Source organism: Corallococcus terminator, assembly GCF_003611635.1.
Classification (GTDB): Bacteria; Myxococcota; Myxococcia; order Myxococcales; family Myxococcaceae; genus Corallococcus; species Corallococcus terminator.
In genome coordinates, this window is sequence record NZ_RAVZ01000007.1 from 1 (window position 1) to 56,888 (window position 56,888).

Below are 56,888 nucleotides of genomic sequence, written 5' to 3' on the forward strand. Positions count from 1 at the left end.
GGGTGGGTGCCGGGTCCGAGGCCGCGTCGGGCGTGTGGGCGGCGGCCGTGCTCGCGTCCTGTTCAGGGGTCGGGGTGCGCGTCGGGTCCGGGGCCGCGGCGGCGACGGCCGTGCCCGCGTCCTGTGTCCGGGAAGCTTCGGGGGCCATGCCCGCGCTCCGCCTCGGATCCACTCCGAACGCCGTGGACTCCTCCACGCCGGAGCCCGGCGTCCACGCCACGTGGGGTGGCTGGGCGGGCGCGGTGGACTCCTCCGCGCCCACGCCCGGCACCCAGGCATCCTTGGTGACTTCCTGGTTGTGAATCCGCACCGGGGGCGCCTTGCGCGCACCGGGCTCCTCCCAGGGCTTCAGCTCCCGGGAGGCCTTGTCCGCGGCCTGGCGCAACCTCGCCGCGTCCAGGGCCTCCGTCGCGATGTCCTCCTGCGCTCGGAGCACTTCCGCCTCCTCCGACACCGACGCGCCCGGCGGCGCGAGCACGGATGGGAACTCCTGCCGCGTGCTCGCGCGCTCCGGCTGTTCGCGCAGCAGGTCGTCCACCATCTGCTGCTCGACGGCCTTCTCGCGCGGGAAGGCCGCCGACATCAGCCGCACCAGGTCCTGGTCCGTCACGCCCGGCGCCAGCTTCTCCTTCAGCGCCGCCAGCGCCTCGCCCATCGCCGCGGCGGTGGGGAAGCGGTCATTCGGTTCGGGCGCCAGCGCGCGCACCAGGAACGCATCCACCGCGCGCGGCAGGTCCGGCCGGTGGCGCCCCGCCGGCTCCCACTGCGGATAGGCCGCGCGCCGCCAGCGCTCCAGCGGGTCTCCGCGCTGGGACAGCGGCTTCCACGCGAACAACTCCCACAGCACCACGCCCGCCGCGTACACGTCCGCCCTGCGGTCCACGGTGCGCTTGCGGGCCTGCTCCGGCGCCATGTACGTGAGGTTTCCAATCACCACGCGCGGCGCCGTCTGCTGCTCCTTCAGCGTGGACTGCGCCGCGCCGAAGTCGATGATCTTCACCTCGCCCGCGTAGCTCACGCACACGTTCGCGGGCGACAGGTCGCGGTGCACCAGGTGCAATGGGTGCCCGTCCTCGTCCGTCGCGTCGTGCGCGTACGCCAGGCCTTCGCACAGCCGCTGTCCCATCTGGAGCAGCGCGCCCAGGGGCATCATCCGCTGGCGCTGCCGCAGCCGGTACGCCAGCCGGCTGAGCGTCTTGCCCTGCACGTACTCCATGGCGAGGTAGAGCTGACCGTCCACCTCGCCCATCGCGTACACGCGCGCGATGTTCTGGTGCGCAAGCCGCACCACCACGCGCGCCTCATCGCGGAAGCGCCCCACGAACTGCCGGTTCTCCAGGAGCCCCGGCAGCACCTTCTTCACCACCACCGCGCGGCGCACGCCCTCCTCGCGCGCGAGGAAGACCTCCCCCATGCCGCCCGCGCCAATGCGGCGCACGAGGGTGTAGGGACCGAAGCGCAGCGGCCCCTTCAGGGGCTCCGGTTCAACGGGCGTCGCCAAGCGAGCGGAACGCCTTGCGGGCCGCGGCGAGCACGTGCGCCACCTCCGGCTCGCCGATGGCCAGCGACACGAACGCCGCCTCGAACTGGCTGGGCGGCAGGTACACCCCTTCGTGCAGCATCGCGTGGAAGAAGCGCCCGAACTTCGCCGTGTCCGCCTTCTTCGCGGACGCGTAGTCGAACACCGGCTCCGCCGTGAAGAACACCGTGAGCATGCTGCCCACGCGGTTCACCGTCACCGGCACCCCCACCGCCTTCGCCTCCGCGCGGAAGCCCTCCTCCAAGAGCAACCCCAACTGCTCCAGCCGCGCGTACGTCCCCGGGGCCGCCAGCGCCTTCACGCACGCCAGGCCCGCCGCCACCGCCACGGGGTTTCCGGACAGCGTGCCGGACTGGTACACGGGCCCCTCCGGCGCCACCTTGGACATGATGTCGCGCCGGCCGCCGTACGCGCCCAGCGGCATGCCGCCGCCCACCACCTTCGCCAGCGTGGTCAGGTCCGGCTTGAGCTTGTACAGCTCCTGCGCCCCGCCGCGCGCCAGCCGGAAGCCCGTCATCACCTCATCCAGCACGAAGAGCACGCCGTGCTTCTGGCAGAGCGCCTGCAATCCCTCCAGGTAGCCCGGGCGCGGCACCAGCACGCCCATGTTGCCCACCACCGGCTCGATGATGGCGCAGGCGATGTCCTTGCCCTTCTCATTGAAGATGCGCTCCACCGCCTCCAAGTCATTGAAGGGCGCGGTGAGCGTCAGCGCCGCCAGCGCCGCGGGCACGCCCGGCGAGTCCGGCAGGCCCAGCGTCTCCACGCCGCTGCCCGCCTTCACGAGGAACGGGTCGCCCGCGCCGTGGAAGCAGCCTTCGAACTTGAGGATGTGCTCGCGGCCGGTGAAGCCACGCGCCACGCGGATGGCGGCCACCGTGGCCTCCGTGCCGCTGGACACCAGGCGCACCTTCTCCATCGACGGCATCGTGGCGCAGAGCAGCTCCGCGAACTCAACCTCCGCCGCGACAGGCGCGCCGAACGTGGTGCCGCGACGGGCGGCCTCCAGGATGGCCTCGATGATGGGCGGATACGCGTGCCCGAGGATGAGCGGGCCCCAGCTTCCCACCAGGTCCACGTAGCGGTTGCCGTCCACGTCGGTGAGCCACGCGCCGGCGCCCTCCCGGAAGAAGACGGGGTCACCCCCCACGCCACGGAAGGCGCGCACCGGGGAGTTCACGCCACCCGGGATGCGCGCCTGCGCACGGGCGAAGAGGGCCTGGCTTTGAGCGTGTTTCATGCGGGGTTGCATAGCACGCGCCGGGCGCCGCTCCCCGCCTCGCGTGGGGCTCCGGTGTCGGCTTTCCACCCCCATGCGGATGCCTGCCCGCACGGCGACGGACCGCACTCCCGGGCAGGAGGTCCCGCCCTCCCCCAGGGGCAGCGCACTCGCGGCTTCACCCTGACGGTCCCGGCGGTTATGACCGCTCGCATGCGAATCCTCCACACCATGCTCCGCGTCGGCGACCTGGAGAAGTCGCTCGACTTCTACACCCGCGTCGTCGGCATGACGCTGCTGCGCCGCCACGACTATCCCGAAGGCCGCTTCACGCTCGCCTTCGTCGGCTTCGGCCCGGAGGACACCCACCCCGCGCTGGAGCTCACCCACAACTGGGACACGGCGAAGTACGAGCTGGGCACCGCCTACGGCCACATCGCCCTGGGCGTCAGCGACATCCACGCCACCGCCAACGCCATCCGCGCGGCCGGAGGCAAGGTCGTCCGTGAGCCCGGCCCCATGAAGCATGGCACCACCGTCATCGCCTTCGTCGAAGACCCGGACGGCTACAAGGTCGAGCTCATCCAGCAGAAGAGCTGATCCACCCCATCGGGTCGCCTGGACGGTGGACGCCGCGCCCCCGCGCACGCGGGCCTCCACCAGCATTGAGCGGGCTTGAATCGTGGTGCCCCAAGGAACCGGGCGCCGCATCGGCATCTGCGGGGACAGCGTGTTCGACCCGGACGCGCTGGCCCCTGGCCGGACGCTCCGAACCTCCACGAAACGGGGAAGACAGGCCGCGAAGGCAGACATGACCCCCGGGGCCATGAGTCCGCGGCCCGGGGGGCGATGGACGGACCAGGCAGGCGGGCGAAGTTTCAGGGCGATGTTTCGCGCCTTCCACTCGCCGTGCCCTCCCCAGGGGTGTAGAGAGGCCGGCGCGCCGCGCATCGGAGCGCGCGCACCCTCCCCTTCCGAGGCACTTCATGGTGGAGAGTCCCCAGAGCCAGAACGCGTTGTCCCCCGACGAGCTCCACGAGGCCTGGGCCGTGCTGTCCCTGGACGAGCGCCTGGAAGGCTTCCGCCTGCTGCCCCCGGCGGTGGCGGACGACTTCTTCCTGGGGCTGTCCGCGCGAGAACAGGCCGAGCTCATCCTCAGCCTGCCGCAGGGCGAGCGCCGCACCTGGGTACGCCTGCTGCCCCCGGACGACCTGGCCGACCTGGTCCAGGCGGTGGAGCCCGACCAGGTGAACACCATCCTGTCGCAGCTCGACGACGCCAGCCGCCGCGAGGTGAACGTCCTCTTGGCCTACGCGGAGGACGACGCCGGCGGTCTGATGAATCCGCGCTTCGCCCGCGTGCGCCCGGACATGAGCATCGACGAGGCCATCGGTTACCTGCGCAAGCAGGCGCGTGAGCGGGTGGAGACCGTCTATTACGCCTACGTGCTGGACGCCGAACAGCGGCTCCAGGGCGTGCTGTCCCTGCGCCAGCTCTTCCAGGCCGCGCCGGACAAGCGCGTGGCGGACGTCATGCAGCGCGACGTCATCACCGTGGCGGAGAACACCGACCAGGAGGCCGTGAGCCGCACCTTCTCCGAACACAGCTTCATGGCCATGCCCGTGGTGGACGAGGCCCAGCGCATGAAGGGCATCGTCACGGTGGACGACATCGTGGACGTGGTCCAGGAAGAGGCCACGGAGGACATCCAGAAGGTCGGCGGTATGGAGGCCCTGGACGCGCCGTACTTCGACGTGGGTTTCCTGGCGATGCTCAAGAAGCGCGCCGGCTGGCTGATGGTGCTCTTCCTGGGCGAGATGCTCACCGCCACGGCGATGGGCTACTTCGAGCATGAGATCGCACGCGCCGTGGTGTTGAGCCTCTTCATCCCGCTCATCATCAGCTCGGGCGGCAACTCCGGCAGCCAGGCCACTACGCTCATCATCCGCGCGCTGGCGCTGTCGGAGATGAAGCTGAAGGACTGGTGGCGCGTGGCCCGGCGGGAGCTGGGCACGGGGCTGGCGCTGGGTTCGGTGCTGGGCCTCGTGGGCTTCATCCGCGTCATGGTGTGGCAGGCGCTGTTCCACAGCTATGGGGACCATGCGGTGGTCATCGGCCTCACCGTGGGCGTGTCGCTGGTGGGCGTGGTGCTGTTCGGCACGCTGTCCGGCTCCATGCTGCCGTTCATCCTGAGGCGCGTGGGCTTCGACCCCGCGAGCGCGTCCGCGCCCTTCGTGGCCACGCTGGTGGACGTGACGGGACTCGTCATCTACTTCACGGCGGCGAGCCTCTTCCTGCGCGGCAGCCTGCTGTAATCCGCGACGCCAGGCCCTGGAGGGCACTGCCATGATCGTCACCACTTCGCGGCGCACGCTGAACCTGTCGGGCACACAGGGCTTCGTCTCCGCCGCCAGCGGGCTGGTGCGCGCGGGGGACTGGCTCTACGTGGTCGCGGACGACGCGCTCCACCTGGCCGTGTTCCCCGTCACCGGGGACGCGCCGGGCCACACCGTGCGCCTCTTTCCGGGGGAGCTTCCGGACGGGCATGTGGAGCGCAAGGCCGCGAAGCCGGACCTGGAGGCGCTGTGCAGGCTGGGTCCTTCCGCGGCGTTCGCACATGGCGCGCTGCTGGCGCTGCCCTCGGGTTCGACGCCCGCGCGAAGACGGGCGTCGGTGCTGCCCTTGAACGCGGACGGGACGCTCGCGGGGCCGCCTCGCACGGTGGACTGCACGGGGCTGTACGTGCAGTTGGAGCGCGAGCTGGTGGCGCTCAATGTGGAGGGCGCGGCGGTGACGGGCCGGTTCCTGCGGCTGCTCAACCGGGGCAACGGTGTGGGCGGCGTGGACGCGCTGGTGGACCTGGACCTGGACCGCGTGCTGGGCGGCGTGGACTCGGGAGCGCTGGGGCCGGCGGCGGTGCGCAGCGTGCGCCGGTGGGAGCTGGGCGAGGCGAATGGCGTCCGGCTGTCCTTCACGGATGCGTCGGCGCTGCCGGACGGGCGCGTGGTGTTCACCGCCACGGCGGAGGATTCACGCGACCGCGTGGCGGATGGCCCGGTGAAGGGCTCCGCGGTGGGCGTGCTCGCACCGGATGGGACGCCGGTGTACCTGGACGCGGTGGACGCCGGCCTGAAGCTGGAGGGCGTGGACGCACGCGTGGAGGGTGGGCGCATCCACCTGCTGCTGGTGGCGGACGCGGACGACCCGTCGGTGCCCGCGCCGCTTCTGGAAGCCGTGCTGCCCGTGCCGGGCTGAGAAGAAGCCTCAGGCCTGGCGCTTCACCGGCAGCGGGCCGAACGCCTGCGCCACCGGCATCATCGAGATGACGTTGATGTTCACGTGCGCGGGCCTTGAGGCCACCCAGTACACCGTGTCCGCGATGTCTTCCGGCGTGAGCGGCTGCGTGTTCGCGTACAGCGACGCGGCGCGGGCGTCATCGCCCTTGAAGCGCACGTTGGAGAACTCCGTGCCGCCCAGGAGCCCCGGCTCGATGTCCGTCACGCGCACCGCCGTGCCGTGCAGGTCCGCGCGCAGGTTCAGGCTGAACTGGTGCACGAACGCCTTCGTCGCGCCGTACACGTTGCCCCCCGGATAGGGGAACTCCCCCGCGATGGAGCCGATGTTGATGACGTGGCCCCGGTCCCGCGCCACCATGCCCGTCAGCGCCGCGCGCGTGCAGTACAGGAGTCCCTTGACGTTGGTGTCCACCATCACGTCCCAGTCCTCCAGCCGCGCCGTCTGCGCGGGGTCCAACCCCAGCGCGAGCCCCGCGTTGTTGACCAGCACGTCCACCTGCGCGAAGTCCGCGGGCAGCGAATCGAACACCTTCTGCACGGCCGCCCGGTCCGTCACGTCCAGCGTCACCGGCAGGAGCTTGTCCCCCAGCTCCGCTTTCAACGCATCCAACCGCTCGCCCCGGCGTCCGGTGGCGATGACGCGCGCGCCTTCCTTCACGAAGCGGCGCGCGACGGCCAGCCCCACGCCCGCGGTGGCCCCTGTCACCAGCACGTTCATGTGATTCCTCCCACGAAGAGATGCCCGGCCCGACAGGGCCAGGCCTCACCGTTACATCGCATGCGTGGGAGGACGGCGCACGCGAATGCGCCGCACGGAGGGCTCAGTCCCCGCGGTCGCGGGCGGCTTCCTCGGCGGTGCCCCCCATGGCTTCCACGGAGGTGCGGGCCTGCTTGGCGCGGTCGAACGCCACTTCCTTCTTGCCGATGCCCTCGACCGTGAGGTTCGCCAGCCGGCGGCGCGCCCGCACGATGGCATCCTGCACGAGCGTCGGATCCGGGTGCGTCTTGAGCGTCTCCACCCAGGTCTCGATGGCCTTCTCGTTGTCGCCCGCGTCCGCGCGCAGCTTGCCCATCTCGAAGAGGGCGTGCGGCGCCAGCTCCGACTCCGGGAAGCGCGAGCGCAGGTCCGCGAAGGTGCGCAGCGCTTCCTGCCGCTTGCCCTCCAGCATGGCCAGCGCCTGCGCCTGGAGGTAGATGGAGTCATCCACGTACGCGCTGGTGGCGAAGCGCTCCGGCAGCTTGCGCGCCTCCAGTTCGCACTGCGGATAGTCCGCCAGCTCGAAGTAGAGCTTGGCCACCTGGTACTGGAGCTCCGCGCCCTGCGGCGGGTTGCGGTGCAGCGCGGCGGTGAGCTGGTCGATGGAGCCGCGCAGGTCGCGGTAGTGCACCCGCAGCAGCTCCGCCAGGATGATGCGCGCGTCCAGCGCCTCCGGGGACTCCGGGCACTGCTGGATGAGCTGGCGGTAGACGGACACCGCCTCCTTCACCTTGCGCTGCTCCAGCCAGTACACGTCCGCGGCGCCCTTGAGGGCCCGGGCGCGCATCACCAGCGCCTCCGGCGTCTCGTCGCGCAGCAACATGTCGTACGCCTTGCGGTACTCCACCAGCGCTTCATCCGGACGCTTCTCGAAGATGGCGTCCCGCGCGCGCTGCATGTGGTCCACCGGCTTGTCGCGGCAGCCCGTGACGGCCAGCGTCCCCACCGCCAACGTGAACATCCAGCGCCGGGCTGCCTGCTTCATTCGCACGACTCCGGGATGAGGCGCACGCAGTGCGTCTGGTCGCAGCGCACGCATTCACGCTCCGAGGACACATCCGTGACGCACACGGAGACGCGCGAGGTCCGGGGACAGTCCTCGGACGTGACGCAACGGTAGAGACTCCCGTCCGTCCGGGTGATGTCCACCGACGTGGAGCCGCAGGACTCCAGGTTGTTGCATCCCAGGAGCATGGCCGACACCACCGCCACTGCTCCGAACCAGGCGCATTGCACGGTCCAGGTTCTAGCCAACTTCCGCCCCCGGGTCACGAATCGTGCGCCCGCCTGCCCGCCCGTCGGAAAACGTGGACTCCCCGGAGGAACCGCGCCGGTGCATGGCCACCCCCTCTCCAGGCGTGCTAGCCCTGTCGCGTCACGACGTTCCACGCGCCCCGCCGCCCCTGCCAGGAGCCCTGAAACCATGAGCCTTCCCTCACGTCCTCGCGCGGTGGTGACTGGCGCCGGAAGCGGCCTGGGCCGCGCGCTGTGTGAAGCCCTGGCGGCCCGTCAGGCCCGGGTGCTGGTGTCGGACGTGGACCCGACCACGGCCGAGGAGACCGCCCGCCGCGTCACCGAACGCGGCGGCGAAGCGCGCGTGTTCCCGTGCGACGTCACGAATCCCGAAGCGGTGGAGGCCCTGGCGCGCGCCGCGGAGGATGCGTTCGGCGGCGTGGACCTGCTCGTCAACAACGCGGGCGTGGGCGCGGTGGGAGACGTGGGCGACCTGCCGCTCGTGGAGTGGCGGCGCGTGCTGGACGTGAACCTGTGGGGCGTCATCCACGGCTGCCACACCTTCGTGCCGCGCATGCGCAAGCAGGGCACGGGGCACGTGCTCAACATCGCGTCCGCCGCAGGGCTCATCTTCGCGCCGCACCTGGCGGCCTACAACGCGTCCAAGGCCGCCGTGGTCGCGCTGTCGGAGACGCTGTACGCAGAGCTCCAGCCGCTGGGCCTGGGCGTCACGGTGGCGTGCCCCACGTTCTTCCGGACGAACATCGCCGCGTCAGCGCGCTATTCGGATGCCACGCTGAAGGGCATGGGCGCGAGGCTGGTGGATGGTTCGAAGATAGGACCGGAGTGGGTCGCCGCGCGGTTGCTCACGGCCGTGGACCGGAACGCACCGCACGTGCTGCCCATGATGGATGCGCGCTGGTTCTGGCGCATGCGCCGGTGGATGCCCGGGCTGTTCCTCCACGGCGTCATCGCCGTGGACAAGCACTTCCGCGCGCGCCTGGCCCGCGGAGGCTGAAGCCACGTCAGTTGCGGCCCTGCATCGCGGGCGCCTTGCCGGAGGTGAGCACGGCGGTGTCCGCGGACGCCATCGAGTTGCGCTGCTTCACCATCCGCGCCTTCTGGTCCTGCTTGTCGTAGTGCTTCATGATGGCGGCGACGTGCGCGTCCGCGACCTTGCACTGCACGACGCTGATTTCCTGGTGACGCCGGCCCAGCTCGCTCCACATCGCCAGACGGCCCTGGCTGCCCATCAGCCGGTCCTCGACCGCGTCCAGGGCCTGGTCCATCTGCTTGCCCTCGGCCTCCAGCACCGCGAGCCGCGCTTCGGCGTCCTCCGGGGTCGGTCCCCCGCATCCAGTGGAGACGGCGAGCCCCACGACCGCTGTCAGTCCGAGCCACATCCGCCGCATCCCCACCGTCGCCTCCCAGGTGTCTCGGGTCGTCCACCGACCGTCAGGCAGCGCAAGGTAGGAACGGCCTCCGGGAGCGACAACCCGGACTCACGACGGGGGAGCAGGCGTTTTCAGGAACGAACGTTTGGGCCATTTCCCCCTCCCCCCGGTTTGACGATGAGTCAGAAGGGCCCCCGTTCCAGTGTTGCGCGGCCCCCAGACCCTTCACAGGTTGGCCCTGTCACGTTCGCGGTCCGACGCCGCGAGGAAGGAACGCGATGAAGGACTCCCACAAGCCGGGCGCCACGCGGTGGATGTCCGTGGGTGCGGTCGCGGGTGCGGCGCTGTCGCTCGCCTCCGCCGGTGCGCACGCGGAAGCAGCCCCGGAGCCCACGCGGCTGACGTTCAAGGACGACGGCCAGGTGCCCAACAGCCGCTTCCCGGTGCTGGTGTACCGCGCGGTGGTCGCGAAGGAAGGCGACGTGGCGGCGGCGTTCGAGCAGCGCTTCGCCGCCAACGGCTGGCCGCCGCAGTGGCGCTCCAGCGTCTACGACTTCCACCACTACCACTCCACCGCGCACGAGGTGCTGGGCGTGGCGAAGGGCTCGGCGAAGCTGATGCTCGGCGGTGAAGCGGGACAGGTGGTCAGCGTGCAGGCGGGGGACGTGGTGGTGCTGCCCGCGGGCACCGGCCACAAGCGCGTGGAGTCGAGCGGCGACTTCCTCGTCGTGGGTGCGTATCCGCAGGGGCACGGCCAGTGGGACCTGCAACGCCCGGATGCGAAGACGCGCGACGCGTCGGTGAAGCGCATCGCCCAGGTGCCCGTGCCATCCAGCGACCCCGTCACCGGGAAGAGCGGCGCGGTGACACGTTCCTGGAAGTAGCCGTCACGACTCCGGTGTGGAGAGCAGGCTTCCCCCGTCCTCGGGGAACAGGCGTCCTCCGTCGGCGGGAAGCATCGGATCCCGGAACTCGAAGCGGAAGGTGTAGGGCACATCCAGCGGCTTGCCGTTGTAGGTGACGGGCTTGTAGTCGCGGGACTGGATGTGGCGGATGAGTTCGCCGACCTGCTCGCTGGAGAGGGCTTCATCCCACTGGCGGGCCTGGCAGTTCTCCGCCCGCCCCTGCTTCGTGATGATGCACTGCACGACCGCGCGCGCCTTCACGGGCCGCGTGCTCGCGCAGCCCGCGAGCACCACGAACCCCGCCAACAACATCCCCCTCTTCATGCGGTGCTTCCCTCTTCAGGGCACCGGAGCGATGCGCGCCCGGTGCTTCAGGATGAACTCACACACCTCGCGCGCGGCGCCGAAGCCCGCGGCGCGCTGGGCCACGTAGTGCACCTTGGAGCGCACCTCGTCCGGGGCCTCGGGCACGGTGGCGGAGAAGCCCACCGCGTTGAGCAGCGGCAGGTCCACGACCTCGTCCCCCATGTAGCCGCAGTGCTCGGCGGACACATTGAGGATGCTCAGCAGCTTCTCGAAGTGCGCCACCTTGTCGCTGCTGCCGAAGTGCACGTGGCGCAAGCCCAGGGACTGCATGCGCATCTGCGCGGACAGGCTGTCGCCGCCGGAGATGGCGGCCACCTCGATGCCCACCTCCTGAAGACGCTTGATGCCCATGCCGTCGCGCACGCTGTACATCTGCGTCCAGCCGGAGTTGGGCACCCAGAAGATGCGTCCGTCGGTGAGCGTGCCGTCGATGTCGAAGATCATCACCGACAGGCGCGCCACCCGCGCCTTGAGCGATTCCAGGTCCTGGTTCATCGCAAACCGCCCCTCTACTTGGGCACGGCCTTGAGCGAGGCCTTGCCGTCCTTGATGACGACCTTGAACTCCACGGCCTTCGCATTGTGCTGTTTGAGCAGCTCCGGCACCTGCTTGCGCAGCGTGGCCGCCACCGACTCGTAGGACAGCTTGGACGTGTCCTCCTGGCAGCGGCGCTTCGCGGTGACATAGGCGTCGTACACCGCGCGCAGCTTGTCGTCGGACATGCCGCCACCGGGGCCGGCCGCCGCGGGCCGGGGAGCCGCGAGGGGCGCCGTTACCGCAGGACGCGCGGGCGCACCCGCCGCCGGTGCCGCGGTCCTCGCGGCCATGCCCGGAGGCACCGCGGGACGTCCCGCCGCGGGCGTGCCCCCTGCCACCGAGGGCACCGCGGGCGTCAGCGAAGGCAGCTTCGCGGCCCCCGCCACCGCCGGAACACCCGGCACGGCGGGCGTCCCCCGGAACGGCGTGCCACCAGCGGGCGCCACTGGGGCCACGGCGGGCGTGCCCCGGAACGGCGTGCCGGGTGCCGGAGCCGCAACCGCGGGCTCGTTCACCGGACGGCCGGGGACCTTGGGCTCGTTGATGGGCCGGCGGCCCGTCAGCTCTTCAATCTCCTCGATCTCCATGTCGGAGATCTCCTCCGGCAGCTCCACCACGTCCTTGCGGCGCTCACCGGCGGCGGCGGGCTTCTTCGCGGCCTCGGAGCGACGGCGGGCCTTGGCCAGGTCGCGGTGGTAGGTGCCGGCTTCAATCTCCTGGATGGTGCGCACCCACAAGCGTTCGTAGGTGAGGAACTTGTTGTGGATGGTCTGCACGCGGAACTTCACCGACGTGCTGCGCACGAAGGCGCCCTTGAGACGGACCATCCGCTTCTTCAAATCTTCGTGCGCGCGGATGGGCGCCTGCCGCTCCATGCCCAGGAAGTACTGCTCGTAGGTGTGGCGCAGCTCCGCGAGCTCCGCCTCCAGCGCCTCGCACTCCTGAAGGGCGGCTTCACTGGAGGAGCTGGCGTCCTGCGCGGACCGGGCTCCACCTTTGTTGGCGGACCGGGCGTTATCGGGCGGCGGCATGTATCGGGAGTGTCCTCAACCCGGGCGCGGCTCGCAACCTCAGGCCGCCGACGGTGTCGGTCCCAGGCCAGCGACCTCACCCGCCGGTCGGTGGCGCCCCAGGAGGATGGCGCCAAAGGTGAACATGCACAGGGAGATGAACTGGCTGGTGGACACGTTGTACCAGGCCTCCAGGGGCACCGCCGCCGCCAGCCCCTGGGCCCCCAGCGACTCCAACAGGCCGTGCAGGGTGCCGCGCTCCACATCGCCCCGGAACAGCTCCACCGTGGTGCGCAGGACGGCGTAGGCCATCAGCCAGAGGGCGAAGATGTGCCCGTGGAAGCGGCGGAAGCGGCGCGCGTACAGGAGCGCCACGAAGAGCCCCAGTTGCCCCACCGACTCGAAGAGCTGCGTGGGGTACACCGGCAGCGTGGTGCCGTGCTGGGCCACCCAGTCGGAGATGCGCACCGCGCCCGGCGCCGCCTGGTGGAGCACCTGCCCGGTGGCCTCCACGACGAAGCGGTCATCCCCCGCCTGGGAGCCGTAGGCCAGGCTGGACGCGTGCCCCAGCCGGCCGAACAGGTCCTGGGCCACCCCGGCGCCGGGGAAGGTCACCCCGGTGTGGGAGTGGCTGCCCGCCATGTCCCCCCAGCAGCAGCCAGCGGAGAAGCACCCCAGGCGCCCCAGGCACTGGCCCAGCGACACGGTGGGGATGCACACATCCGCCAACCGCAGGAAGTCCAGGTCGTACTTCCGGGCGAACAGGTACGCCGCCAGCCCCGCGCCAATGAGGCCGCCGTAGAACACCAGCCCGCCGCCCAGGGAGAAGGCCTGCGTCCAGTCCTTCGCGTAGTCCTGCCAGTTCACCATCACGAACAGCACGCGGCTGCCCACGAGCCCGCCAACGAGCACCCAGAACGCCATGTCCAGCACCTGCTCGCGCCGCCTGGGCCCTTCGGTGTCCACGAAGCCCTGGCCCTCCACGAACGTCACCCGGCGCCACTCGTCCTGCGCCAGCCGCCCCGCCACCGACACCGCGCAGATGAACCCGGCGGCCAGCAGCACGCCGTAGGTGTGCAGCGGGATGCCTTCGCCCTTGCCTCCCGGGAAGGCGTCCGCGGGCAGCGCGTACTTCAGGCCGAAGTACGCCAGCGCCGCGCCAATGGCGGCGAAGCCCAGGGCGCGCAGCAGCTTGTCCTGGAGCGAGGCGGGACCCGCCTTGTCGCTCTTCGCATCCACCGGCCCCACCGCGCCCTGCCAGCCGTTGAAGGCGATGGAGGACACCACCCCCACCGCGACGGCGTACAGCAGGAGCTGCATCCAGAGGCTGGTGAAGGTGAGGCGCAGGAGGACGGGGAGCATGGGGACCTCGGCCGGGCGGCAAGAAGGCGGAACGCGACGACGGACCGCACCCGGAAACGGCGGGGACAACCAGAGCGGCCGGGCGGGACATTCCCGCGCACCGGCCACGCACGACGACAGGCGTCAGGCCTTGGCGGGTTCGGAGGTGGGCTTCTCCTTGCGGACGAAGGCGTCCACCACGAGCATGCCCACGCCGATGCAGATGGCCGCGTCCGCGACATTGAACGACGGCCAGGCGGCCTTGTCGTACCAATGCGCTTCCAGGAAATCGATGACGAAGGCCCGGGCCACCCGGTCGACGTAGTTGCCCAGCGCGCCACCCAGCACCAGCGGCAGGCCCCACAGCGCCCACTTCTCCGCGGGGTCCGTCCCGGTGAGCTTCCGGAAGTAGAAGACGATGAGCAGCACCGCGCCCAGGCTCACCAGGTGGAAGAGCGGGCCGCGCACGTTGGGCGGCAGGTCGCGGAACATGCCCCACGCGGCGCCAGGGTTCTCCGCGTAGCGCAGGCGGAAGAAGTCATCGACCACCTCCACGTGCCTGCGAGGCTGGAAGTGCAGCCCGTAGCGGCCGGCCGCCTCCGCGGGCGTGTACATCGCGCCCAGGCGCTGCCCCAGCGTGGTGGCTCCGTCGAAGCGGGTGGTGAGGTCCCGCACGACCAGATACTTCGTCCACTGGTCCAGCACGATGACGCCCAGCGTGAGGGCGAGGAGGATGACGTATTTGCGCGGCACGGGGACGGCTTATACCAGCCCACCCCGGCCCGTCACGGCTGAGGGCTCTGGGGGGTGAGCGGCGAGGAGGTGGTGACGGGCTCCGGCCGGCGCGCCCACACGGAGTCCAGCAGCATCAGCGCCACGCCCACCACGATGGCCGCGTCCGCCACGTTGAACGTGGGCCAGCGCATGCCCGGCTGGTTGCGCCAGTGCCAGTCGATGAAGTCGATGACGTAGCCCCGGATGAGCCGGTCCACGAAGTTGCCCAGCGCGCCGCCAGTAATGAGCGCCAGCGCCAGCCGCACCGACTTCTGGGACGCGTCCGTGCGCCGGTACAGCACCAGGATGAACGTCAGCGCCGCCAGGCTCACCACGTGGAAGAACGCCTTGCGCGCCGTGTCCGGCAGGTTGGAGAACATGCCCCACGCCGCGCCCGGGTTCTCCACGTAGCGGAAGTGCCAGTAGTCCTCGATGAAGCGGTACGGCCGGGTGTTGCGCCGGAACTCGCCTTCCTTCGGAGGGTCGTTGTCCAGGTTCTGCTCGCTCAGGAAGCCGGACACGCGCGCCATGCCTTCGCGGCCGTCCAATGCTTCCGTCAGCCGGGACACGGCCAGGTACTTGGTCACCTGATCCGCCGCGAGCACGGTGAGGACCACGACGAGGAGGAGGCGGAGGGAGGCTTTCATGCGGTGTCAGACCTCTATCGCGCCCCCGGGAGCCCTGACAACCCGGGGCACGCAAGGCGCCCGCCGGGCCGCCTGCCTCCGTACTCCCGGACGCCGCGTCTTTCGGGCATGGTGCGCCCATGGCGCCTGTTGAGCCCGACGTGAAACCTTCCACTCCCGACATTGCCCCACCCGGAACCACCACCGCCCCGGCGGCCAAGCCATCGCTGATGGCGCGCTTCAAGGCGCTGCTGGTGGACTACGGCCCGCTGGCCATCGCGGTGAACTACGTCATCTTCGGCCTGGTCATCGTGGGCTTCTGGGCGGCCATCCGCGCGGGCTTCCAGCCGGAGAGCACCGGGGCGCAAGCGGGCGCCTGGGGCGCTGCCTACATCGCGTCACAGGCGGTGAAGCCGTTGCGGCTGGCGGCGGTGTTCGTGCTCACGCCGCTCATCGCCCGCATTCCGCCGGTGGCGCGCTTCCTGGCGAAGAACAAGCACAAGTGGAGCTTCTGAAGCGCTTCTGAAGGCGAGGACTCCGGCCGGACACCGAAGGACTTCCGGTGCCCGGCCGTGTCGCATCCGCCGGCTAGAAGTTGGGCGTGAGGAAGTCCTTCAACACGCCCATGTGCTGCATGTTGGAGGCGCCGCTGTCGCTGGACAGCGCCGGGTAGATCTCCGACAGCGGCGTGTAGACGCGGCTGTCCAGGACGAGCCCGTTGGCGAAGGAGCTGGCGCCAATCACGGTGGGCACGCGGTACTGGTACAGGTCGTTGTCCACGAGCACGTGGTCGTAGGGCTTGCTGCGGTTCGCGTTGGTGCCGTCCTTGTTGTTCTTGTCCACCGGGTGCGGCCCGACGGTCGTCACCACCTGCTTGAAGGTGGTGAGGCAGGACTCGGAGCGGCTGTCGGTGTTGAAGTCGCCGCCGATGGTCAGGTAGTCGGACTCCCGGACATTGTCCTTGATGAACTTCACCAGGTTGGTGGCCTCCGTGTTGCGGACGCCGGAGCCGCTGGTGAGCAGGTGGACGCTGACGGCCCAGAGGTCGTGCGGCCCCGGGATGTCGATGCGCGCCCAGGCGAAGTCGCGGTTGGACACCTGCGTGTCCTTCCACTCACCGGACTCGATGATGGGGAAGCGGCTGATGATGCCGTTGGGGATCTGCGCGCCGGTCTCGCGGTAGTACGAGAAGCCCGGGCCGAAGGTCAGGTCGACCATCTCGCGGATCTCCGCCGCGGAGTTCGCCTTGTAGTTGAACTCCTGGATGAGCACGACGTCGGGCTTCACGCCCTGCATCAGCCGGATGCCGTGACCCTGGTCGTAGTCCTGGCCGTTACCGCTGGTGATGTTGGCCGCCATGATGCGGATCTTCGTGTAGCCACCATCCGTGTCGGAGCCACCGTCCGTGGTGCCCGCGTCGTCAGAGCCCGCGTCCGTGGTGCCCGCGTCACTCGTGGTGCCTGCATCACTCGTCGTGCCCGCGTCGACCGTCGTACCGGCATCGACCGTCGTGCCCGCGTCGCTCGTCGTGCCCGCATCGACCGTGGTGCCCGCGTCGACCGTCGTACCGGCATCGACCGTCGTACCGGCATCGACCGTGGTGCCCGCGTCGGTCGTCGTGCCCGCGTCGGTCGCCGTGCCCGCATCGGTCGTCGTGCCCGCGTCGGTCGTCGTGCCCGCGTCATTCTCGGAGCCCGCATCGGCATCCGGGCCCGCGTCGATCGAACGACCGCCATCCTCCACGTCGCCAGCATCGACCGTGCTGCTGCCAGCATCCGTCCCGGTGCCCGCGTCGTTCCGGGTTCCGGCATCCGCCGAGGTTCCAGAGTCCGGAGGCGTGGTGGGCTCGGTACCCGGGCCGCAGGCGGTTGCCAGGGCCCCCATCGCCACGAGGGCGCGGAGAATCGGGGGGAGCTTCATGGACATGCGGGGACCTGAATCCTTGCTTCCGAGGGTGACGAGGGGCTGACCCGTCGGCTTCGGCACGCCGACTTGCGCGTGATTATAGAAGTTTCCAGGTTGGCTGTCCTCTGACCGCCCGTGAGGTTTTTCTCTCTTCTTTCGCAGAATCCAAGAGCCTCCATCCGCCTGTATCTGCGGAAGACTTGAATTCAAAGAAAGGCATCGCCAGAACAGGCGACGACACAGCGATACAACGCAGCGATACGACGCAACAGGACGTGAGGAATCCACGATGTCACCACGGCAGCTCACGGTGCGTTTCCACGGCGCACTGAACGACTTCCTCGCGCCGGAGCGCCGGAACGTGGCGTTCACGCACGCCCTGCAGGGCAGCCCTTCGGTGAAGGATCTCATCGAGTCGTTGGGGCCACCGCACCCGGAGGTGGCCGTGGTGCTGGTGGATGGCGACCCGGTGGGCTTCGAGCACCGCGCGGAAGCGGACACGAGCCTCGTCGTCTACCCCGCACTCCAGGCGCCCCGGGTTCCACCGGAGTCACGCGTGGGACCGCCGCTCCCGGAGATGCCGCGCTTCGTGCTGGACGTGGGACTGGGGCGGCTGTCGGGCTTCCTGCGGATGCTCGGCTTCGACACCCTGTGGCGCAACGACTTCGCGGATGATCATCTGGCGCGCCTGTCCCGTCAGGAGTCGCGCGTGCTGCTCACGCGGGACCTGGGCGTGCTCAAGCGTTCGGAGGTGGTGCACGGCTACTTCCCGCGCGCCACCGACCCCGCGCACCAACTGGTGGAGGTGGTGCGCCGCTACGAACTGACGTCGCGCATGCGCCCCTTCAGCCGCTGCATGGCCTGCAACGCGCCGCTGACCACCGCCACGCCGGACGAGGTGCAGGGCCGCGTCCCCGAAGGCGTGGCCGGACGCCACTCCCACTTCCGCCAGTGTCCCGGCTGCCAGCGCGTCTTCTGGCCCGGCACCCACCACGACCGCATGCAGGCCCTGGTGGACACACTGCGCCGGCTGGAAGCCGTCGGCACCTGAGGTCGCGGGCTTTAGCGGGTCCGGGGGACCGTGGCCCACACCTTCGGGCCCCGGGGTTCGTTCTTCTCCAGCACCAGGTCGAAGGTGATCTCCACCGTGCGCGCGAGCCGGAGGAAGAACTCCCTGGCGAACGAATCGACCGCGAAGCCCAGGTCCCGCATGTCGAGCGTCACCGGAGCGCGTGAGACGATGCGCAGGCTCGTGCCCTCCAGCACCGTCACCACCGCATCCGCCGTCACCGGCAGCCGGATGCCGAGCGCACCGACACGCCCCCGGATGTTCACCGGGATGGCCGTGCCGAAAGGCACCGCGTCCAACTGGTAGCGGCCGTCGAGCGTGTCCACCGAGTCCAGGGTGAAGTCCACGGACTCGACGGTCTTGAAGAAGAACTTCCCCAGATTGAAGTCGCGGACCGGCTCGCCCGTGCGCACGGAGCGCGTCCTGGCGCTCACCTGCGCGGTGCAGGTGTCCAGCCGGAGCCACTCCTCGAACCGGATGGTCGCTTCCACCTCGTCCAGGAAGCCCACGAGCGCCTTCTCCTCCAGGTCGTTCGAGGACTGCTTGCGCACCCGGAAGGAGACCACCGAGCGCTGCGGCTCCGCCGGCCCCGGCGTCTCCCAGGTGAGCCGGGGGTCCGCGAGGATTGTCTTCTTGATGGCCTCCGCGTACTTCACGTACCCCGTGCAACGACAGACGTTCCCGGAGATGGCCTGACGGATGCGGTTGTCCAACTGGGCCACGGGGATGGGCCCGCGGGCGAGCTGATCCATGAGCACGTCGGCCGCCATCAGGAAGCCAGGGGTGGAGAACCCGCACTGGAAGGAGTAGCACTCCAGGAACTCGCGCTGGAGCGGATGGAGTTCCCCGTCCGGTCCCGCCAGGCCTTCCACCGTCGTGAAGTGCAGCCCTTCGATGGAGTCCATGCGCGCGTAGCACGCCAGCATGGCCATCTTGGGACTGCCGGGCGCCTTCTGCGCCACGACCTTGCAGGCCCCGCACGAACCGATGCCGCAACTGAGCTTCGTGCCGGTGAGGTCGAGCTGTTCATGCAGCACGTCGACGAGCAGGTCCTCCCCCGCCGCGACGACGGTCCTCGGGATGCCGTTGACGTGGAGGGTGTATTCGCGCTCGGTGCGCTTGGGAGTCTGGGTCATGGCTTCAGTGCCTCCAGCACGCGCGCGGGGGTGAAGGGCAGGATGCTCAGGCGCACGCCCGTGGCATGGGCGACCGCGTTCGCGACGGCCGGCATCACCGTCGTCATCACGGCCTCGGCGATCCCCTTCTTCCGGATGGGAGGGCCGGACCTCAAAATCTGCGCCCCTTCCGGAAGCGTCACCAGCCGCAACTGCACTCCCGAGGCAGGCATGTGCGTCGCCCGGGGGACCGGATAGCGGTGCAGGTTGAGCAGGCCGTCCACACCGACGGGGGCCGGCGGGACGCTTTCGAACAGCGTCATCCCCAGCCCCATCGCGAAGCCCCCCTCCACCTGCCCTTCGAGGATCTTCTGGTGGTGGACCTCGCCCGCGTCGAGCAGGGTGACGGCGTCCACGACATCAATCACCCCGGAGCGGGTGTTCACCGTGACCGCGACGAGGTGCCCGGCCGAAGCGTAGACGCTCCGGATGTGGTGCTTCGCGTCGTTCGCCGCGCCGTCATAGGGCACATCCACCCGGGTGACGTGCTGGTAGCCCGCCACGTCCTCGGCATCGCCTCCGTGGAGGACGGCGAGCCCGTCGATGTAGCGCAGCCGCGTCGTGCCCCCCAGGGTGTACTCCGAACAGGCGTACGCGTTGCGGTAGTAGGTGTGCACGATGGCGCCGGTGCACAGCCCGTCCTCCTTCGCCCGGGCGTGGGCCCTGGACGCGAGCTCCTCCATGGGAATGGGGCAGCGGCCCGGAGCCACCAGCTTCCCGTCCTCCCAGTGGGCGGTCTCCGGGACGTCGCCCCAGATGTCCGCCGCGCACGGCTTCAAGCCGTGATCGAAGACGACCCGCGCGGCCTCCTCGACCGCGTGGATGTGGAAGAACGCCGTCACCGAAGCACTCATCGTGTTGTCGAGCTTCGGCGTGTTCCTCGGCTGCCCCGGGGCGTAGGGGGCCTTGTTCAACCGGATGGTGTCGTGGTCGAAGCGGCCCAGCACGCCCAGGACGACCCGGGACGCCTCGCGGCCCAGCAGCGGTCGGGTGGCGATGGCGAGCGAGGTCTCGCTGCCCTGGCCCATCTCGATGGCGGTGGAGCGCACCGTCACCTCGCCCATCGGACCGATGCTGACCTCGGCGAAGACCGCGTCCTCGCTGGTGCCTATCGCCTGCATCGCGCAGGCGAACCCGACGCCATACTTCACCAGCCCGTTGCCCCGGGCGGCGTACTCGGCCCGCTTCGCTTCCCGCCCGGTCCAGAGCGGCTCCTTCGCGGCGAGGGCGCAGATGCGCTCGGTGTCCAGGTGGTGCCGCAGCTCGAAGCCCGTCACGTCGACGTCCTTCGGCTTGAGCAGCTTTTCATGCCGGAAGGCGATGGGATCCGCGCCGACCGCGCTCGCGACCTCGTCGATCATGGACTCGATGGCGAAGGCCGCCTGCGGAATCCCGAAGCCGCGCATGGAGCCGGAGGGAGCGCCGTCCGTGCTGATGCCGTAACCGCTGATGGCGTTGTGCGTGAAGCGGTACGGCCCGGCGGCATGGAGGGCGCACAACTGCACGACGGGCTTGGTGAGGTTCAGCACGCCGCCGCCATCCATGGAGATGGTCGAGTCGAGCGAGTGGAGGACGTAGTCCTCGGGGCCCTTGGGTGGGGGGCCCTGGGGGTCCCTGGGGCCATAGGCCAGCACGTTCTGGAGCACGGCGGCGTGCCGCTTGATGCCGCAGAGGAACTGCTCGTAGCGGTCGAAGGCCAGGCGCACGGGCCCGTCGCAGAAGAAGGCCGCCAGGGCCAGATACATCGGGAAGGTGGAGAGGTCCCGTCCCCCGAAGCCGCCGCCAATCGGATAGGTCGTCAGCTCGACCCTGGGGGACTCCGCCTCGGGCCACAGGGCGGTGAGCGTCTCCACGCCCTCCCGGTCCTTGCGCGGAGACTGCGTCCCCGCCGCGACGCGCAGGACCTGCTTGCCTTCAGCATCCCGGGTGAGAAAGGCGAGGCCCGTCTCCAGCTCCATGAACATCGGATCGATGCTCTGGCTGAAGAAGGTCCGGCGCAACACGGTCATCCCCTCCTCGGAGACGGACCTGCGGATGGCTTCGCGTGCCTTGTTCGCCTGGAGGTTGATGGCCCGCTTCGCGGGGTCCACGTCCGGCCCCAGCGCGTCGGGGTCATGGTCCTTGTGGCCCTGGGCGGAGAACGCGTGGTCCTTCACCTGGCTGCGGATGAAGTGGGTGGCGCCGTAGATGGCCTCTTCCTTGGAGACCCTCGCGCCCAGCAACGGATTGACGAGCCGCTGGATGTCCTGCTGCCACTCCACCCGTGAGCTGGCATCGAAGCGCAGCAGGGGAGGACCTTCATGTCGGCTCGGCTCCCGGTTCCAGGTGGCGAACTTCCGCAGGTCGCGGCTCTTGCGGAACAGGAGGATGGCCACGGGCTGACCGATGTGGTCCGCGTAGCCGCCAGGCGGGGTCAGCCAGTACAGCCCGAAGAAATCCGGCACCACGCTCGTGTCATCCAGCGCGAGCCCCTGGGCCGGGTGCACGACCGTCTGGGCCCTGCTCCCACCGGGGAGCTTCTGCCTGTACGGCGCCGTGAACCCGCGCGCGTGGAGGTCCACGGCCTGGACGATGTCTGGCGGCTCAATCCCCAGCAGCGCGAAGACCTCCACCAGCCGCGCGTCATCCAGGCCCAGATACTTGCGGTCCGCGGAGGTGACGCGAAGCAGGTAGGCGTGACGGCACGCCCCCTCCCAGCCCAGGTCCCGCGTGTTGAGGTCGCGTCCGTAGACCTTCTTGCCGCGGACCTTGTCTTCACGGTCACCGAGGAATGGAGGCATGTGCCCCCATCACCTAACACCCCCAGGGAATAAGCATACATCCCCTCAGGAGGAGACGTCTGTCTTCAGGACAACGCCTCGCGACATTTGGGGCAGACCTCGTCGCCCTGCCCCACCGCTTCCGAATACACCCAGCAGCGCGGGCACTTCGTCCCCTTCGCCGGCAACACCTCCACGGACAGGGACGCGCCGTCGCCAAACGCCTGCGACACCTCCAGCGCCGTCGCCGCGTCGGAGGCCGTGTCCGCCCATTCCACCTGGCTCACGATGAACAGCCCGGGCAGCTCCGCCAGATGCGCCTGGAGCAAGGCCTTCACCGCACCGTCAGCCGACAGCACCACGCGCGCCTCCAGGGACGCGCCAATGCGCTTGTCCCGCCGCGCCACCTCCAGCACGCCCTGCACCGCGCCGCGCACCGCGAAGAGCTTCGCGTACCGCTCCGCGATGCCCGGCGCCATCGCGCCCTTCGGCTCCGGGAAGCCCGCCAGGAACACGCTCTCGGTGTGTTCGCCCGGCAGGTGCTGCCACGCCTCTTCCGCCGTGAAGCTCATCACCGGCGCGAGCAGCGGCAGCAGCACGGTGACGACCTCGTGCAGCACCGTCTGCGCCCCCCGGCGCGCGGGCCCGTCCGCCTTCGCCGTGTAGAGCCGATCCTTCAGGATGTCGAAGTACACGGCGGACAGGTCATTGGCGCAGAAGTCCACCACCGTCGCGTAGACGAGGTGGAACTCATAGTCCTCGTACGCCTGCCGCACCCGGGACACCACCTGCGACAGCCGTCCGCGCGCCCACTGGTCCAGCGGCGACAGCGCCTCCGCCGGCACCGCGTCCTTCGCCGGGTCGAAGTCGTGCAGGTTGCCCAGCGCGTAGCGCAAGGTGTTGCGGATCTTCCGGTAGCCCTCCGACAGCCCCTTGAGGATGGCGTCCGACAGGCGCACGTCGTTGCGGTAGTCGCTGGCCGCCACCCACAGCCGCAGCACCTCAGCTCCGTATTGCTGGATGACCTTCTCCGGCGCCACCGTGTTGCCCCGGCTCTTGGACATCTTCTCGCCGTGGCCATCCACCACGAAGCCGTGCGTGAGGCACGCCTTGTAGGGCGCCACGTCGCGCGCGCCCACCGACACCAGCAGCGAGGAATGGAACCAGCCCCGGTGCTGGTCGCTCCCTTCCAGGAACAGGTCCGCCGGCACACGCTGCCGCTTCGCCAGCACCGCGGAGGCCATGCACGCCGAGTCGAACCACACGTCCAGGATGTCCGTCTCGCGGTGGAACTCACCCTTGCCGCAGCGCGGACACCGGAAGTCCTCCCCGAGGAAGTCCTTCACCGGCGTGCGGTACCACACGCCCGCGCCTTCCTTCTCCACCGCCGCCGCCACGCGCTCCATCACCTCTGGAGACACCACCGCGTCGTCGCACCCGTCGCAGTACGCGATGGGGATGGGCACGCCCCAGCTTCGCTGCCGGCTGATGCACCAGTCCGGACGGCCCTCCAGCATGCCCCGGATGCGCGACTGGCCCCACGACGGCACCCAGCGCACCTGGTCCACCTGCTCCAGCACCGCCTCACGGAACGTCTGCGCGCCGTGGAAGGCCGCGTCCATGGGGATGAACCACTGGTAGGTGGCGCTCTGGATGACGGGCTGGTGGCAGCGCCAGCAGTGCGGATAGCTGTGCGTGAGGGTGTCTGATTTGTCATTGAGCAGCGCGCCCCGCTGCACCAGCAGGTCCAACACGACAGGGTTGGCCTCGAAGACGCGCCGGCCCGCCAGCACCTCGCCCACCGTGTCGTCGTAGCGGCCGTCCGCGCGCACCGGGTTGTAGATGTCCAGCCCGTACGCGAGCCCCACCTCGTAGTCCTCCTGCCCGTGGCCCGGCGCCGTGTGCACCAGCCCCGTGCCCGCATCCAGGGTGACGTGCCCGCCCAGCACCACGCGCCCCTGCCGCTCCAGGAACGGGTGTTGATACGTCACGTGCTCCAGGTCCTCGCCCGTCGCGTACGCGAGGATGCGCGAGGGGTCCACCAGCGCCGGGGACGACACCTCTCCGGTGGGAAGCTGCACGTGCTTCACCGCCAGCTCGTCCGCCTTCACCTCCGCCAGCACCTTGGCGAGCAGGTCCTTGGCCACGCACAGGACGCGGTCCTCCAGCCGGTAGAAGACGTATTCGAACGTGGGGTTCACCGCGATGGCCAGGTTCGCCGGCAGCGTCCAGGGTGTGGTGGTCCAGATGACGAAGGACACGCGCTGGCCGCGCAACTGCGGCAGCTTCTCACCCAGCGAGGCCCCCGCGTCGAAGGCCACGTACACGGACGGCGAGGTGTGCTCCGCGTACTCCACCTCCGCCTCGGCGAGCGCCGTCTGGTCCTGGAGGCACCACGCCACCGGCTTCTTGCGGCGGTACAGCATGCCCCGGCGCGCGAACGTGGCCAGCTCGCGCAGCTCCTGCGCCTCGTAGGTGAAGTCGAGCGTCTTGTAGGGCGCGTCCCACGTGCCGAAGACGCCCAGCCGCTGGAACTCCGCCTTCTGGATGTCCACGAACTCCAGCGCGTATTCGCGGCAGCGCTCCAGCAGCGCGTCGCGCGACAGCGTGCGCTTGTCGAGCTTCTGTTCCTTCAGCCGCTTCTCCACCGCCTGCTCGATGGGGAGGCCGTGCGTGTCCCAGCCGGGGATGAAGTCACACGGGCGTCCGGAGAGGTTGCGGTACTTCACCACGATGTCCTTCAGCACCTTGTTGAGCGCGTGCCCGGCGTGCAGGTGGCCGTTGGCGTACGGGGGCCCGTCCGCCAGCACGAAGGGCTCCCGGCCGGCGTTCTTCTCCAGCAGCTTCTTCCACACCCCGCGCTCCGCCCACCACGCCAGGAGGCGCGGTTCGAGCTGCGACAGGTTCCCCTTCATGGGGAACTCCGTGCGCGGCAGGTGGACGGTGGCGTCGAGGTCCTTGCGGGAGGGGGCGTCGCTCATGGCTCAGCGGCCGTAACACCCTCGCGCCAGGGCTTCAATCCGGACGGCCCGGGGCCAGACGCTCGCGGCGCCCCGGCCCCACATGCCGTCACTCGTCGTGACCGTCCTCGTCGTCGTGGCCCGTGTGCTGCGGCTTGGCCTTGGGGCCGCCCTTGGGGCACTTCTTGTTGCACTTGGCCATCGCGGTCTTCATCTTCACGGCGCAGCGCTGCATGCAGGCCTGGCTGTCCTTCGCGGCCGTACTGCCCGGCTTGGGACAGGAGAGGGTGCACGACTGCATCTGCCCCCCCACCTTCTGGTTGCAGTTCGTCTGGCACTGATTGGGCGCGCCAGCGAACGCCGGCGGGGCCAGCAAGGCGACGCCCAGGGTCAGTGCTCCCATCCAGCCACGCACAGCGGTTCGGGTCTTCATGGTCATGATGATGTCCGACGCAGGGCGAGAACTCTACTTCACCGCGGTTTCAGGCCCTTGGCGTCCAGTTGGTACTTCTTCACCAGCCGCTCGATGGACTTGCGGTGCAGCCCGCTCTCCCGGGCCGCGCGGGACAGGTTGCCCTCGCAGCGGGTGAGGACGCTGGTGACGTACTCGCGCTCGAAGTTCTCCAACAACTGCTCCTTGGCATCCTTGAAGGCCAGGTGTTCGTTGAAGGGCAGCGGGCCCTCACGGGCCTGGCCCCGGACGCGCGGGGGCAGGTGGGAGGGCAGGATCTCCTCCCCTTCGGAGAAGGTCAGCACGTGCGACAGGACGTTCATCAATTCGCGCACGTTGCCGGGCCACGCATAGGCCATGAGCAACCCCAGGGCCTCCGCGGAGAAGCGCTTGCGGCCGTGCTTGTCCACCACCTCCGGCTCCGCCAGGGCCTGCTTCAGGATGAGCGGGATGTCGTCGCGGCGCTGGCGCAGGGGCGGGAGCTGGATGTTGATGACGGACAGGCGGAAGTAGAGGTCCTCGCGGAAGTTGCCCGCGGCGATCTCCTTCACGAGGTCGCGGTGGGTCGCGGCGATGACCCGGACATCCACCTCGATGACGTCGTTGCCGCCCACCCGGCGCACCTCGCGGTTCTCCAGCACGCGCAACAGCTTGGGTTGCAGGTCCAGGCGCAGCTCGCCCAGCTCGTCCAGGAAGATGGTGCCGCCCTGCGCGCGCTCGAAGGCGCCGGGGCGGCCGGACACCGCGCCGGTGAAGGCGCCCTTCTCATGGCCGAACAGCTCGCTTTCGATGAGGTTGGGCGGGATGGCGCCGCAGTCCAGCACCACCATGGGGCCCTTCTTGCGGCCGGACAGCTCATGGATGGCGCTGGAGACCAGCTCCTTCCCGGTGCCCGTCTCCCCCTGGATGATGACGGACACGTCCATGGGCGCGATGCGTTTGATGAGCCCGAACACCTGCCGCATCTTCACGCTCTGGCCCACCATGCCGCACAGTTCGCCCTCGCGGTCGGGCTCCACCGCCACCTCCTCCTCCAGCGGGGCGAAGGTGATGACGGAGGAGCCGGCGCGGATCTGCGAACCCGGGGACAGGTAGGCCCGTTCGATGCGGCGGCCGTCCAGGAAGGTGCCGTTGGTGGAGTTCAGGTCCACCAGCAGGTAGCCGCGCTCGGTGTACTGGACCTCGAAGTGGTGGCGGCTGGCGGTGCGGTCCTCCACCAGCACCAGGTCGTTGCCCGGGTGGGCGCCGCACCTCAGCCGCTCCTTGTCGCTGGCCATGGAGCGCCCGGTGTCCGGCCCCGCCGTCACCAAGAGCCGGCACTTGTGCAGCTTCACGCTGGTGCGCGGATCCACCACCTGCGTCTCCCCGAGCAGGGAGGACTGGGACGCCAGTTCGAGTCCGACGTCGCCGGGATTCGTGTGGATGTCGTCGGGATGCGGGTTGGAGGCGGTCATCAGTGAACGCGAGGATAGCAAAGGGAGCCCACGCACCATGCCTGACGGCCCGTGCGTGCTAGTGTCCCGCGCCCCGCATGCCCCCCCGAAAAGTGAAGCCGAAGAAAGCGCCCGTCCCGCCTGGAGCGCAGGCACCCGAGCGTGGCGACGCACCGCGCCCACGCCGGCCCCGCGCCAAGAAGACCGTGGCCATCCTGTCCCGCAAGCGCTCCCTGTACTCGACGCGGCGGCTGGTGGAGGCCATCAAGGCACGCGGACACCGGGCGCTCGTCTTCGACACGCTGCGCTGCTGCCTGATGCTGGCCCAGGGCCGGCCGCGCATGACGTATCGCGGTGCGGAGGTGAAGGGCGTGGACGTGGTGATTCCGCGCATTGGCGCGTCCATCACCGCCTACGGCCTGGCCGTGGTGAACCACTTCGAGATGATGGACGTGCCGGTGCTCAACCCCCCCACTGCCATCGCGCGCAGCCGGGACAAGCTGCGGGCGCTCCAGTTCCTGGCCCGCGCGGGCCTGGACATGCCCAGGACGGTGATGGCGCATGACCGCGGCAACGTGCGCAAGCTGGTGCAGGAGGTGGGGGGCCTGCCCGTCATCATCAAGCTGATCAAGGGCACCCAGGGCGTGGGCGTGATGATCGCCCACACGCTGCCGGAGGTGCAGACCATCCTCGACACCTTCTGGGACCTGGGCCAGGAGATTGTCTTGCAGGAGTTCGTCGCGGAGAGCGAAGGCCGCGACGTGCGCGCGCTGGTGGTGGGCGACACGGTGGTGGGCGCCATGCGCCGCAAGGCGAAGAAGGGCGAGTTCCGCTCCAACATCCACCGGGGCGGCGAGGGCCGCGCCATCGTGCTGCCCCCGGCCTATGTGGAGGCCGCGGTGAAGGCCGCGCGCATCATCGGGCTGGAGGTCGCGGGCGTGGACATGCTGGAGGGCCGCAACGGGCCGCGCCTGATGGAGATCAACTCCAGCCCCGGCTTCGAGGGCCTGGAGGGCGCCACGAACCAGGACATCGCCGGGAAGATCGTGGAGCACGCGTTGGTGTACGCGGGGACCCGGGGCAGCGCGCTCGTCGCGCGCGCGGGACGTGCTCCCTAGCGGAGCGTGCCGCCTAATGGTGTGACAGCAGGCACACGAGCAGCGTTTGGAGCCTGCCCGCCTGCTTCATGGCATGCGTGCGAAGGCTCACGGTGCGCACGGTGCCTTGCATGCTCCACAGGAATACGGGAATGCCAACCGACGTGGTTTGTCAGGGGGTGTTGGCAGCGACGGGGATGCGCCTCTAATCTGGCAACCCCCGATGAAAACGCTGCACAAGCCGCTGCAGATCACCGTCTACCAGGATGTGTTGTGTTCCTGGTGCTACCTCGCCGACCTGCGGTTGGACGTGCTTCGCCAGGAGTTTGGCGAAGCCGTCCGCTGGAGTGTGCGGCCCTACCCGCTGCGGCTGCACGACGTGCTGCCCACGGAGCGCGAAGTGCGCGGACTGGTGGAGGAGGTGAAGCGCGCACAGCGCGAATCCGAACCCACCGCCGCGCTGCTCTCCACGGACCTGTGGCTGGGGGGAGACCCTCCCCGCTCCAGCGTGCCGGCCCTGGCGGCGCTGGAAGCCGCGCGATTGCAGGGTCCGCAAGCGCGGGCCTTCCTCGCGCGGGCCATGCAACGCGCGGCGCTGGAACAGGGCGTCAACGTGTCGCGCTCGGACGTGGTGTTCGAGCTGGCATCGCGCGTGGGCCTGTCCATGAACCAGTTCTCCGCGGCCTTCCGTTCGGAAGAGACGCGCCGGCTCATCCACGACGAGCACCGGCTGGCCAACAGCCGCGGCGTGAGGGGCGTCCCCACGCTCGTCATTGGCGGCCGGTGGATGCTGTGCGGCCTGCGGGAGCTCACCGAATACCGTGAGCACATCCTCGCGTGCCTGGGCAAGGTGACCCTGCCGCGCTCCGGTTCCGCCGAGCGGCTGGTTCACTGATCCGCATCCCCGCGCGGCGCGCCTTCGTTCCTGGACGAAGGCGCGCACGCGGGAAGGAACTGGAGGACTTCAGCCCGGCAGCGGGCCCGCGACCTCGTCCGAACGGGGGCGCAGCGCCAGGTACATGCCCGCGATGAGCAACTGGGACAGTGCCGAAGCGGGAATCAGGCCCACGCAGCACGCGACGAGGCCCGCGATGGCGATGCAGCCCACGATGAAGCCCATGCCCACCATGGCCAGGCGCTGGCCCCGGGCGTACTCCCAGCAGCGCCGCAGCACCTGGAGGGGCCCCGGCGGCACGTCCTCGTACGCGAGCTCCGGCTGGATGAAGTACAGCGGGAGCACCACGTAGATGAACGGAACGAACAGCACCGCGGCCACCCCGCCCATCACCGCCAGCACGGGCGCCACGGCGTCCCAGCGCTCGGCGGACGACATGTCCGCGCCCGTGTTCCACGGCATGGCATCCGCGAAGCCCGCGCCCATGGCCACCAGGAACCCCAGGGCGCCCAGGATGAGCAGCGGCACCACGATGATGGCGATGACGACGAGCATCGTGAGCAGGTAGGGCCCCACCTTGTGCATCTGGCTGAAGAGGCGCGCCACGTCCGCGCGCCCGCCTTGCAGCACGTCGAAGCACATGCGCAGCAGGCCCAACTGCACCAGCCCCTGCACCACCAACTGCGCCGCGAAGCCCACGAGGCTCAACAGGACGGCCAGCGCGGTGCTGTCCAGCGCGCTGCCGATGCCCTGGCCCAGGGACACCAGCAACTGCGCGCCAAAGGACACGCCGATGGTGATCAACACCCCCAGCGACAACATGCCCCATTCGCGCTGGAAGACCGGCCAGCACACCTCCCACAGCCCGCCGATGCTTCAGTTGTCCCGGTTCAGGGGGAACTCCACGCCGAAGCGCGCGCGACACGTGGGGCAGCGCGGGGAGGTTCCGCCCTCGCTGCACGAGCCGCACATGAAGTTGCCGCACCGCGCGCAGGTGCCCGTGGCGACCTGTTCGGGGTGCAGCGCGCAGGACGCCTCCGCCCCCCGTCCGAAATCCATGTCCGACATCCGTGTATCTCCCAGGCGCGGGCCCCGGCCCCAGGCCCTGGGGCTCCAGGGCCTCCGGGGAGCCCGCGCCCGTGCGTCATATCAGCGGGCGCCCTTCCCCTCCTCCCTGGCAGGCAGGCTCCCCGGATGAATTAAAAGCGCCACCGGCCGTCATGAGGGCACAGAGGTTGCGGAGCGGGACGCTTTGGGGGTCCACTTCCGCGCCAGGAGACTCTTCATGAACCGCTTGCTCACCCTGGTCGTCCCCTTCGCCCTGCTGATGGGAACCGGCTGTGTCGTGGACGGCCACTATCACCGCCCCACCCGCGCGGCCTACGTCGCTCCCGTGGTGCAGTACCGCTTCGCCGGCGCGCACCCGGTCCCCGACGACTACGGCAGCGGGTGGTGCCCGGAGGACTACAGCCACGTCCACGACTACCAGCCGCCCCAGGCGTCCTACGTCTACACGGACGACGTCTACTACTACCGGGGCCCGACGCTGGTCTGGTACTGGGACTACCACCCCATCCCGAGCGGCGGTTACTGCAGCTTCCACGGGCGCCACTCGCACGACTTCTACCCGCACGGCTCCTGGGGCCACGGGTACTCGTATGACCGCGGCACCCGCGGCTACCGCTGGGACCGGACCCACGCGGCCTCCGCCGGGAACATCCGCTACAACACCGGCCCGTCGCGTCAGCCGGCTCCGTACAACGGCAACTCCAACGTAGGCCGCCGCGGCCCCCCGGGTGGCACCGGCACCGGCGCCCGTCCGCCCAGTGGTTCCTCCAACAGTGGCTGGGGCCGCAGCAACGCCGCCCCCGCCGCCAACAGCCGGCGTGACAACGACGACGACAACAAGGGCAGCGGCTGGAGCAGCCCCGGCAACAGCAGCAAGAGCCGCGACGACGACAAGGACAACGACAGCCCCCGTAGCAGCGGCAACAGCGGCAGCAGCGGTGGCGGCTGGAGCAGCCCCGGCAGCAGCAGCGGCAGCAGCGGGAGCAGCAACAGCGGGAGCAGCGGCAGCAGCGGCAGTGGCCGGAGCAACAGCGGCGGCAGCAGTGGGAGCAGCGGTGGCGGCTGGGGCAGCCCCGGCAGCAGCGGCCGAAGCAGCAGCGGGAGTAGCGGGAGCAGCAGCGGCAGCAGCGGCAGCAGCGGCGGCCGGAGCAGCGGCAGCAGCGGCCGGAGCAGCGGCAGCAGCAGCGGCGGCGGCGGCTGGAACACGGGCAGGTAGCTCCGGCTCCAACGAGCGGGGCGCGCGGTCAGGCGCTCCGTCCGCTCCTCGCAATCCCATGCAGGCCCCCGGCACCGGGCGCGGCCTTCCGTCACTGGCGGAAGGCAGGCTCCCGGTGCCGACGTGTTTTCAACATCCGGAAGCCTCGCCGTCCCAGGCATCCCTCCCTCGCGCGCACCGGGGCGTCCTGAAGGGGACGGACGGAGCCCGGGAACGGATTGCGATCGCGACGGACCGTGAAGATGTTGCGGCGCGATGAGACAACTAATTCGGGCGGCGGGTGGTGCCGTGCTCGGGCTGATGGCAATGGCCTGTGGCGACGGCGGCTTCACACCGGACCCCGGCGTGCGGACCGAGGACGCCGAGGCCGTGGACCTGGAGAACCTTCGCATCCTCGTGAGCGGACAGGCCGCCGTGTTCCCGGAGGCCGTGCGCGCGGACGCGCCTTCGCTGGCCGGGATGACGCTGACGGTCGAGGAGCCCCTGCGCGTGGCCGTCAACGACGCGGCCGCCACCTTCGCCACCGGCGAGGTGTCCGAGGACGGCACGTTCCGCGTCACCGACGTGCCCGTGCGCGACATCCATCAGGGGCTGGGGATGGGCCTTGCGCACGACGGCCTCGTGCGCAGCACCACGCTCGTCTACGACACCGCCTTCACCGGCACCCGTCCACGAACGGACATCATCGACGCGCGGGCATGGGCCCTGCCCATCGCCTTCGTCGACCAATTGGGCGCCGCCGTGGGAGCGCCCCGCCTCGCGGGCCACACCGGCGACCCGGCGGCCACATTGGCCACCGCGGGCTTCGTGCTCGGCCGCGTGGTGGACCTGAACGGCCAGCCCGTGAGCGGCGTGCGCGTGGCGCTCGACCGGAGCGAGCTTTCGGACCGGCTCTACTACCCGTCCGAGGACCTCGCCTCCGTGAGCCAGGCGGGCACCGCGTCCCACGGACTGTTCCTCTATGTGCACTCCGCGGGCGTCGTGGAATCCTTCAAGGTGTCCGTGGAAGGACAGGACGCCTACGTCGCGCGCAACGTGGACGTCGGCCCCGGCCTGGGCGTGGTCCTCTCCGTGTACCCGGGACGCTACGCGCCATGACCCACCCTCGACGGCTCCGTGGCGGGCCGTCTTCGAGGGAGTCCGGGCCCGACCTCCGCCTCCGCGCGGTGTCCACCTGTTGTCGCATCTCACCCCGACAGGTCGGATATCCCTGCCTTCGGCGGACATGCGGCGGCCCTGGCGTCGTATTGCCGGAGCCCCCCTGAAAGCGTGATGTTCGGGCAGATGCGATGCTGGCGTTCCAGGGGGGACGCGGACAATGAGCGGCCGATCCATGCCACGAAGCACGGCGTTGGTCCGTGCCCTTGCGCGCAGTTCCGCGGCCGCAGCCTGCCTGGTGGGCCTGTTGGTGCTGGTGGGGTGGGCACTGGACGTCATGGTGCTCAAGTCCATGGGCGCCGCGCTGCCGGCGATGCGCCCCAGCGCCGCGCTCGGCTTGATGTTCGCGGGCGGCGCCCTGGGCATGCGCCTGAGGTGCCTCGCGAGCGCGAAGCATCGCCAGTTGGGCACCGTGTTGGCCTGGGCCACCGCCGTCCTGGGCGCGGCGAGCCTCCTGGACAGCTTCATCACCGGCGGCACCGGAGGACTGGATGCGCTGCTGCTGCGCCTCTTCGGTGAGGACGGCTTCGCGTCCCCCGGCATCAAGCCCTCGCCCCTGACGTCACTGTGCCTGCTGCTGCTGGGCCCGGCGCTGGCGCTGTTGGACAAGGGCGCGCCCCAGCGGCTGTGGTGGTCGGACGCGCTGGTGGCGCTGGCGTTGATGGCGGCGCTGATGGGCCTCAACGGCTTCCTGCTGGGCCCGCTGGTGACGCCCGCCGCCGTGCCGTTCTTCCAGGAGCGCAGCATGGGGCTGCACACCACCTGCATGCTCATCCTCCTGGCGGTGGGCACGCTGTGCGCGCGCCCGGACCTGGGGCTGATGGCGCGGCTCACGCAGGACACGCTGGGCGGCTTCGTGGCGCGGCGGCTGGTGCCGGTGACGCTGCTGGGGCCCCCGGTGCTGGGGCTGACGCTGGTGGTGCTGCACCTGTCGGGCGCGCTGGGCCACGACGCGAAGTTCCCCCTCTTCGCCACCGTGGTGGCCGCTGGCGGCGCCACGCTGGTGTTGATGGCCGCGCGCGCGCTGGACCTGCTGGACACCGAACGCAGGCGGGCCACCACCGCGCTGGCGGCCTCCGAGGTGAGATTCCGCACCTTCCTGGACACCGCTCCCGACCCCATGGTCGTGCTGGATGCCACCGGCCGGGTGCGCTTCGCCAACGCGGAGGCGGAGCGCGTGTTCGGCTATCGGCGCGAAGCCCTGCTGGACCGGAGCGTGGAGCTGCTGGTGCCTGAAGGGCTCCACGGCCCGTCCAACCCCAGCGCCACGCCGCGCCCCACCGGAGGCGGGCGGATGGTGTCCGGTCGGCGCCAGGACGGCACCAGCGTGCCGCTGGAGGTGCGGCTGTCCCCGCTGGAGGGTGAGGACGACGCCACGACCATCGCCATCCTGCGCGACGTCACCGAACGCCGCGACCTGGAGAAGCTGCGCGAGGAGTACGTGGGCCTCATCTCCCACGACCTGCGCAACCCCCTGCACACCATCAACCTGCGCGCCCACCTGCTCCAGCGCGCGCTGCACGAGCGGAAGCTGGAGCGCGAAGGCCACATGGCCCAGGCCATCATCCACAACGTGGAGTGGATGAACACGATGATTGAAGAGCTGCTGGAGGGCTCACGCCTGGAGTCCGGCAGCGTGACCCTGCGCCGCTCCCCGCGCGACCTGGGCCGCTTCCTGGAGGAGGTGCTGGAGCGCGACGTGGCCCCCGACGCGCGCGAGCGCTTCCGGCTGCACCTGGGGACCTCCATTCCCCCCGTGCCCATGGACGCCGCGCGGCTGGAGCGCGTGGTGACCAACCTGCTCACCAACGCCATCAAGTACAGCCCCAAGGGCACGCCGGTGGACGTGCGCCTCTCCGCCGTGCACGACCAGGCCGTGGTGTCGGTGAGCAACCTGGGCGCGGGCCTGGCCGCCCAGGACGCCGCGCGCCTGTTCGACAAGTACTACCGCACCGAGGACGGACGCTCCGCGGACGGCAAGGGGCTGGGCCTGGGGCTCTACATCAGCCGGCTCATCGTGGAGGCGCACGGCGGCCACATCTGGGTGGAGAGCGAACCGGACCAGGGCGCCACCTTCTTCTTCAGCGTGCCGCTGGCGGTCGCCTCGGAGACCGAAGCCAGCGAGACCGAAGCCAGTGAGACCGAAACCGTGAGGCAGCGCGCCGGCTAGCGGGACACGAACCAGCGGGGCAGCCAGTCCGCGCCCTTCGCGGTGGTCAGCCGCGTCTGGCCCGTGCCGTCCGCGCGCATCAGGTACAGGTCGGTGTCGCCGTCGCGCTCCGAGACGAACACCAGCGCCTTGCCGTCCGGGCTCCACGCCGGCATGTCGTCGCGGTGGGTGCCGTCCGTGAGCGCCACCGGCGCGCCGCCCGCCACCTTCGCCAGCCAGATGCGGCTCTTGCCGTCCGGAGACCGCGCCACGTACGCCACGCGCTGGCTGTCCGGGCTGAACACGGCCTCTCGCTCGTCGCCCGCGTAGCCTTCACCCGACAGCACGCGCAGGTCGGAGCCATCCGGCCGCACCAGGTACATCCGCTCCCGGCGCTCGCGGTTGCTCACGAACAGGAGCCACTGGCCATCCGGGCTCCACTGCGGTGAGCGGTCCTCCATGTAGAACGTGGTGATGCGGCGAGGCTCGCCCGTGCCGTCCGCGCGGTAGACGTAGACTTCCGGGTCCCCGTCGCCGCTGCACACGCACGCCACCTGCGTGCCGTCCGGGGACACCGACGGCTCGAAGCAGCCCTGCTTCACGTGCGTCAGTTGCGTGTCCACGGCGTTCGCGGTGGGCAGCGCGCGCACCACGTCGCTGAAGCCCTGCGCGTCCGACTCCGTCACCAGCCACGTGCCGTCCGGGCCCCAGCTCGCGTTGCGCGCGCGGGTCCGGGGCGGATGCAGCGCCACCGTCGCGCCGCCGGCCAGGGGCTGCACGCGAAGCTGCTGGAACACGCGCCCGTTCGCCTCGCCCGACGCCACCACCAGCAGTTGCTTGCCGTCCGGCGACGGCGGGCCGGGGTACTCATCCTCCGGCGCGGAGGTGACCTGCGTCTCCTTCCCATCCGGCGTCACCCGCCAGACGTCCTTCTGTCCCGCCCGTTCGGAGAGGAAGACGATGGTGCCCGGCAGGGTCCGCCGCTCCGCTTCCGACAACCGCGACGGGGTGCCAGGGGCCGGGGTGGAAGCACCGCCACAGCGGCCCTCGCACCCCACGGCACCCAGCAACCCGAGCACGGCGAACCACGTCCGTGCCCGGTGGGGCCCCAAACGCGCCTTCCGTTCAAGGCCCCGTGCCTTCACTTCAGCGCACCCGGACGGCGTCGGCGATGACCACCGAGCCCGCCGTCGTCCAGCGGCTCAACTGCACCTTGTTCCAGCCAGCGGTGAAGCTGTACGTGCCCAACTGCACCCACTTGCCGCCGTTGGCCTGCTGGTTCACGGTCGCCGTGCCCAGGTTGGTGCCAGCCGCGTTGAAGGAGATGAACGCCGCGGCGGAGGCGCGGTTCGTGCCCTCCACCCACCAGGCATCCACCGTGCGCGTCTGCGCGGTGGGCAGGTAGAACCAGAACGTCGCCGGCGCGGAGACGGCCTCCGTGTTCGCGAAGTAGTAGCCGCTGCCGTAGTAGCCGGCGCTGCTGCCCGCCGTCCACGCGCCCGTCAGCTCGAAGCGCGCCTTGGTGGCGTCGTTGTTGGCGGTGTTGCTGTCGATGATGATGTCGCTCGACGTCGGCGTGCCGCAGTAGCCGTTGATCTTGCTCAGGTAGGACGCCCACGGCCAGTTGGGACCCGGGTCCGTGCGCGTCGCCGGCTGAAGCTTGCCGTGCGCCACGATGTGGTAGCTGTCCTTCAGGATGGCGTTGTCACGCGCGATGTCGCACGACAGCTTCGCGGACGTCTCGATGAGGCCCGCCGTGAACGTCCCGCTGGCGAAGCCACCGTGCTCGATGCCGATGGTGAAGTGGTTGGACTGCGTGCCGTTGAGCCAGCACTCCTTGCTGCTGTTGAGCGAGCAGTCGTACGTCGCGCCGATGTGGAAGGCGCGGTTGGCCTCGTTCACCAACTGGGACACTTCGCTGCCGCTCTCGTTCACCACGTAGTGCGCGCTCACGCCCGACGCGCTGTTGGTGAGCCAGCTCCAGCACGACGAGTAGGCGCCTTCACAGGTGTGGATGATGATCATCGACGGGTCGCCCGTCGAACCCGACGCGCGCGCGCCGTAGTTGCTGCTGGGCGACGGACGCCAGATGGACGCCGCGTAGTTCGGCCCCGCCGCCATCGCGCGGACCTGGGGACGCGCGAACTTCGCCTCCACCTGCACGGGCTCCAGCGTGGCGGCCACCGAGCCGTCCGTGTTGAGCGCCACCGCGCCCTCGTTGATGACCGCGTACACGCCCTTGTGCACGTGCTCCGCCTGCGCGTCCGCGTTGCTGATGCCGCTCAGCCGCGCGACCACCGACGCCCACGCGCCCAGGTCCCCGCGCTCCACCGACGCCTCGGTGGCGAACTGGGAGAGCAGCGCCGCGCCCGCGCGGATGTTCGCCGCCGCGTCCGTGCGCACCGCGTCCGCCGACACGCCGGCCAGCGCCGCGCCCTGCTCCAGGTCCGCGCCGCGCAGGGCCATCAGGCCGAACGCGGGCTGCTGGCCCGGGAACTCCTCCGTGCCGCGCACCATCTGCCACCGCGTCTCCGTGTAGGAGACCGCCTTGAGCAGCTCCGCCGGGACGTTGAACTCCTGCGCGGCCTGCGCGAACAGCGGATCCAGCTCACGCGGCGTCGCGCTGCCGGTCGTCTCCGTGGGCTGCGACGGGGTCTCGGTCTCGGTGGGGGCGGGCTCCGAGGGCTGCTGCGCCTGGGGACCACACGCGGACAGCACCAGGGCGGCGGCGGCCGCCGCGAACGGATTGCGGAACGTTGACATGAGGGAACTCCAAAGTCGGGGGAGGACTCCATGGCCCGCCCCCGCATTTCCACGGGAGAGGCCCACGTCCTTTCTACAGCACCATGCGTGCCAGCCCCTCCAGCCCGTCACCTTCGTCCAGTTTTCTTCCGCGATCGGTACATCCATGCACCACCCTCGCGAACCCCCTCCAACACCGCTTGACTCCAAACACCTGAAATCATGGAATTGCCTACATCCCAGGACCCGAGGATGCGGACCCGCGGTGAGGGTGGTGCATGTTTGTCGCACTGACGTGTTTCAGGACATCCGTGACGTAACGTTTTGTTACATCTTTTCCTGTATCAGGCGGGATTTCGGACATGGGCGGACCGGAGGGGCCGCCGGCCCGGGGCCGGAGCGGGTGCGAGCGGGTGCGAAGGGCCGACACGGGGGCGGGCCATCCGCTATGACGCCAGCATCATGCGGCTCTTCGGCATTGGCGACACACACCTGCCCTCCACGCGGCAGAAGGACATGCACCGCTTCGGTTGGACGGACCATCCGCTCCCGCTGCAACGCGCGTGGGACGAACGGGTGCGGCCGGAGGACGTGGTCATCGTCGCGGGCGACATCTCCTGGGCCACGCGGGCGCATGAGGTGATGGACGACCTGGCGTGGCTGGACGCGCGGCCCGGGCGCAAGGTGCTGGTGCGCGGCAACCACGACTACTGGTGGGGCGACTCCGCGTCCAAGCTGCGCAAGCTGCTGGAGCCGTTCCGCACGCTGGAGGGCTTCCTCCACAACAACGCGGTGGTGATGGGCCCGTGGGTCATCGCCGGCACCCGGCTGTGGACCGCGCCGGAAGCGCCGCCCATGCCCGGCGGGGAGATGGGCGACGAGCCGTCCGACGCGGGCTACGTGGAGCGCGAGACGCGAAGGCTGGCCACGTCGCTGGAGGACGCGCGCAAGAAGGAGCAGGCCAGTCCCACGCCGCTCACGCGCATCGTCGCCGTGCACTTCCCGCCGGTGTACGCCAACGAGCGGAGCACCGCGTTCAGCGCCCCCATCGAAGCGTTCGCACCCAAGGTCTGCGTCTACGGCCACCTGCACGCGGGCGGCATCAGCGCGGGCTTCACCGGGGACCGGGGCGGCGTGAAGTACGTGCTCGCCTCGTGCGACGCCGCCGGATTCACGCCCCTGCTGCTCGACGAGCAGTGACGGAGTGGGGGCGTCCCCTCCCCGCGCCCGGCGGGCTGGGATGCACCCGACCCACCACGTTGGCCTGGGAGCCCGACACGGGGCGTTGTGCCTGGGAATCCCGCCGGGTGTGCGAAGCGTTGCGTGTGCTTTGTCGACAGACGGGAGTGTCCCGTTAAGCTGGGGTTGGCTTCCTCACTACCGGGAAGCAAGGAGTTGGAAGTCATGCCGTCGGACAAGACCGAGCTCGCCGCCAGGATCGCCATCCTCCAGTCAGGGGATTCCGTCCGAGGGCTCATCTTCAAATCCGTGTTCAGCCTGGTGCAGCAGCACGCGGGCGCGAACGGGATGGAGAAGATTCGCGTAGGGGAGCTGGACCACGACTACGCGGAGCTGCGCTCGTATCCGGCGAAGGAGCTGCTCACGCTGCTCTACACCGTGGCCGACCTGCTGGAGGGCCAGTTGGGTTCCGCCGAGGCCGTGTTCCAGGCGTGCGGCGAGGTGAGCATCACGCGCTACTCCACCGGGCCGGGGATGCTCATCTTCGGCATCATCTCCCGCGGAGACCCGCAGAAGCTCTTCGCTGGCGCGCAGATGGCCTACAGCGCGGCGGTGTCCTACGGCAACCGCGAGTACCTCACCACGGGGACCAAGTCCGGCACCCTGCGCATGCGCCGGGACATGATGCCGCCCGCGTACCACGTGGGCATCCTCACCGGTTCGCTCAAGGTCCTGGGGCTCACGGGCTATGTCACCTCGAAGCAGCAGGGCCTGGACCGCGTGGACTACGACATCCAGTGGAGCTGAAGGCCGCGGTCCTCCCGCGCCCGTCGCTCCCCGCACCGCGTCGCCGTCACTTCAGTCGACGCGGGTGAAGGTCACATCCAACTGCGCGACGACGCGCTCGCCGACGGACGCGAAGCAGGCGAACGTGTGGTCCGCGCCGCGCACCTTGGTGCGCTGGGCCCCGAACACCACCGTCTGACCCGAGTAGGCCAGGCTGTCCGCGGACAGCTTCACGTCCTTCGCCACGAAGCGGGCGGTGTCGCTCTGCTCCAGCGAACGGCCCAGCGTGGTCGCCATGCGCGTCATGCCGCCCGCGACGACGGCCACCGGCATCACCGGGTGCATCGCGAAGTGGCCCTTGCACAGCTCCGGGGTGACGACCAGCGACGAGCGCAGGGTGCCGTCCTCGTGCTTCCAGTCCGTCAGCTCCAGCGGCTTGCTGTACGGGTTCTGCCGCAGCTTCGCCCACTCTTCCGGCGTGCGCTGCACGTTGTCCGCGGGGCGGGGGGCGGCGCGCATCTCCAGCTTCGCCTGACCGAACAGGCGGGTGAAGGCGGCGGCGGACAGCACGTTGTAGTCCACCTCCAGGCGGAACAGCGGCGTGCCGTCCGACGCGGAGAGCAGCGTACGGGCCGTGCAGGTGCGCTTGCCCGTGTACTCCGCCTGCGCCAGGGCCCACAGCAGGTCCGTGGTGCGCTCCTGCGCCTGGGGTGCCAGCCACTGACCGCGCGCGGCGCTCGCCAGGTAGAAGTGCTGCCCGTCCTTGGGCGCCACCAGCGCGGAGGCACAGGAGCCCAGGATGGCCAGGTGACGGCCCGCCTCGCCCAGGCCAATGGGCATCGCCTGCGCGTCGGGGTCCATCTGCACCGGCACCCGAGCGACCACCTCACCCGGCAGCACCGTCACGTCCTTGAGCGCGAAGTACGGATCACGCACGCAGATTCGCGGGTACAGTTCCTGCGCGCTCAGCACCGTGTAGGGCGCCGCCTCCGACAGAGGCATCAGCGGCCGGTCCATCCACGGGGTGACGGACTTCACGGCGGAAACCGAGGAGGACATGGAGGCGGGGGCAATGGCCTGGAGCATGGAAGGCTGACCTCGTTTCAGACGCCGGGTGTCGGGGGACACCTGGCCGCAGGGTAACCAAGTTCTCGTACGCCGGGACAGGATTATTTCTGCCCCGCGAAAAGATTCTCGATTGATCGGCCAAAGTGTTGCTGCCCTACCGTATTTTTTTATCCAAGCCGGAATTCAGGGGCGTCGGCGGTGCAAGATGAAGCAGCCGAGCGCTCGCGTAAAGCCCCTGTTTAGACCCACTGTCGACCACTGAAGGGTCATCAAGACCCCAGGGCAGGCCCTGGTTTCCCAATGATTCCGGGGGCTTGTACGCCGAAAGGTGTCCGGTTGGAAGAAATGACCCTGCGTGAAGTGCGAAAAGATTCTCTTTTCGCAGGGTGAAGTCCTTGTGCGTCAGGTTCCGGGGCGCCGGAATTTCCAGAAGCCGGGCCCCGGAGCCGGCCTACAGCTCCACCTGGCTTCCCAGCTCCACCACGCGGTTGGGGGGAATCCGGAAGTAGGCGGTGGCGCTGCGGGCGTTGCGGCTCATCCAGGAGAAGAGGGCCTCGCGCCAGCCGGCCATGGAGCGCTTCTTGGTGGGGATGAGGGTTTCGCGGCCCAGGAAGAAGCTGGTGCCCATGAGCTGGAACTGGAGGCCCTTCTCCCGGCAGCGCTTGAGGATGTCCGGGATGCTGGGGTTCTCCATGAAGCCGTAGCGGGCGATGACGCGCACGAAGCCCTGCTCCAGGGGCTCCACCTCCACGCGCTCGGTGCCCACCACGTGGGGAATCTCCTCGGAGATGATGGTGAGCAGCACCACCTGCTCGTGCAGCACCTTGTTGTGCTTCAGGTTGTGCAGGAGCGCCGGGGGGGTGCCTTCCGGGTTGCCCGTCATGAAGATGGCGGTGCCGGGCACGCGCACCGGCGGGTGGTCCCCGAAGCTGTCCAGCAGGTCCTTGAGGCTGATGCTCGCCGCGCGCAGCTTGGCCGCCAGGATGTCGCGCCCCCGCTTCCACGTGGTCATCAGGGTGAAGACGCAGACGGCGAGCAGCAGGGGGAACCAGCCGCCGTCGGCGATCTTCGTGGCGTTGGCGCCGAAGAAGGCCAGGTCCACCAGCATGAACAGCCCCGCGATGGGCAGCGCCACGGCGCGGCGGACGCCCCAGCGCTCGCGGGCCACCACGTAGGCGAGCATCGTGGTGATGCCCATGGTCGTCGTCACCGCGATGCCGTACGCGGCCGCCAGCCGGCTGGAGGAGCCGAAGCCCAGCACCAGCGCGATGACGCCCACCAGCAGCGCGCTGTTGAGGCCGGGCAGGTAGATCTGCCCCATCTCCTCCGCGGACGTGTGCACCACCTCCATGCGCGGGCAATAGCCCAACTGCATCGCCTGCCGGGTGGTGGAGAAGGAGCCGGAGATGAGCGCCTGCGACGCAATCACGGCGGCGGCGGTGGACAGGGCGACGAGCGGGTACAGCGCCCACTCGGGGGCCAGGAGGAAGAAGGGGTTTCGGGCGGCCTCCGCGTGGCGCAAGAGCAGCGCGCCCTGCCCCAGGTAGTTGAGCACCAGCGACGGCAGCACGAGCATGAACCAGGCGCGCCGGATGGGCCCCGCGCCGAAGTGGCCCATGTCCGCGTAGAGCGCCTCGCCCCCCGTCACCACCAGGATGACCGCGCCCAGCACCAGGAAGCCATGCCACCCGTTGTCCATGAAGAAGGTCACGCCGTGCACGGGCGACAGCGACCAGAGCACCGCGGGGTTGTGCACCAGCTCCTTCACGCCCAGCACCGCCAGCACCAGGAACCACACGCACATCAGGGGTCCGAACACCGCGCCGATGCCGGCCGTGCCCTTTCGCTGCACGAGGAACAGCAGCACCAGGATGACGAGCGAGATGGGAATCACGTACGGCTTGAAGACGGGGGTGGCCACGCTCAGGCCCTCCACCGCGCTCAGCACGGAGATGGCCGGGGTGATGACCCCGTCGCCGTAGATGAGCGCCGCGCCGAACAGGCCCAGGGTGATGAGCAGGGGCCGCGCGCGGTGCGACTGGCCCCGGGGGCGCTGCATGGCCAGCGCCATCAGCGCCAGGATGCCGCCCTCGCCCCGGTTGTCCGCGCGCATCACGAAGATGAGGTACTTCACCGACACGACGATGATGAGCGACCAGACGATGAGCGACAGCACGCCCAGCACGTTGGCCGGCGTCGGGGTGACGCCGTGCGTGCCGGTGAAGCACTCGCGCAGCGCGTACAGCGGGCTGGTTCCAATGTCTCCGTAGACGATGCCCACCGCGCCCAGCGCCAGCGTCGCGATGCGTTTGGGGGAGTCCGGCCCCTCCGAAGAAGGGGCCGTTGAGTCCGAGGGTGCGTTCACGGCCCCCGCTTTAGCCGAACCCCGGGCCGCCGCAACCGTGGCCGCTCCGCGCCTTTGATTTCCAAGCGCTGCCGGGTGTTCCCATGTGCGCACCCTGGCCCCCTGCCCCTCGGGGCGCCGCTCCCGGGAACGAGGCGCGTGCGGTCCACCAACGGTTCCAGTGTTTGGGTGTCCTGCATCCGTGAAAACGGGGATGGCGGGACCTGGGACGCACTGCGTGCCGGAGGCGGTCGTGTTTCCATGGAGAGGCAGCGGGGGGATGGCATGACGATGGTGGCGACCAGCAGGCTGGGCGAGGCGCGGCATTTCGGGGCGCATGCTCCGGAGATCGAGGAGCGGCTGGCGCTTCTGGCCGAGGCCTCGAGGGTGTTGGCGGATGCATCACTGGAGCCCCCCGCGGTGATGGAGCGGCTGTGCGGGCTGGTGGTGCCGCTCCTGGGGACCGCGTGCGCGCTGCGGCTGCTCTCGGAGGATGGGCTGTGGCTGCGCACGGTGGCGTCGGCGTCGTCCGCGCCGGAGTCGCGGGCGCGCTTCCAGGCGCTCATCTCCCAGCGGATGCGCGCGGACGAGGGCCTGGCGGCGGAGGTGCTGGACACGGGCGAGGCGCAGGGGGTGGAGGCGGTGCTGGTGCTGCCCCTGCGGGCGCGCGGGCACGCGATGGGGACGCTGACGGTGTGGCGGGACGCGCCGGAGCCCGGGGACAGCGAACCGTTCGACCCGGGGGAACACCTGTTGCTCCAGGAGCTGGCGGACCGGGCGGCCATGGCGCTGGACGTGGCGCGGGCGTACGCGGCGGAGCGGCAGGCCCGTCAGGCGGCGGAGGTGGCGGCGGGGAGGCTCGCGCGGCTGCAGCACGTCACCGCGGAGCTGTCGGAGGCGCTCACCGCCACGCGCGTGGCGGAGGTGGTGCTGGAGCAGGGGCTGGCGGTGGCGGACGCGACGGGCGGGGGGCTGTGGCTGGTGGATCCAGACACGGCGCGCGTCACCCTGCTGCGCTGCGCGGGCTGCACCCCGGACGCGGAGGAGCGACTGCGGCGGGTGCCCCTCACCGAAGAGGCGCCCGCGGCCCGCTGTCTGCGGGAGTTGCGGCCCGTGTGGCTGGAGCGGGGGGACGCGCTGGAGGGAATGCGCAAGCCCGCCCTGTCGTCGGCGTGTCTGCCCCTGGTGGTGGACGGCCGCGCGCTGGGGGCGCTGGTGTTCGCGTTCAGCATGCCGCACGGGTTCGACGAGGACGAGCGGGCCTTCCTCCAGTTGGTGGCGCACCACGCGGCGCAGGCGCTGTCGCGCGCTCGGCTCCTGGAGGGGGAGCAGCGGGCGCGGGCGGCGCTGCGCGAGGCGCACCAGACGCTGGAGGCCATCATCCAGGCGAGCCCCGCGGCCATCATGCTGTTGGATCCGGACGGTACGGTGCGGCTGTGGAATCCGGCCGCGGAGCGGATGCTGGGGTGGACGGCGGAGGAGGTGATGGGGAAGGTGTTGCCGGCGGTGCCGCCGGAGCACTGGGACGCGTTCCGGCACAGCCTGGAGCGGGCCACGCGGGGCACGGTGCTGGACGGCGCCCCCCTGGCGGGGCGCAGGCGGGACGGCAGCGCGGTGCAGATGGCGGTGTGGACGGGCCGGGTGCACCCTGCGAACGGGCCACCGCAGTGCCTGAGCATGATGGTGGACATCACCGAGCGTCAGCGGGGCGAAGCGGCGCAGCGCTTCCTCGCGGAGGCCGGCGGGGTGCTGGCGGGGAGCCTGGAGGAGGAGGAGACGCTGGAGCGCGTGGCGCACCTGGCGGTGCCCGCGTACGCGGAGACGTGCGGCGTGTTCCTGGAGGACGAATCCGGCGCGGTGCGGTGCGTGGCCACGGCGGGCGCCAGCGAGGCCTCCGAGGTGCCTCCTCCGGGGCTGTTGGTGGTGACGCGGGTCATCCAGTCGGGGCGGCCGGAGACGCGCTCGGGGCTGTCGGACGCGGACCCGACGAGCGCTTGCGCGGGCGGGACGTTCGCGTACCTGTGCGTGCCCTTGCAGGTGCGGGGGCACACGCTGGGAGCGCTGACGTTCGTCACGTCGAAGCGGGCGTACGACGCGCAGGACCTGTCGCTGGCGCAGGAGCTGGCGCGGCGGGCGGCGCTGGCGTTGGACAACGCGAGCCTCTACCGGGACGCCCGGCAGGCCATCCGGCTGCGCGAGGAGTTCCTGTCCATCGCGAGCCATGAGCTGAAGACGCCCATCAGCGCGCTGGTGCTCCAGGTGCAGAGCCTGATGGCGGGGCTTGCGCGTTCGGGAGCGCAGTTCGACCCGGAGCGCCTGCGGCGGGGCCTGGAGCGGGTGGACCGGCAGGTGAAGCGGCAGACGCTGCTGGTGAACGACCTGTTGGACGTGTCGCGCCTGAGCGCGGGGAAGCTGGAGCTGGTGCTGGTGCCGCTGGAGCTGGGCGCGCTGGTGCGGGAGGTGGCGGAGCGCTTCGAGCCGGAGTTCGCGCGCTCGGGCACGCCGCTGGAGTTGTCCCTGGCGCCGGAGGTGCGGGGGCAGTGGGACCGGCTGCGGTTGGACCAGGTGCTCACGAATTTGATGTCCAACGCGCTGAAGTACGGGCGGGGCAACCCGGTGCGCGTGGAGCTGGAGGTGACCGAAGGCAGGGCGCGGCTGCGGGTGAAGGACGGCGGCATCGGCATCGCGAGGGAGCACCTGCCGCGCCTGTTCCACCGCTTCGAGCGCGCGGTGTCCGAGCGCAACTACGGCGGCTTCGGGCTGGGCCTGTGGATCGCCCGGCAGATCGTGGAGGCGATGGGCGGCTTCATCGAGGTGGACAGCGTCCTGGGCGAAGGCTCCACGTTCCGCGTGGACCTGCCGCGCGGCTGAGCGTCAGCGGCGGATGATGGTGGGGAGGCCCTCGGCGATGACGCCACAGCCGCGCTCGGGGGAGCGGGGGTGCAGGACGTGGCAGCGTTCGGGGCCAGTGCAGTCCGTGTCCTGGGCGCAGGCCTGGACGCAGTAGCCACTGGCCGCGTCGCAGGTAAGGCCCCGGGCGCAGGGAGCCGTCTTCGAGCAACGCGCGCGGCATTCGAAGGCCTGGGTTTCGAGGCTGGGCTCCGCGAAGCCGCGCAGGCAGTCCTGGTTGGCGGCGCAGGGCGCGTCGTCCTGGCAGGCTTGTCCCACGAAGGGCTGGCAGACAGGCACTTCGCCTTCGTAGCCCTTGTCGCAGCGCTGGCCCTGGGCACAGGGGCGGTCGCGGCAGCTTGGGATGCAGGCGCCCCGGACGCGGAAGACGTTCGTCGCGCACTCCGTCCCGAGGGTGCAGGTGTCGGGGGCGTGCACGTCGCACGGCGTGCCGCAGCGCTCCTGGACGCAGAGCAACCCGGGGACACAGGTGTCCTCCGGCTCCGGACCGGAGGCCGAGCACTTCTCACCGGCGACGCGGAGGCCCACGCGGGTGCAGCGGCGGAGGCTCAGACCGGACGCGGAGGTGTCCGCGGGGTGGCAGGTCTCCACGGAGGTGCATTCGGACGTGTCGTCGCAGAAGCCGCGCAGCAGGCGGCACTCGCGGAAACCGAAGTCCCGGTTGTGCGCGCACACCTTGCCTGGGGGACACGCATCGTCCGAGGCGCAGAGGTCCGTACAGGCGAGCGAGGCCTGGGTGTCGGCGCGGCAGTTGGAGGGGACTTCAAAGGGGAGCTGGACGCCGTTGCTCAGGACGACGACGCCGGGAGGAAGGGCCCCGCCGGAGGCGCTGTCGTCGGGTGCGTCGCTGTCCTCCAGGTCCAGTTGGACGGGCCGTTGGGTCAGGTCGGCCTGGGAGGTGAGGTCCGGCCCTGGCCACGCGAGCCACACCGCCGTGCCCACCGCGAACACACCCGCGAGCAGGGCGATGAGGAGGGAAAGGGTGCGCGGGTTCACCGAAGGCCCCTGGGGTTCATCGGCCGGGGCTCGCCGCGAGCACCTGCTGCATCCACCGCTGACTCTCCTCGTCCCGGGTCACGAGCCTGTCGAAGCGGCCCGCGCGCATCATGTCCACGAGGGGGCGGTCCTGCGCGATGAGTTCGGCAGCCGCGAAGGGAAACATCACGGTGGAGCACCGACCTGGGACGAAGTCGGGCTGCTCCGGCAGCAGGTCCATGAAACCCGCGAGTTGGCGGAACAACGCCTCCACGCTGGAAGCTACCGGAACCACGAGCAGCTCCTCCTGCACATCGACGTAGAGCACGGGCTGCACACCGTGAGCATCCGCCAGTCCCGGCGCGACGCCGTAGTAGTACTCGAGGTTCGCGACCTGCCCGAAGAGGACACAGGAAGCGAACGGAGCCTGCCCCTGACCGCGCATCCAGGCGTTCACGTCCAGGGCGCCATCCGCACCGGCCCCCGGGCGATACAGCACGAAGTCGCCCAATGTGGCACGCCCCGTCCGCCCATAGAGGCTGGCGAGCATCGGGTCTAGCGGAGCACCGAGCCACTGCGTTCCCGGGTGGGGAGCATCGGGAGCGGGCGGATCCATCCTCACCGGGAAACCATGTCGGCGGCAGGTCTCCACCAGTCGTGTCCATCCCACTTCGAGCCCGGCCACGTGAATTCCTCCTCTCGAAACGCAGGCGCCTCAAAGGCCCAGCAGGGCTTCGGCTTCCCGCAGCGCGGCCTTCTGCGCGGAGGACAGGGCCACCGCGGATTTCGACGGATCGTACACGACGTGAAACCACTGTCCGAAGTGCTTGCGGGTGATGCGCGCGACTTCATCCACTTCGCTCGCGGAAACGCTTCTCGGACTCCTTCGCACCAAGTTCCAGACCGAGTTGATGCCCATATGGACTTCGCGGGACACGCCCACCAGGTTTCCCGAGGCATTGATGTTCCGGAGGGGGAACAGGTGCGCGTATTCGAGGGGAACAAGATGGTGCACGGGATACGTCGCCATGAGATCCGGCCCCAGGGTTCGCGCCAGTCGGGGTTGGAGCACCTGGAAGTACTCCTGCCGTGCCCATTCCCGGAGCTTGTCCTTCTCGTATTTGCTCTGGAGGGGCTTCCGCAGCCGCTGCTCCATGTCCCGTAGCAGGGATTGGAGTTCTGCCTTCTCCCCCACCCCGAGCGCGGCCACGCCCTCCGCCTCCGCCTTCATCCAGATGCGCTGAAGGGCTTCGCGCTCTCCAGGCGGCGTGCGGATCAACACCGTGCGGAACCACTGCGCCGCCTTCGCCCCGCCCCTCCCCAGCACCGCCACCACCGTGGGCGCCACGGCTTCGAACATCCCGAGCGTGCCCCTCGCGATGAATCCCCCCACGTACCAGTACGCGAGCTGTTCGAAGGACCACGCCCCCGCGAGCCGTGCGTCCTCCCGCACCTCCTGCCGCCAGTGGCGCAGGATGTCCTCGTGCATCGCGCGGTACTCCTTCGCGATGTCCTCCATCGCCTCCTGCGGCGCCGGGGACTCCAGCATCCTCGCCGCCACCACCCGCCACCGTGCTCCGGCCTCGCCGCGCACGTGCAGTCCCTCCAGCTCCACTTCCACCGTGCGGCGCCCCACCGCGTGCCCGAAGGGCAGCACCGCCTGGACCAGCGGCATGCGCGGATCCCCGCTCGCGGGAACCTCCTGGCGCCCCAACCCCTCCTGGACCTCGAAGACCCCCGGTTCGCTCTCCTGGAGCAGGCGCATGCCCTCGAAGTGGAGCCGCGCCTGCTGACGCACCCTCCCCTCCCTCGGAACTCCCGAGGCGGGCAGCAACTGCCGGGCCACCACCAACGCATCGGACAGCAGGGGCTGGGACACGCCGGGCAACGACTCCGGCACCGTACGCGCCTGCTCGGCCAGCCGTCCTGACACCGTCTCCAGGTTGAAGCGCCAGCGCTCCGGGCCCCGCTCCAGCGTGAAGCGCAGGCGCCGGCTCTTCGTGCCCACCAGCGTGGACAGACTCCGCGTCAGCTCCCGGGAGAACCCATTCCAGTCCCCGGTAGCGCTCGCCTCCCGTCCCGCCGCCATGCGGCGAAAGGACAGCAGCGTCAGCGCGCCGCCGTGCGCCTGGTAGTCGAAGGTCCATGCCTCGCCCGGAACACCACGCTCACCCGCGACCGCCCAGAACTCGCGCACCACCCGGTCCGCTTCGGCTCGCGAAGCACGCTCACCGCCCACGGGGCCGGCACGCTCCAACAGCCCTGCCGACGTGAACCCCAGGCCCGCGCGCTCGGCCGGGGCCTCATCCCCCATCAACCTGTCCGACTGTCCGACAGGTTCCGCGCCCACGTCCCCGTCGAAGGCACCATCGCTCGCGCACGCCCACAGCCCGAACACCCACGACAGCCCCAGCACCGGCGGCATCCGGTGCCAGGACCTCGCCACCACCCCTGCGGGAAGCCTCATCGCCTCCCGACCCTATGGGAACTACAGCGCCAGGAGCAGCAGGGACACCTGCTCCTCGGGCGAGGCCACGATGAACGTGTCCGGCAATGACACGACCGAGGGCGGCATCAGGGAGCCGTCACAGCTACGCCGGCCTTCGTAGACCTTCTTCGGCTCCGTCGCCTTCAGCCGGTACGTGCAGTCGTTCACGTACACCGTCAACTCCTGCGGCGACAGCGTCAGCGTGACGGGGCGACCTCCGAAGCCTCCCTTGGCCTTCACCACGTCGCCTTCCTTCTTCACCTCCAGGTTCGCCACCGACGTGCCGATGTTGCCCTTCACCTGCTGGTCCTTGAGCTGCAACGACACCGGGGTCTCCCCCACCCGGCCGCGCAGCACTCCCGGCTGCCGGGAAAGCTGGAACGCCTGCCCCGTGACGTTGTCCTCCGTCATGAGCAGGTCGTAGCTCGCCCGCGGAAGGCGCACGGAGATGGCCTCCCGGGGCTCCGCGGCCACGGCTCCTCCCAGGCCCGCGAGCACCCCCAGGACCCCAGCCGCCCGACGCAATGATTGACCCTGGCGTTTCATGGACACCGTCCTCCCGGCCCACGTGGGGCCCACGTCGTCATTCCCCGACAAGGTGTAACGCCCTCCCCGCGCTGACATGCCGGCCGCGCGAAATTTCGTTGCGCGGTGATGGTTATTTCCCACCCGCCCCGGGGCCCTGCCCGCTCACCGGTCCCAGCAGGTGCTTCTCGAAGAACATCAGCGCCGTCGTCTGGGCCAGGTCCCGGTTGCTCTTCTTCTGGAACCCGTGGCCCTCGTCCGTGGCGAGCAGGTACCAGACGTCCGAGCCCTTCCTCGTCACCGCCTGGACCACCTGCTCCGCCTCCGACTGCGGCACGCGCGGGTCGTTCGCCCCCTGCTGCACGAAGAGCGCCGCCTGGATGCGCCCCACCGACCCCAGGGGCGAGATGCGCTCCTGCACCTGGAGCACCGCCGGGTCCCGTTCATCGCCGTATTCCGCGCGCCGCAGGTCCCTGCGGTACGCCTGCGTGTTGCGCAGGAACGACGGCAGCGACGAGATGCCCACCACGTCCACCGCCGCCTTGATGCGCTCCGGGAAGAACGTCGCCGTGGCCAGCGTCAGATAGCCCCCGTACGAACCGCCGTACACGCCCACCCGCGACGCATCCAGCTCCGGCCGTGACGCGATGAAGTCCAGCGTGGCCCCGATGTCCGCCAGGCTCTTCTCCCGCTTCACGCCGTCATCCATCGCCCGGTACGCCTTGCCGTAGCCTTCCGAACCGCGCACGTTGGGCAACAGCACCGCCAGCCCCAGCTCCGTCACCATCAACTGCGTCTGCGAGCTGAAGCTGGGGACGCTCTGCCCTTCCGGGCCGCCGTGGAACACCACCACCACCGGCACCTTCCCCTTCGCGTTCTTCGGCCGGTACAGGAACGCCGGCACCGTCACCCCGTCCGTGGACGGGTAGCGCACCAGCTCCGGCTCCACGAAGGTCTCCGGATCCAACCCACCCACCTCCGAACGCGTCCAGCGCGTCGTCTTCTTCGTGGGCAGATCCACCATGAAGACATCCAGCGGAACGCGCGCCGACGTCAGCGAGAACGCCACCCGGTCCGAACGCTTCCCGGCGAAGCGCAGCTCGCCCATCGCCCCCTTCGGCGTCTCCACCGCGGACAGCGCCTGCGTGCGCGCGTCCAGCAGGTACAGCCGGCCGTAGCCCTCCTCGTTGACGGTCATCGCCAGCTTCCGCCCGTCCGACGACAGCTCCAGCCGCTCCACGTTCCAGCGCACCGACTTCGTGAGCGACACGGGCGTGGCCGGGGGCGTCCCGGTGAGGGGCAGCCGGTACACCTCCGCGAAGTCGCTGTAGCGGTCCGTCGCCAGGTACACGCCCTGCCCGTCATGCGTGAAGACCGCGGCCCCCACGCTGCCCTTGCCCTCCTTCGGCGTGAGCTGCGTGCGCGTGTTCGTCTTCAGGTCCACCACGCTCAGGTCCGCGTCGTCCGCCGCGCGGTATTGCCGCACCAGCAGCTTCGAGCCGTCACGCGAGAAGTCCTCGGGACTCCAGCTCCCTTCGGCCTCCGTCACCCGCTTCGCCTGCCGGGGGTCCGCCGTGGGCGCGACGTACACGTCCGTGTCCTTGCCGTTGCGCCCCGTGCCCGCGTACGCGAGCCAGCGCCCGTCCTTCGACACCACCAGGTCCTGATGCCGGCTCTTGCCGTCCGTCAGCAGCTCCGAGCGCCCCGTGCCCCGGTCCAGCTTGAGCACCTGGAAGAACTCTCCGCCGCCCTTGTCCTGCAGGTAGAAGATGACGCGCGGATTGCCCGGCAGGAAGCGCGCCCGGTTGATGGGCTCCTTCGTGAAGGTGAGCTGCGTGCGAGCCCCCAGCGGCATCTCCACCAGGTGGAGCTGGTTGACGTCCGCGAAGCGCGTCGCGATGAGCACCTGCTGCCCGTCGTCGCTCACGTCCAGCAACTGCGCGGAGCGCGACTCCAGGTACTGCTGGACGCGCTGGGACAGGGCGGGCGGCACCGCCGGCACACCGCTCGCCCACAGGTTGGGCAGGCCGGGCAGCGGCGCGATGCCGGCGACGGCGGACGGCGACTTCGCGGCGGCGGGCGCGGGGGCGGGCTTCGTCGGCGCGGGCGTCTGCGCCGTGAGCAGGGTCACGAGGAGCGGAAGGGACGCGAAGGTCATGGTGCCTCCGACCCTACCAGCGCCGCCACCTCCCCCTGCATGGACCCATGACGTTCCCGGCCGTGCCCCATGACGCCTGCTGAACACGTCGCGGCCGGCCGCCGTGCGGCGACCGGGCAGCCGTGACGGTCCGATTCCGGCGACGGACCGCCAGGCCGCGATCCACCTCCTCCGGCCCGAAGTCCCCGGATGCCCGGGGGTTGCGACGTGCTCCGGCGGACAACGTCGGGGAGCGACAGTCAAAGCTTCGCGGGGGGTAGCCTCTGTGCGGCAGGGGTCCCACCCTACCGTCGTCGATATCGGTGCCGAGCCGCGTCCGCGGCCCGCCGAGGAGGGGACTTCGACATGACCTGGATGCGGAGGAAGACACTGCTGGCCGTCGCGCTCACGTCGCTGGGCCTGCTCGCGCCCGCGTGCGGCGGAGGCAGCGGGGCGGACTCCGACCCGCCGCCCGACCAGGACGGCCCGGTCATCGTCCCGCCCACCACGGCACAGCTTCGCATCGTGCAGGCCGCTCCGGGCGCGCCCGCGATGGACATCTACCTTGCAGGAAGCTCCACGCCCCTGGCCCGCGCCGTGGCCTATGGCACCACCACGCCGTACCTCACGCGGGAGCCAGCCAGTGTGACGGTGGAGCTGCGTCCCACGGGCGCGTCCCCGGACTCACAGCCTGTCGCCTCCACGCCGGTGCGCCTGGAAGCAGGGACGCGCTGGACGGTGGTGACCGCCGGCCAGTTCCAGTCGTCGGATTCGGAGGCGGCGCTGCGCGCGGTGCTGCTGCGTGACAACCCCGTGCCCGCGGACCAGGGCCTGTCCCGCGTGCGCATCGTGCACGCGGGTTCGGACATCCGGGACGTGGGCGTCGACCTGGGCCAGGACGGCTCCGTGGAGGTGGCGTCCCTGTCGCGCTTCCAGACCTCGGGCGACGAAGCGCTGGTGGTGCCCTCCGGCGCCGCGCTCCAGGTGGGGCTCGTCACCGGTGGCACCGACCAGGTGCTGACGTCCTTCACCGTGCCCGCGCTCGGCTCGGGCACCGACACGCTGCTCGTGCTCACCGGCCTCTGGGCCGAACCCGCGCGCGCGGGTGACAGCTTCTCGCTGCTCACCGCCGGCCGCGACGGCACCCTGGCCATCCTCCGTCAGAACCCGACGCTGTACGTGCTGAACGCGTCCCCGGACGCGCCGCCGCTGGACCTCTTCTCCAGCGGCCACGAGCTGACCGACGCCCTGCCCTACGGCGCGCTGTCCGCGTCGCTCCAGGTGCCGCCGGGCACCTACGTGCTCGACTTCTTCACCAACACGCCGGGCGACGCGCGGCCCGAGGCGGCTCCGGTGGCGTCGGCCACCACGCCCGTCCTCGTCCCGGGCGAGCGCTACCTGATGGTCGCCTCCGGATACGTCACGCCGCCCGGGCCTTCCGCGCCCGCGTTCACCCTGCTGCCGCTCACGGAGCGCTTCGCGAACGACCCCACCAACCTGCGGCTGCGCTGGGTGCACGCGGCGTCGGACACGCCCACCGTGGACGTGGGCCCGCTGGGCTCGGAGCGCCGCGTGCTGCCCGACGCGCCCTTCCTCGGCGTGCCCTTCGCCGGCGCCACCGCGCAGGACGGCCTGCCCCTGCCGTCCGGTGGCACCGTCACGCTGGGCGTGGTGCCCTCGAACGATGCCAACCGTTCGCCGCGCGCGACCTTCAAGGTGACGCCCCAGCCGGACACGCGCGTCTTCGCCGTCTCCACCGACCTGCCCGGGGCCTCACCGGGCGCCTGGGACCTCCAGTTGCTGCTGGTGGACACCACGCGCACGCCGTGGACCGTGAGCGCTCAGCCCCGCGAGCCCTAGAAGGCCCAGCCCAGGTTGACGAGGACGCGCTGGGTGAAGACCCAGGTCGTCTGATGACCTTTTTCGACGGGCGCCTCACCATTCGAAATCAGCCCCGCCTTGTCGTAGGTCAGTGCATCGCGCCGCGCGCCCAGCCCCACGCCGGCCTGCACGGTGAAGCCAGGCTCCAGCACCACGCTGTAGCCCACGAGCGCCAAGGCGCCCACGGACCAGATCTCCGACTCGCCTGACAGCAGGGAGAAGCCACCCGAGGGAAGGTTTCCCACCGGCCTGGAGGACTCCCGCCAGTAGCTCACCTCCAGGCGCGGTGACACCCACAGGCCCTGGGGCGCGGTGCCCGACAGGTAGAAGCGCACCGCCGGGGCCAGGCCCACCCGGAACTGAGTGCCGTCCAGCCCCTCGTACCCGGTGTCCGGCGGATCATCCAACCGCGACCGGGCGTGCTCGAAGGACGCGAACACCCCCAGGCTCAAGGAGACGTGCTCGCCCAGCACGCGCTCCCCCTCCAGGGCCAGTTGGGGATACACCCCCTCCAGCGGCAGCGACAACGACACCACGTTGCGCCGCGCCACGGGAAACGACCCCGTCGTGATGCCTTCCTGCGCGAACACCGTCGTCGACACCAACGACAGCAACAGCCCCCACTTCCGCATCGCCACCATGTGCTGAACCCCTGTCATGACTCCGGACCCTCGCGGCCCATCGTGCGAGGCTCCTTGCGCAAGGGATGTGCCAGCCCACTCCAGGGGAAGCAACCCCCGGACCGTCCGGTGCCGTGACACGGGGCGTGATGCCTTTGGACGGTGCCACGCACCGCGAACCCTAGAAGGCCCAGCCCACGTTGAAGAGGAGCCGCTGGGTGAAGTTCCAGTTCGTCTCGCGGACCCGGAAGGAGGCCGTCCCGTCATTGGGGCCCAGCGTGACCACATCGTAGGAATGGGCATCATGACGGGCGCCCAGCCCCACTCCTGCCTGGAGTGAGAGGCCAGGCTCCAGCACCACGCTGTAGCCCACGACCGCCATGCCCCCCAGGGACACGGTCTCCGAAAAGCTGTCGGCGGGCGTGATGGCGCCCACCGGCACCGGCACCGTCGTGGAGTCGCTTCGCGCATAGCCCACCTCCACGCGCGGCGACACCCACAGCCCCTGCGGTGCCGTGCCCGTCAGGTAGAAGCGCACCGCGGGCGACAGGCCCAGTTGGTATTGCGTGCTGTTCCTTCCCACCACCACGACGTTCGCCGGCGGCTCATCCGTCCGCGCCCGCTGGTGCCGGAGGGACGTGAACACCCCCAGCCCCAGCGAGATGCGTTCCCCCACCACGCGCTCGCCTTCGAGCGCCACCTGGGAATCCGAACCAACAGGCACCGACACCGTCACCACATTGCGCCGCGCCACGGGCGCCGACCCCGTCGTGATGCCCTCCTGAGCGAACACCGACGTCGACGCCAATGACAGCAACAGCCCCCACTTCCGCGTCGTCACCATGTGATGAACTCCTGTCATGCAATTGGACCTTCGTGGACAATGCCAACCACGCGCGAATGCGCGCCCCTCGACGTCACGCCCCGTGAGCCCTAGAAGGCCCAGCCCAGGCTGAACAGGAGCTGCTGCGTGAGGCTCCAACTGCTATCCTTGGACTTGTCGAGAGAAGTACGGCCTTGCGAGTCCTGAGAAAAGTACTCGTGGGAGGCGAATTCACGCCGGACGCCCAACCCCAACCCTGCTCGGGCGGTAAAACCAGACTCCAACACCATGCTGTATCCCAGGACCCCCGAGCCCCCCAGGGACAAGGTCTCATGCTGGCTCTCGTCGAAGGCCTGGTTGACCACCTCGGTGCCCGTCCTCTTGATGGAGTCACGCCCGTAGCCCACCTCCAGGCGAGGGGACACCCACAGGCCCTGGGGCGCGGTGCCCGTCAGGAAGAAGCGCACCGCCGGAGACAGGCCCGCCTGCCAGGAACCGTGGTTCTGCCCCTCCAGTTCCTCGACGGGCACGTTCTCCCACCGCCGCTGGTACTCATACACGGATACGAACACCCCCAGCCCCACGGAGACACGTTCGCTCAGCACGTGCTCCCCTTCGAGCGACAACTGGGATTGCCCGACAGGCACCGACACAGACAACACGTTGCGCCGCGCCACGGGCACCGCCCCCGTCGCGATGGCTTCCTGCGCGAACACCGACGTCGACACCAACGACAGCAACAGCCCCAGCTTCTGGATTGAAACCATGTGCTGAACCCCCGTCACGAGTCCGGACCCTCACGGTCCGCCTGTGCATGGGAGCCCTTCGCAAGCCATGTGCCAGCGCGCGCGCAGAGGGAGCGACCAGGCGTGGAGCCCGGCACCGTGACAGCGTGTCAAACGCGCGCGAACGCGCCCTTGTCAGCGTGTCATGTCATCGCGTCACGGCGCGGTGAGCGGGGCCAGGGCCTGCTCACGACGGAGCTGGAGCACGCGCACGTCGGGATCCACCACCAGCCGCTCCGGCGCGAAGTCCGAGCGCACCGTCACCCGCGCCCCTGCGCCCGCGACCGGCTCCACGCGCACCCGCGCCTCGTGGAAGTCCGCGGCCGGCGCCGTCTGTGTCGGAAGGGACACCGGGCGCTCGCCCTTCATCACCGCCACCTCCACCGGCATGCGGCCCGTGCCCGCGTTCGTCACCGTCGCCGTGGTCACCCACTGCGCCCCCTCCTTCGTCACCCGGGCCTCGGTGACGCGGTACTCGGGCACCACCACCTCGAAGAAGGCCTGTCGGGTGAACGCGTCGAAGGCCGCCGCATCCGGCGCGAAGGGGCGCATCACGGCGAGGAAGTCCTGGAGCACCGGATGGTCCGCGTCGTTCATGTACCGCTTCAGGAAGGCCTGGATGCCCGCGTGCATCGCGGGCCGGCCCATCAGGTCCTCCAGCATCCAGAACGTCCAGCCGCCCTTCTCATAGACGACCGACGTGTCGCCCTCGCGCGAGCCGTCCAGCTTCACCAGCGGCCGTTCACCATCCACCCGCCGGTCCTTCGCGTAGCGCGTCTCCATCCCCCGCGCGGCCTGCCGGCGCGCCTCCGGCCCGTCGAGCTGTTCGATGAGCTTGAGCGACGCGTAGTGCGACATGCCTTCCGACAGCACGTCCCCGCCCGGCCCCTTGCCGGGGATGAGCAGGTTGCCCCACCACTGGTGCGCGGCCTCGTGCGCGGTGACGAGCAGCACCGCGTTCACCTCCGGCGACGCACGCGTGAGGAACCCGATGGACTCCGAGAACGTGATGTTCGTGGGGAAGCCCTGCGCGTAGTTGTCCAGGCCGGCGAACTCCGACAGCTTCAATTCCGCCCACGGAAACGGGTGGAACCATTCCGAGTAGTACCGGCGCGCGCCCTCCAGCCCCCGCGACATCTCCTTCACGTTGTAGCCGTGCGCCGGATGGTGGAACACCTCCGTGCCTTCGCCCGCCACCCGGTCCCACTTCCCCGCGACGATGTTGAAGAGGCTCACCGGATGGTCGCTGCGCCAGACGGTGGTGCGCCGTCCGTCCTTCACCGTGTCGCTCT

49 protein-coding genes (1 of these 49 running past the window's edge) are annotated in these 56,888 nt (G+C 70.2%); 16 read left to right on the plus strand and 33 right to left on the minus strand.

The window, feature by feature from the left end; genetic code table 11:
* Both D7V88_RS02090 and hemL read right to left on the minus strand, forming a co-directional pair.
* Window positions 1-1,501 (minus strand): serine/threonine protein kinase (locus tag D7V88_RS02090; RefSeq protein WP_208726060.1); only part of this gene is annotated, 1,501 nt, incomplete at its 3' end.
* A complete protein-coding gene (gene hemL, locus D7V88_RS02095) occupies window positions 1,485-2,780 on the minus strand; it encodes a glutamate-1-semialdehyde 2,1-aminomutase (protein ID WP_120538900.1) in 1,296 nt (431 codons plus the stop codon). The genes hemL and D7V88_RS02090, both read right to left, overlap by 17 nt.
* 192 nt (window positions 2,781-2,972) lie before the next feature.
* On the opposite strand from hemL, the gene gloA reads away from it, so the two are divergent.
* From gloA to D7V88_RS02110, 3 genes are all read left to right on the plus strand, one after another.
* Entirely contained in the window at window positions 2,973-3,359 is a 387-nt protein-coding gene (gene gloA, locus D7V88_RS02100; RefSeq protein WP_244237915.1) for a lactoylglutathione lyase, read from the plus strand.
* A gap of 386 nt (window positions 3,360-3,745) precedes the next feature.
* Window positions 3,746-5,074, plus strand: a complete 1,329-nt coding sequence (gene mgtE / locus D7V88_RS02105) for a magnesium transporter (RefSeq protein WP_120538902.1) — start codon at window positions 3,746-3,748, stop codon at window positions 5,072-5,074.
* A gap of 31 nt (window positions 5,075-5,105) precedes the next feature.
* Window positions 5,106-6,014 carry a DUF6929 family protein gene (locus tag D7V88_RS02110; protein ID WP_120538903.1) on the plus strand — a complete coding sequence of 303 codons (909 nt, stop codon included), beginning with the start codon at window positions 5,106-5,108 and terminating at the stop codon, window positions 6,012-6,014.
* Between the two features lie 9 nt (window positions 6,015-6,023).
* Here D7V88_RS02110 and D7V88_RS02115 read toward each other — a convergent pair whose 3' ends face one another.
* From D7V88_RS02115 to D7V88_RS02125, 3 genes are all read right to left on the minus strand, one after another.
* Complete coding sequence (locus D7V88_RS02115) at window positions 6,024-6,773, minus strand: SDR family NAD(P)-dependent oxidoreductase (protein WP_120538904.1); 750 nt, start codon at window positions 6,771-6,773, stop codon at window positions 6,024-6,026.
* Between the two features lie 103 nt (window positions 6,774-6,876).
* Window positions 6,877-7,797, minus strand: coding sequence for a tetratricopeptide repeat protein (locus D7V88_RS02120; RefSeq protein WP_244237916.1), 921 nt, complete (start codon window positions 7,795-7,797; stop codon window positions 6,877-6,879).
* Entirely contained in the window at window positions 7,794-8,048 is a 255-nt protein-coding gene (locus D7V88_RS02125; protein ID WP_341870648.1) for a hypothetical protein, read from the minus strand. The genes D7V88_RS02120 and D7V88_RS02125 overlap by 4 nt, the downstream gene beginning before the upstream one ends.
* A 187-nt stretch (window positions 8,049-8,235) precedes the next feature.
* On the opposite strand from D7V88_RS02125, the gene D7V88_RS02130 reads away from it, so the two are divergent.
* A complete protein-coding gene (locus tag D7V88_RS02130) occupies window positions 8,236-9,063 on the plus strand; it encodes an SDR family NAD(P)-dependent oxidoreductase (RefSeq protein ID WP_120538906.1) in 828 nt (275 codons plus the stop codon).
* Window positions 9,064-9,070: 7 nt separating this feature from the next.
* Here D7V88_RS02130 and D7V88_RS02135 read toward each other — a convergent pair whose 3' ends face one another.
* Complete coding sequence (locus D7V88_RS02135; RefSeq protein ID WP_244237917.1) at window positions 9,071-9,448, minus strand: hypothetical protein; 378 nt, start codon at window positions 9,446-9,448, stop codon at window positions 9,071-9,073.
* A 269-nt stretch (window positions 9,449-9,717) separates the two neighbouring features.
* Between D7V88_RS02135 and D7V88_RS02140 the strand changes: the two genes are divergently transcribed.
* Complete coding sequence (locus D7V88_RS02140) at window positions 9,718-10,323, plus strand: cupin domain-containing protein (RefSeq protein ID WP_244237918.1); 606 nt, start codon at window positions 9,718-9,720, stop codon at window positions 10,321-10,323.
* Between the two features lie 3 nt (window positions 10,324-10,326).
* On the opposite strand, the gene D7V88_RS02145 is transcribed toward D7V88_RS02140, so the two are convergent.
* The 6 genes from D7V88_RS02145 to lspA (D7V88_RS02170) form a co-directional block, all read right to left on the minus strand.
* Window positions 10,327-10,668, minus strand: coding sequence for an energy transducer TonB (locus tag D7V88_RS02145; protein ID WP_147448571.1), 342 nt, complete (start codon window positions 10,666-10,668; stop codon window positions 10,327-10,329).
* A 15-nt stretch (window positions 10,669-10,683) separates the two neighbouring features.
* Window positions 10,684-11,205, minus strand: a complete 522-nt coding sequence (locus tag D7V88_RS02150) for a KdsC family phosphatase (protein ID WP_120538909.1) — start codon at window positions 11,203-11,205, stop codon at window positions 10,684-10,686.
* A gap of 14 nt (window positions 11,206-11,219) precedes the next feature.
* Window positions 11,220-12,278, minus strand: a complete 1,059-nt coding sequence (locus D7V88_RS02155) for an MXAN_5187 C-terminal domain-containing protein (protein ID WP_120538910.1) — start codon at window positions 12,276-12,278, stop codon at window positions 11,220-11,222.
* Window positions 12,279-12,317: 39 nt separating this feature from the next.
* Window positions 12,318-13,619, minus strand: coding sequence for a prolipoprotein diacylglyceryl transferase (locus D7V88_RS02160; RefSeq protein ID WP_120538911.1), 1,302 nt, complete (start codon window positions 13,617-13,619; stop codon window positions 12,318-12,320).
* Window positions 13,620-13,742: 123 nt separating this feature from the next.
* On the minus strand, window positions 13,743-14,351 hold the full coding sequence (gene lspA, locus D7V88_RS02165) for a signal peptidase II (RefSeq protein WP_120538912.1): 609 nt from the start codon (window positions 14,349-14,351) through the stop codon (window positions 13,743-13,745).
* Window positions 14,352-14,383: 32 nt separating this feature from the next.
* Entirely contained in the window at window positions 14,384-15,019 is a 636-nt protein-coding gene (lspA, locus tag D7V88_RS02170; RefSeq protein WP_120538913.1) for a signal peptidase II, read from the minus strand.
* 140 nt (window positions 15,020-15,159) lie between these two features.
* Here lspA (D7V88_RS02170) and D7V88_RS02175 point away from each other — a divergent pair, with 140 nt between their 5' ends.
* Entirely contained in the window at window positions 15,160-15,513 is a 354-nt protein-coding gene (locus tag D7V88_RS02175; RefSeq protein WP_244237919.1) for a hypothetical protein, read from the plus strand.
* 73 nt (window positions 15,514-15,586) lie between these two features.
* Here the strand turns inward: D7V88_RS02175 and D7V88_RS02180 are convergent, their stop codons facing one another.
* On the minus strand, window positions 15,587-16,924 hold the full coding sequence (locus D7V88_RS02180) for an endonuclease/exonuclease/phosphatase family protein (RefSeq protein ID WP_120538948.1): 1,338 nt from the start codon (window positions 16,922-16,924) through the stop codon (window positions 15,587-15,589).
* Between the two features lie 268 nt (window positions 16,925-17,192).
* Here D7V88_RS02180 and D7V88_RS02185 point away from each other — a divergent pair, with 268 nt between their 5' ends.
* On the plus strand, window positions 17,193-17,954 hold the full coding sequence (locus D7V88_RS02185; protein ID WP_120538915.1) for a Mut7-C RNAse domain-containing protein: 762 nt from the start codon (window positions 17,193-17,195) through the stop codon (window positions 17,952-17,954).
* 11 nt (window positions 17,955-17,965) lie between these two features.
* Here the strand turns inward: D7V88_RS02185 and D7V88_RS02190 are convergent, their stop codons facing one another.
* The 5 genes from D7V88_RS02190 to D7V88_RS02210 form a co-directional block, all read right to left on the minus strand.
* Window positions 17,966-19,108, minus strand: coding sequence for a (2Fe-2S)-binding protein (locus D7V88_RS02190; RefSeq protein WP_120538916.1), 1,143 nt, complete (start codon window positions 19,106-19,108; stop codon window positions 17,966-17,968).
* Window positions 19,105-21,927: a xanthine dehydrogenase family protein molybdopterin-binding subunit gene (locus D7V88_RS02195; protein ID WP_120538917.1), complete on the minus strand. Its 2,823-nt coding sequence runs from the start codon at window positions 21,925-21,927 to the stop codon at window positions 19,105-19,107. The genes D7V88_RS02190 and D7V88_RS02195 overlap by 4 nt, the downstream gene beginning before the upstream one ends.
* A 65-nt stretch (window positions 21,928-21,992) precedes the next feature.
* Window positions 21,993-24,887, minus strand: a complete 2,895-nt coding sequence (gene ileS / locus D7V88_RS02200; protein WP_120538918.1) for an isoleucine--tRNA ligase — start codon at window positions 24,885-24,887, stop codon at window positions 21,993-21,995.
* An 88-nt stretch (window positions 24,888-24,975) separates the two neighbouring features.
* Entirely contained in the window at window positions 24,976-25,299 is a 324-nt protein-coding gene (locus D7V88_RS02205) for a hypothetical protein (protein ID WP_147448572.1), read from the minus strand.
* A 38-nt stretch (window positions 25,300-25,337) separates the two neighbouring features.
* The gene (locus D7V88_RS02210; RefSeq protein WP_208726062.1) at window positions 25,338-26,771 is read right to left on the minus strand and encodes a sigma 54-interacting transcriptional regulator; all 1,434 of its coding nucleotides are present in this window, start codon (window positions 26,769-26,771) and stop codon (window positions 25,338-25,340) included.
* 77 nt (window positions 26,772-26,848) lie between these two features.
* Here D7V88_RS02210 and D7V88_RS02215 point away from each other — a divergent pair, with 77 nt between their 5' ends.
* Together D7V88_RS02215 and D7V88_RS02220 are read left to right on the plus strand one after the other, a co-directional pair.
* Window positions 26,849-27,868 (plus strand): ATP-grasp domain-containing protein, encoded by a 1,020-nt coding sequence (locus tag D7V88_RS02215; RefSeq protein ID WP_120538920.1) that lies wholly within the window; start codon window positions 26,849-26,851, stop codon window positions 27,866-27,868.
* Window positions 27,869-28,070: 202 nt separating this feature from the next.
* The gene (locus D7V88_RS02220) at window positions 28,071-28,742 is read left to right on the plus strand and encodes a DsbA family oxidoreductase (RefSeq protein ID WP_120538921.1); all 672 of its coding nucleotides are present in this window, start codon (window positions 28,071-28,073) and stop codon (window positions 28,740-28,742) included.
* Between the two features lie 69 nt (window positions 28,743-28,811).
* On the opposite strand, the gene D7V88_RS02225 is transcribed toward D7V88_RS02220, so the two are convergent.
* Window positions 28,812-29,597, minus strand: a complete 786-nt coding sequence (locus D7V88_RS02225; RefSeq protein ID WP_244237920.1) for a hypothetical protein — start codon at window positions 29,595-29,597, stop codon at window positions 28,812-28,814.
* 21 nt (window positions 29,598-29,618) lie between these two features.
* Window positions 29,619-29,810, minus strand: coding sequence for a hypothetical protein (locus D7V88_RS44155; RefSeq protein ID WP_244237921.1), 192 nt, complete (start codon window positions 29,808-29,810; stop codon window positions 29,619-29,621).
* 217 nt (window positions 29,811-30,027) lie between these two features.
* Between D7V88_RS44155 and D7V88_RS42850 the strand changes: the two genes are divergently transcribed.
* The 3 genes from D7V88_RS42850 (at window position 30,028) to D7V88_RS02240 (ending at window position 34,354) form a co-directional block, all read left to right on the plus strand.
* Window positions 30,028-31,026, plus strand: a complete 999-nt coding sequence (locus D7V88_RS42850) for a hypothetical protein (protein ID WP_158624969.1) — start codon at window positions 30,028-30,030, stop codon at window positions 31,024-31,026.
* A gap of 255 nt (window positions 31,027-31,281) precedes the next feature.
* A complete protein-coding gene (locus D7V88_RS02235; RefSeq protein ID WP_120538922.1) occupies window positions 31,282-32,124 on the plus strand; it encodes a carboxypeptidase regulatory-like domain-containing protein in 843 nt (280 codons plus the stop codon).
* A gap of 235 nt (window positions 32,125-32,359) precedes the next feature.
* A complete protein-coding gene (locus tag D7V88_RS02240) occupies window positions 32,360-34,354 on the plus strand; it encodes a sensor histidine kinase (protein ID WP_158624970.1) in 1,995 nt (664 codons plus the stop codon).
* Here the strand turns inward: D7V88_RS02240 and D7V88_RS02245 are convergent.
* Both D7V88_RS02245 and D7V88_RS02250 read right to left on the minus strand, forming a co-directional pair.
* Window positions 34,351-35,412, minus strand: coding sequence for a TolB family protein (locus tag D7V88_RS02245; protein ID WP_120538950.1), 1,062 nt, complete (start codon window positions 35,410-35,412; stop codon window positions 34,351-34,353). The two genes, D7V88_RS02240 and D7V88_RS02245, sit on opposite strands and share 4 nt — an antisense overlap.
* 67 nt (window positions 35,413-35,479) lie before the next feature.
* Window positions 35,480-37,096 carry a golvesin C-terminal-like domain-containing protein gene (locus D7V88_RS02250; RefSeq protein WP_120538924.1) on the minus strand — a complete coding sequence of 539 codons (1,617 nt, stop codon included), beginning with the start codon at window positions 37,094-37,096 and terminating at the stop codon, window positions 35,480-35,482.
* Window positions 37,097-37,537: 441 nt separating this feature from the next.
* On the opposite strand from D7V88_RS02250, the gene D7V88_RS02255 reads away from it, so the two are divergent.
* Entirely contained in the window at window positions 37,538-38,275 is a 738-nt protein-coding gene (locus tag D7V88_RS02255; protein WP_120538925.1) for a metallophosphoesterase, read from the plus strand.
* 204 nt (window positions 38,276-38,479) lie between these two features.
* A complete protein-coding gene (locus tag D7V88_RS02260) occupies window positions 38,480-39,061 on the plus strand; it encodes a DUF2378 family protein (RefSeq protein WP_120538926.1) in 582 nt (193 codons plus the stop codon).
* A gap of 51 nt (window positions 39,062-39,112) precedes the next feature.
* Here D7V88_RS02260 and D7V88_RS02265 read toward each other — a convergent pair whose 3' ends face one another.
* Both D7V88_RS02265 and D7V88_RS02270 read right to left on the minus strand, forming a co-directional pair.
* The gene (locus tag D7V88_RS02265) at window positions 39,113-40,126 is read right to left on the minus strand and encodes a hotdog family protein (RefSeq protein ID WP_208726063.1); all 1,014 of its coding nucleotides are present in this window, start codon (window positions 40,124-40,126) and stop codon (window positions 39,113-39,115) included.
* 433 nt (window positions 40,127-40,559) lie between these two features.
* Window positions 40,560-42,473 (minus strand): potassium transporter Kup, encoded by a 1,914-nt coding sequence (locus D7V88_RS02270; protein WP_120538928.1) that lies wholly within the window; start codon window positions 42,471-42,473, stop codon window positions 40,560-40,562.
* Window positions 42,474-42,713: 240 nt separating this feature from the next.
* On the opposite strand from D7V88_RS02270, the gene D7V88_RS02275 reads away from it, so the two are divergent.
* On the plus strand, window positions 42,714-45,323 hold the full coding sequence (locus tag D7V88_RS02275; protein WP_244237922.1) for a sensor histidine kinase: 2,610 nt from the start codon (window positions 42,714-42,716) through the stop codon (window positions 45,321-45,323).
* 3 nt (window positions 45,324-45,326) lie between these two features.
* Here the strand turns inward: D7V88_RS02275 and D7V88_RS02280 are convergent, their stop codons facing one another.
* From D7V88_RS02280 to D7V88_RS02300, 5 genes are all read right to left on the minus strand, one after another.
* Window positions 45,327-46,358 (minus strand): hypothetical protein, encoded by a 1,032-nt coding sequence (locus D7V88_RS02280; RefSeq protein WP_120538930.1) that lies wholly within the window; start codon window positions 46,356-46,358, stop codon window positions 45,327-45,329.
* 16 nt (window positions 46,359-46,374) lie between these two features.
* Window positions 46,375-47,022, minus strand: a complete 648-nt coding sequence (locus tag D7V88_RS02285) for a hypothetical protein (RefSeq protein WP_147448573.1) — start codon at window positions 47,020-47,022, stop codon at window positions 46,375-46,377.
* 30 nt (window positions 47,023-47,052) lie between these two features.
* Window positions 47,053-48,804, minus strand: a complete 1,752-nt coding sequence (locus tag D7V88_RS02290) for a hypothetical protein (protein WP_147448574.1) — start codon at window positions 48,802-48,804, stop codon at window positions 47,053-47,055.
* Window positions 48,805-48,825: 21 nt separating this feature from the next.
* Window positions 48,826-49,371 (minus strand): hypothetical protein, encoded by a 546-nt coding sequence (locus D7V88_RS02295; RefSeq protein WP_120538933.1) that lies wholly within the window; start codon window positions 49,369-49,371, stop codon window positions 48,826-48,828.
* 112 nt (window positions 49,372-49,483) lie between these two features.
* The gene (locus D7V88_RS02300) at window positions 49,484-51,508 is read right to left on the minus strand and encodes a S9 family peptidase (protein WP_120538934.1); all 2,025 of its coding nucleotides are present in this window, start codon (window positions 51,506-51,508) and stop codon (window positions 49,484-49,486) included.
* A 345-nt stretch (window positions 51,509-51,853) separates the two neighbouring features.
* Here D7V88_RS02300 and D7V88_RS02305 point away from each other — a divergent pair, with 345 nt between their 5' ends.
* Window positions 51,854-53,347 (plus strand): DUF4397 domain-containing protein, encoded by a 1,494-nt coding sequence (locus D7V88_RS02305; RefSeq protein WP_120538935.1) that lies wholly within the window; start codon window positions 51,854-51,856, stop codon window positions 53,345-53,347.
* Here D7V88_RS02305 and D7V88_RS02310 read toward each other — a convergent pair.
* The 4 genes from D7V88_RS02310 to D7V88_RS02325 form a co-directional block, all read right to left on the minus strand.
* Entirely contained in the window at window positions 53,344-54,009 is a 666-nt protein-coding gene (locus tag D7V88_RS02310; protein WP_120538936.1) for a hypothetical protein, read from the minus strand. The genes D7V88_RS02305 and D7V88_RS02310 overlap by 4 nt on opposite strands.
* Window positions 54,010-54,169: 160 nt before the next feature.
* Window positions 54,170-54,832 carry a hypothetical protein gene (locus D7V88_RS02315; RefSeq protein ID WP_120538937.1) on the minus strand — a complete coding sequence of 221 codons (663 nt, stop codon included), beginning with the start codon at window positions 54,830-54,832 and terminating at the stop codon, window positions 54,170-54,172.
* An 89-nt stretch (window positions 54,833-54,921) separates the two neighbouring features.
* Window positions 54,922-55,578: a hypothetical protein gene (locus D7V88_RS02320; RefSeq protein WP_147448575.1), complete on the minus strand. Its 657-nt coding sequence runs from the start codon at window positions 55,576-55,578 to the stop codon at window positions 54,922-54,924.
* Window positions 55,579-55,752: 174 nt separating this feature from the next.
* Window positions 55,753-56,888 carry the final stretch of an ABC transporter permease/M1 family aminopeptidase gene (locus tag D7V88_RS02325; RefSeq protein WP_120538939.1) on the minus strand. 2,470 nt of this gene lie beyond the right edge of the window, so 1,136 of the gene's 3,606 nt are visible here — the last part of the coding sequence; its start codon lies beyond the right edge, outside the window; the stop codon is at window positions 55,753-55,755.

Excerpts from the sequence above, each read along its gene's own strand:
- D7V88_RS02130 (WP_120538906.1), top strand. The coding sequence starts at position 8,236 with ATGAGCCTTCCCTCACGTCCTCGCGCGGTGGTGACTGGCGCCGGAAGC.
- D7V88_RS02240 (WP_158624970.1), top strand. The coding sequence starts at position 32,360 with ATGCCACGAAGCACGGCGTTGGTCCGTGCCCTTGCGCGCAGTTCCGCG.
- lspA (WP_120538913.1), bottom strand. The coding sequence starts at position 15,019 with ATGAAAGCCTCCCTCCGCCTCCTCCTCGTCGTGGTCCTCACCGTGCTC.
- D7V88_RS02235 (WP_120538922.1), top strand. The coding sequence starts at position 31,282 with ATGAGACAACTAATTCGGGCGGCGGGTGGTGCCGTGCTCGGGCTGATG.
- D7V88_RS02320 (WP_147448575.1), bottom strand. The coding sequence starts at position 55,578 with ATGGTTTCAATCCAGAAGCTGGGGCTGTTGCTGTCGTTGGTGTCGACG.
- ileS (WP_120538918.1), bottom strand. The coding sequence starts at position 24,887 with ATGAGCGACGCCCCCTCCCGCAAGGACCTCGACGCCACCGTCCACCTG.
- D7V88_RS02140 (WP_244237918.1), top strand. The coding sequence starts at position 9,718 with ATGAAGGACTCCCACAAGCCGGGCGCCACGCGGTGGATGTCCGTGGGT.
- mgtE (WP_120538902.1), top strand. The coding sequence starts at position 3,746 with ATGGTGGAGAGTCCCCAGAGCCAGAACGCGTTGTCCCCCGACGAGCTC.
- D7V88_RS02195 (WP_120538917.1), bottom strand. The coding sequence starts at position 21,927 with ATGCCTCCATTCCTCGGTGACCGTGAAGACAAGGTCCGCGGCAAGAAG.
- D7V88_RS02205 (WP_147448572.1), bottom strand. The coding sequence starts at position 25,299 with ATGAAGACCCGAACCGCTGTGCGTGGCTGGATGGGAGCACTGACCCTG.
- D7V88_RS02250 (WP_120538924.1), bottom strand. The coding sequence starts at position 37,096 with ATGTCAACGTTCCGCAATCCGTTCGCGGCGGCCGCCGCCGCCCTGGTG.
- D7V88_RS02220 (WP_120538921.1), top strand. The coding sequence starts at position 28,071 with ATGAAAACGCTGCACAAGCCGCTGCAGATCACCGTCTACCAGGATGTG.
- D7V88_RS02145 (WP_147448571.1), bottom strand. The coding sequence starts at position 10,668 with ATGAAGAGGGGGATGTTGTTGGCGGGGTTCGTGGTGCTCGCGGGCTGC.
- D7V88_RS02190 (WP_120538916.1), bottom strand. The coding sequence starts at position 19,108 with ATGACCCAGACTCCCAAGCGCACCGAGCGCGAATACACCCTCCACGTC.
- D7V88_RS02290 (WP_147448574.1), bottom strand. The coding sequence starts at position 48,804 with ATGAGGCTTCCCGCAGGGGTGGTGGCGAGGTCCTGGCACCGGATGCCG.
- D7V88_RS02255 (WP_120538925.1), top strand. The coding sequence starts at position 37,538 with ATGCGGCTCTTCGGCATTGGCGACACACACCTGCCCTCCACGCGGCAG.
- D7V88_RS02120 (WP_244237916.1), bottom strand. The coding sequence starts at position 7,797 with ATGAAGCAGGCAGCCCGGCGCTGGATGTTCACGTTGGCGGTGGGGACG.
- D7V88_RS42850 (WP_158624969.1), top strand. The coding sequence starts at position 30,028 with ATGAACCGCTTGCTCACCCTGGTCGTCCCCTTCGCCCTGCTGATGGGA.
- D7V88_RS02265 (WP_208726063.1), bottom strand. The coding sequence starts at position 40,126 with ATGCTCCAGGCCATTGCCCCCGCCTCCATGTCCTCCTCGGTTTCCGCC.
- D7V88_RS02305 (WP_120538935.1), top strand. The coding sequence starts at position 51,854 with ATGACCTGGATGCGGAGGAAGACACTGCTGGCCGTCGCGCTCACGTCG.
- D7V88_RS02315 (WP_120538937.1), bottom strand. The coding sequence starts at position 54,832 with ATGGTGACGACGCGGAAGTGGGGGCTGTTGCTGTCATTGGCGTCGACG.
- D7V88_RS02275 (WP_244237922.1), top strand. The coding sequence starts at position 42,714 with ATGGAGAGGCAGCGGGGGGATGGCATGACGATGGTGGCGACCAGCAGG.
- D7V88_RS02310 (WP_120538936.1), bottom strand. The coding sequence starts at position 54,009 with ATGGTGGCGATGCGGAAGTGGGGGCTGTTGCTGTCGTTGGTGTCGACG.
- D7V88_RS02115 (WP_120538904.1), bottom strand. The coding sequence starts at position 6,773 with ATGAACGTGCTGGTGACAGGGGCCACCGCGGGCGTGGGGCTGGCCGTC.
- D7V88_RS02135 (WP_244237917.1), bottom strand. The coding sequence starts at position 9,448 with ATGTGGCTCGGACTGACAGCGGTCGTGGGGCTCGCCGTCTCCACTGGA.
- D7V88_RS02150 (WP_120538909.1), bottom strand. The coding sequence starts at position 11,205 with ATGAACCAGGACCTGGAATCGCTCAAGGCGCGGGTGGCGCGCCTGTCG.
- D7V88_RS02215 (WP_120538920.1), top strand. The coding sequence starts at position 26,849 with ATGCCCCCCCGAAAAGTGAAGCCGAAGAAAGCGCCCGTCCCGCCTGGA.
- D7V88_RS44155 (WP_244237921.1), bottom strand. The coding sequence starts at position 29,810 with ATGTCGGACATGGATTTCGGACGGGGGGCGGAGGCGTCCTGCGCGCTG.
- D7V88_RS02210 (WP_208726062.1), bottom strand. The coding sequence starts at position 26,771 with ATGACCGCCTCCAACCCGCATCCCGACGACATCCACACGAATCCCGGC.
- D7V88_RS02185 (WP_120538915.1), top strand. The coding sequence starts at position 17,193 with ATGTCACCACGGCAGCTCACGGTGCGTTTCCACGGCGCACTGAACGAC.
- D7V88_RS02155 (WP_120538910.1), bottom strand. The coding sequence starts at position 12,278 with ATGCCGCCGCCCGATAACGCCCGGTCCGCCAACAAAGGTGGAGCCCGG.
- D7V88_RS02295 (WP_120538933.1), bottom strand. The coding sequence starts at position 49,371 with ATGAAACGCCAGGGTCAATCATTGCGTCGGGCGGCTGGGGTCCTGGGG.
- D7V88_RS02110 (WP_120538903.1), top strand. The coding sequence starts at position 5,106 with ATGATCGTCACCACTTCGCGGCGCACGCTGAACCTGTCGGGCACACAG.
- D7V88_RS02260 (WP_120538926.1), top strand. The coding sequence starts at position 38,480 with ATGCCGTCGGACAAGACCGAGCTCGCCGCCAGGATCGCCATCCTCCAG.
- D7V88_RS02300 (WP_120538934.1), bottom strand. The coding sequence starts at position 51,508 with ATGACCTTCGCGTCCCTTCCGCTCCTCGTGACCCTGCTCACGGCGCAG.
- D7V88_RS02160 (WP_120538911.1), bottom strand. The coding sequence starts at position 13,619 with ATGCTCCCCGTCCTCCTGCGCCTCACCTTCACCAGCCTCTGGATGCAG.
- gloA (WP_244237915.1), top strand. The coding sequence starts at position 2,973 with ATGCGAATCCTCCACACCATGCTCCGCGTCGGCGACCTGGAGAAGTCG.
- D7V88_RS02180 (WP_120538948.1), bottom strand. The coding sequence starts at position 16,924 with ATGTCCATGAAGCTCCCCCCGATTCTCCGCGCCCTCGTGGCGATGGGG.
- hemL (WP_120538900.1), bottom strand. The coding sequence starts at position 2,780 with ATGAAACACGCTCAAAGCCAGGCCCTCTTCGCCCGTGCGCAGGCGCGC.